The following is a 57,671-nucleotide window of genomic DNA, read 5'->3' as shown; positions in this document are numbered from 1 at the left end:
CTTCGTCACGCTGACCACTGTGGACGGGCGGCAGTTTACCCTGCGGGTCGCCGGGGCGCGGGGTTCCAGCCCGGCAATCCCGCTGCCGGATAACTTGATCGAACAGAAATTCCTTGATTGCGCCAGCCGCATTCTGCCAGCGGCAGAGGCTCAGGCGCTGTATCATCGCCTGCTGCAGGATGATTTTCGTTAAACGGATGTAAGTATGACACTGACGTTGATTCCGCCGGAGATTTCCCCGTTATTTGCCGGGGTGATGGTATTTTGCAGCTTTCTGACCTCGGCGCTGACGGCCGCCATGGGCCTCGGCGGCGGCACGGCGCTGCTGGCGATCATGGGGCTGGGGATGCCGGTGAGCAGCCTGATGCCGGTACACGGCATGGTGCAGCTTGGCTCCAATTTTAGCCGGACGCTGATTCAACGCGTCCATGTGGTGTGGCCGCTGGTGCTGTGGTTTTTACTGGGTAGCGCAGTCGGTATTGCCGTTGGCGCACCGGTTGCGGCGGTGATCCCGGACAGCATCGCCCGCATCGCACTGGGGTTGTTTATTCTCTGGTCGGTGCTGCGTAAACGCGGGGAACAGAAGCCACTGAGCCGTCCGTTGTTTATTATTGGCGGCGCGGTGAGTAGTCTTGGAACGATGATTGTTGGCGCAACCGGGCCGATGGTCGCCGGGCTTATCAGTTCTCAAGGGCTAAAACGCCAGCCGCTGATTGCCACACATGCGACCTGCATGGTGTTGCAACACGGGTTAAAGATCCTCGCTTTCGGGCTGATGGGCTTTGCCTGGGCCAGTTGGTTACCGGTGCTGGCGGCAATGATTATCAGCGGCGCGCTGGGCACCTGGCTGGGAACGCGGGTGCTGGATAACGTACCGGAGCGGCTGTTCCGCATACTGTTTCGCATTACCATGATCCTGCTCAGCGCACAGTTGCTGTGGCAAGGTGTGCGGGGATGGCTGCAATAATTCCATCTTCAGTTTCTGGATATGCTTTACTGAATTCGTTCTTTGCTAAAGAGGTCATGGATGAGGAACATACGTATACAAACGGATATGTTAGTGAAATCAGTAATAAATACAGTTAATTAATCGGATAGCAACTTTTAAAAAGGATCGGTCATGCTCAAAAAATCTCACCTTGCCGCCTCTGCTTTGCTGCTGGCGCTCGGCAGTTTCCTTGCGCCTGCCCAGGCGGAAAACGCGCCTGCTGTTAATGGCGATACCGTGAAAAAAATCAAAGCGCGTGGCGAACTGGTGTGTGGCGTTCACCCTGCCCGTCACGGTTTTGCCGCGATTAACAGCAAAGGCCAGTGGGAAGGCCTTGATGTTGATTTCTGCCGTGCGCTGGCAACCGCTGTGCTGGGCGACGCCTCGAAAGTGCGTTTCACCCCGCTCTCAACCGCACAACGCTTTATGGCGCTGCAGTCTGGCGAAGTGGACGTGCTGTCACGCAACACCACCGCGACGCTCACCAACGACGTGTCGCTCGGCATTAGTTTTGCTCCACCTAACTTCTACACCGGCACCGGGTTTATGGTGCGCGCTAACAGCGGCGTGAAAAAACTCGAAGATCTCGACGGCGCAACCGTTTGTGTCACGCCAAGCAGCACCGAACGTAACGTCGCGCAGATTTTTGGCTCACGCAACATTCACTACACGCCAGTGGTTATTGAAAACAACAAAGAGTATGTCGCCGCCTATCTCGCGGGGCGTTGTGATGTGATCGCCCGCGATAAAGTGGCACTGCCTGGCATCCTGGCCTTTGATACCGACAAACCGCAGGATCATGTGATCCTGCCGGGTATGTACTCCAAAGAGCCGCTGGCGATGGCGGTGCGCAAAGGCGACAATCAGTGGTATGACATTGTGAAATGGGTGGTTTATGCCACCTTCGACGCTGAAGAGATGGATGTTAACCAGAGCAATGTCGATGAAAAACTGAAATCCACCGATCCGGATGTCCAGGGCCTGCTGGGTGTCACCGGCGGCTTCGGTCAGAAACTGGGGCTGGATGACAAATGGGTGTACAACATCGTGAAACAGGTGGGCAACTATGGCGATATTTACAACCGCCACTTTGGCCCGAAAAGCGCTGAACCGCTGGATCGTGATTTGAATAATCAGTGGAACAAAGGTGGCCTGCTTTACGGTCTGCCGATCCGTTAATCGCCGGCCGCCTCCGTCTTGCGGGGCGGCCCTTCTCCACTCCTGCCACAGTCGTAATTTTAATGATGAAACAGTCTGACAACTCCGGTGTTCTGGCGTCTGAAGCGACGCGTGAGGCCACCGTGTTTCGCCTTTTCACCTTTTTTGGCAGTCAGTCCGTGCGCAGTGCCTGTTACCAGTTGCTGCTGGCGGCACTGCTTGTGGGGTTTAGCTACTGGCTCTACAGCAATGTGGTGGAAAACCTGCATGCGCAACGCATTTCGACCGGATTCGGTTTTCTGCACCAGCCTGCGCACTTCGCCATCGGGGAAACATTAATACCCTATTCCGCGAACGACACCTACACCCGCGCGCTGGTGGTTGGGTTCCTCAATACCCTCTATGTGACGCTGTGCGGCATTGTGCTGGCGACACTACTCGGTTTTTTGGTCGGTATAGGCCGGGTTTCAAAAAACTGGTTATTGATGAAGGTGTGCGTCACTTACGTGGAGCTGCTGCGTAATGTCCCGGTGATCCTGCATGTGATCTTCTGGTCGATGGTGATCCGCAACCTGCCCGCGCCACGCCAGGCGATAGAACTGCCGGGCGGTTTTCTTACCAACCGGGGCTTAACGTTCAGCGTTCCGGCGGCGCACAGCGGCTGGCAGTGGACATTGCTGGCACTGCTGGCTGGCTGTGTGTTAAGCCTGCTGGTTTCACTGCTTGCGCGTTACTGGCGCGAGCGTCGCAGCAAAGTGCTGCCAACAGGATGCATTCGCTTCGCGCTCATTATCGCCCTGCCACTGCTGGTGTGGTGGTTGTCCGGTGCGCCGCATGCGCTGAACACCCCGGAGTTGCGCGGGTTTAACTTTCGCGGCGGGTTTACCATCAGCCCGGAATTTACCGCGTTGCTGCTGGGGATTTCGCTCTACTCTTCTGCTTATATTGCCGAAATTGTTCGTGCGGGGATTCAGTCCGTGCCAAAGGGGCAGCTGGAAGCGGCGCGCGCGCTGTCGTTTTCATCATGGCATGTCATGCGCCATGTCGTTATTCCGCAGGCGATGCGGGTGATGGTGCCGCCGCTGGCGAGCAAGTATGTGAGCCTGGCGAAAAACAGTTCGATAGCCGTGGTGATTGGTTACCCGGAATTGGCGAATATCAGCAACACCATGATGAGTCAGACCGGCCAGGCGCTGGAGGCTATCGCCATTATGATGGTGGTGTATCTGGTCATTAGCGGCACCACGTCGCTGTTGATGAACCTGTTTAACCGCTACGTCGCCATTAAAGAGCGCTAAGGAACCGTTATGCAAAACTCTGTGGTTTTCTGGCTGCGGCAGCATTTATTCAGCAGCATCGCGCAAAGTGTGTTGACGTTGTTGCTGTTAGCGCTGCTGGCGCTGGTGGGGTCAACACTGCTGCGCTGGGGCGTGATAGACGCTGTTGGCTTCAGCGGTACGGCTGAGCAATGCCGGGCGGCGGCCGGTGCTTGCTGGGCGGTGATCGGCGAGAAGTATAGCCCGATCCTGTTCGGGCTCTATCCGTATGATGAGCAGTGGCGCGCCGCCCTGGCGGTGCTGGTGTGGTTTGTCACCGTCGGGCTTTCGCTGTCACCGATGTGCTGGCACTCGCGCCTGTTGTGGCCGCTGTGGATCGTCTCGCTGGTTGTCATGTCGGTGCTGATGAGTGGTGGCCTGTTCGGGCTACCGGTCGTCTCTTCTGCGGACTGGGGCGGCTTGCCGCTGACGCTGCTGCTTTTTTCCGGGACGGTGATTATTGGCATGCCGGTATCGGTGGTGCTGGCGCTGGGCCGCCGTTCCCCGCTGCCGTTTTTGCGCGGTTTGTCGGTGGTGTTTATTGAAGGGTTACGCGGCGTACCGTTGATCACGATTTTGTTTGTCGCTGTGAACGTCTTTCCGCTGTTTTTACCGGCCGGGATGGAAGTAAATAAGCTGCTGCGGGTGATTATTGGCATCGCCCTGTTCTTTGCCTGCTATCAGGCTGAAGTGATCCGTGGCGGTTTGCAGGCGGTGCCGCGCGGCCAGTATGAAGCGGCGGCGGTGCTGAATCTTGGATACTGGCACACCACCACCAAAATTGTGTTGCCGCAGGCGCTACGCATCTGCCTGCCGGCGGTGACCAACCATATTATTGCGGCGATGAAGAACTCGTCATTCGTGATCATTATCGGCCTGTTCGATGTGCTGACCGCCTCCACCGCAGTGATGCAGGACCCGGTCTGGCGTCGTTACTACATTGAAACCTATGTCTTTATCGCCGGCCTGTATTTACTATTTGGCTTTTCGCTTTCCCGTTACGCGGTGTGGGTCGAAGGACGCATCGATGAACGCCGTAACCCTGAAGGAGTTTCCTGATGCACACCACAACCCCCGCGAACGATGCGATCATTCAAATGACCTCCGTCAGCAAATGGTACGGGAAATTTCAGGTGCTGGATGATGTCTCGCTCAGCGTAAAAAAAGGCGAACGCGTGGTGATTTGCGGCCCGTCTGGTTCCGGCAAATCGACGCTTATCCGCTGCATTAACCGGCTGGAAGAGCATCAGAAAGGCCAGATTCTGGTGAACGGTATCGAAATGAATGACAATGTGCGCAACATTAGCCGCATTCGTTTGAGCATCGGGATGCTGTTTCAGCAGTTTAATCTGTTCCCGCATTTAAGCGTGCTGGATAACCTGATAATCGGCCCCACGCTGGTGCGCAAGATGAGCCGCCCGCAGGCAACGGAGCTGGCGATGCACTATCTGGAAAAAGTGCAGATCGCCAACCAGGCGCATAAGTTCCCGTTGCAGCTCTCCGGCGGCCAGCAGCAGCGCGTGGCGATTGCCCGCGCGCTCTGTATGCAACCGGAGATTATGCTGTTTGATGAGCCAACCTCGGCGCTGGACCCGGAAATGATCAAAGAAGTGCTGGATGTGATGCTGGATCTGGCGGACAGCGGCATGACAATGATTGTGGTCACACACGAAATGGGCTTTGCCCGTACCGTGGCGGATAACGTGATTTTGATGGCCGACGGTCGCATTGTTGAGTCTGCGCCGCCGGAAACGTTTTTCACCCAGCCTGCGCATCCGCGTACCCGCCAGTTCCTCGATCAAATACTCAGCCATTAATCGTAATGCGGCGGGTTTCCGCCGCACTTCCGCCCGCAATAGATATTCTCCAGTATCGCTAATAGCCATAATAAAATAATGGTATTGTCCTTTTCTTATACTCTGGACTTTATCCAAAAGTAAAAATGTTAGCCTGCGATGTTAATGTTTCTATTTTTGATCGTCTATTTATTCGCCTTTGCTGCATCACCGGCTATTAATTTGACTTAAGAATGTACTTATGGCTGGTTTGTTTTTTTGTCGTCATTTTTCTTTCGCAAAATCATAACAATATTTATAAATTGAGTCGTAAGTATGACTAAAAAAATATTTAACGCAGCTACTTTCCGTTGTCGATAACTTTGTGGAGAATGCACGGGTAATAACAAAAACTCACTGGCCGGTAAATTATAAAAAAGCCTATTACCGCGTCAGCAATTTATTGATCGCGGTACATTACGGGGTTTTTCATGAAGCGTAACACTCCTGTTACACAGAAAGAGTATTTGCTTAACGATGGGGCGACATTGTTGTCGACCACAAATACGCACAGCCATATTACTTATGCCAATACGGCATTTATTGACGCCAGTGGATTTACCGAAGACCAGTTGATGGGCGAAGCGCACAATATTATTCGCCACCCGGATATGCCACCCGCCGCGTTTGGTGATATGTGGTTTACCATCCAGCAAGGTGACAGCTGGACCGGGATGGTGAAAAACCGCCGGCAGAACGGCGATCACTACTGGGTGCGCGCCAACGTAACGCCGGTTTATCAGCAAGGCGAGTTAACCGGTTATATCTCGGTGCGGAATATTCCACAACGCGATGAAATTGACGCCAGCGCTGCGCTTTATGATCAAGTGAATGAAAACAAACTTCGCGGTTTCCGTTTTTATAAGGGTTTAGTGGTCCGCCGAGGTTTATTTTCTTTCCTTTCAATTTTCCAGCGGATTAGTGTTTCAAAACGTATTAATCTGGGCGCTATTATTACCGCTGCTCTCTTAGTGGTATTGCAATTCCTGCCATTTAATGCTGCTGAAAAAGCCGGTGTAACAGTTATTGCTCTGGGATTACTTTCTGTTTTTTTGCAGAGTCAAATATCACGCCCGTTAAAAATAGTTCTGTCGCAAATGCAAAAAGTGGTCTCCGGGCGAAAAGCCGACTATCGCCATTTTAACCGCGTGGATGAAATCGGTTTGCTAATGCGGCTGGTAAATCAGTCCGGGTTGAACCTTAATTCGCTGGTTGGCGATGTTTCCGCGCAAATAAAAGGAATTCGCGTCATTAGCGGGCGCATCTCCAGCGAAGGCGACTCTCTGCGCCAACGTACGGAAGAGACCTCCGGTGATCTGCATCAGACCGCGGCGGCAGTTGAAGAGATTGCAAGCGCAGTCAGGCAAACGGCGGAAACCGCAACAGACGCGATGACGCGTGCGGATGAGACCAGCGCCAGCGCGATGGAAAGCGGCAATGTGATGAAAAAGACCATTGCCATGATGCAGTCTGTTTCGGCGGACAATAACAAAATCGTCGACATTATTGGCGTCATCGACAGTATCGCTTTCCAGACCAATATTCTGGCGCTGAATGCGGCGGTGGAAGCGGCGCGTGCCGGTGAATCCGGGCGTGGTTTTGCCGTGGTTGCCGCGGAAGTGCGTAACCTTGCGCAACACTCCGCCTCTGCCGCGCGTGAAATCCAGACGCTTATCGAACACAACGTGGCTAACGTGAAAAGCGGTGTTGAGATGGTCGAGAACACCGAAACCCACCTGACGGCGATGATCGACAGCGTGATCAATATGTCGGCAATGATCAAAGAGATCGGTATCGCCACGCACGAACAAACGCAGGCGCTGGAGCTGATTAACCAGTCCGTTTCGCGTATCGGCACCATGACGCACAACAACACCGGCATGGTGGAACATGTCACCAGCGCGGCGGAAGATCTCTCTGAACGCGCCGCCCGCCTGCATCGTGCGGTGCATGTATTTGGCGGTAGCTGATAGCCCCAAACACCATGCTATAGTGCTGCTCCCCGGTCGTGGAAAACAGGACATAGCATGGTGTTTCTCAGAGCAGTGCTGATCTTCATCCTTTCGGCAGCAGCCCATGGCGCTGAACACTTTTCTCCTCCCGCCGGGTTTATGCAACCGCCGGAACACCACACAGCAAAAGCGGTTAACTGCCCCACTGCCCCCGCGCCTTTTACTGGCGTGCTGGATTTTCAAAGCAAGTATGAAGGCTCCGACAGCGCGCGTGCTACGCTCAACCCTGAAGCCGACGCCACTTTTCGCCAGCAAACCAAAGCGATTACTGATATGGAGCGCTTTGTCAGCCGCCAGGTTACCGCCTGGGCGCAAAGTGGAAACCCGTCGAATGTCGCCTGTGTGGTTAACGCACTGGCGGGCTGGGCCAGCGCGGGTGCGTTAACGGGTGATGCGAAGAACCATACCGGCAGATCAATGCGTAAATGGGCGCTGGCCACTTTCTCTTCTGCCTGGCTGCAGTTGCAATATTCGCCTCAGCATCCGCTGCGCGCTTATCCGGCCGAGCAGGCAAATATTGAGCGCTGGCTCAGCACACTTGGCGATTTAACGGTTAGCGAGTGGCATGATTTACCGTTGAATAAAGTCAATAACCACAGTTACTGGGCAGCCTGGGCCATTATGGCAACCGCGGTCGTCACGCAGCGGCGCGATCTCTTTACCGACGCGCTGGATATTTACCGCACGGCAATGCAGCAAATTGATCAACAAGGTTTTTTACCCAATGAATTGCGCCGTCGCCAGCGGGCGTTCTCTTACCACAATTACGCTATCCAGCCGCTGGTGATGATTGCGCTGTTTGCCCGTGCAAATGGCGTGGATCCAAAGGCAGAAAATCACGACGCGCTGCAGCGTCTGGGGGAACAAGTGATTGGCGGATTAACCGATGCGCAGCCGTTTGCGCAAAAAACGGGCGTTACGCAGGATGTGTCGTTTTTACAGCACCCGACCAATCTGGCCTGGCTTGAAGGCTGGTGCCAGCTTTATAGGTGTGATGATGCGCTGCGCCAGCATATAGCGCCCCTGCGACCGCTGCAAAACACCCGTCTGGGCGGCGATCTCAGCCACTTGATGGCTGCCACCGCCCGACAGGAGTAAGTGAGGTTAACTGGCGTTCCCGGCTATCGCCAGATAGTCCGTATAGAGCTGTGGCGCACCGGAAAACGATGCGAGCGTGCGCCACTCGTCATACATCCGTTCTGTATCCTGATGTGCGGCGACAAAGGCCAGCGATTTTTCCGTGGATACATCCAGCCCCGGATGAAAGGCGTTCAACGAAGCCAGACTTTCAATTTCCAGCATCACCGCGTACTGATCGAGACGATTACCGCCCTGGCCTTTCAGCATGTGGAATTTCCAGCCGGGGTAATCTTCGACGCGATGGATATTGTCCGTAATGAATTTTTCGAAGGTCTGCGGTAGTACGCCCGCGCGCAGTGCGAGATTGTGGAAACCGACAACGCGCGCCACCGTTTCTTGCCCGGATTTGGCCTGGTAGTTTGGCCCTTCCGGCAGGGAGCTGTTTGTATTTTCCGCCACCAGCGAGTAAGTGGTGAAAATGGTCGGCAGCTCGGCGAACGTCGCGAAAGTTTTCCATTCAGCAATCAGCGCCAGCGCCTGCGGGTGTTGCTGCCAGAATTGCTGCGCTTCGGCGGTCTGTTCACCACTGGCTGTCACATAACGGGCGTACTGCTGCGCATCCGGCGCTTCGTACAGCATCAGATATTCGTTTTCTCGCTCACCGCGCAAACCTTTCAGCAACGTCCAGCGCCAGCCCGGATACGCCGGGATCTGCACACCGCGCTCGCGGGCGAATTGCTCAAAATCGCCTGCGGTTACCCCTTTTTTCAGGTTAAGGCCAATGTAATGCACGCTAAAAACGGCATGAGATGGGTTATTCATAAAGACTCCTTTCTTCGTACCACGGACACGTCCGTGAATTAATGGATGATTTTGTGCGCCAGCAGGCTAACCAGCAGCAGGAGCACAATGCCGGCGCTGAACACCGCGCGCAGGCTGTAGTATTGCGCTATGACACCAATCAGCGCCGGTCCGCTCAACAGCCCCGCATAGCCGAATAAAGTGACGGCGGGAAGCGCGAAGTGCGACGCCACGCCGGGCTGATTCCCCGCGCCAGAGAAAAGCACCGGCACAATGTTCGCCAGCCCCGCGCCAACCAGCGCAAATCCGGCAAGAGAGAGCATGGTGCTATGCAGTGAAACCATCACCAGCAACCCCGCAGCGGCACACACTCCGCCGAAGAGCAGCACGCGCACGTTGCCATACGTGTTGATTAAGCGATCGCCATATACTCGCCCCAGCGCGACGGCAATGGAATAGAGCGTAAAGCCCAGGCCCGCCTGCTGCGCGGGCATCTGCCGTTCGCTATGCAGGAAAACGGCGGACCAGTCCAGCATTGCGCCTTCCATCAAAAAGATAAAAAAACAGACGATGGCGATAAAAAGTACCTGCGGATGCGCCAGCGTTCGCAGCAGGCTTCCCTTCGCGCCGGTTTGTTGCGGGCGTCTGGCTAATAAATGGCGGGATGAAGCCAGCGCGATCGCCAGAATCAGCAGCGCAATCAGTAAAATGGCGTGTCGTGGTGCCACACCTGCCCACAACAACAGGCTGACGCTTCCGGCACCCGCAATGCAGCCCAGACTATAAAAGCTGTGGAAACCGGCCATTCTTGCCTGTCCGGATGCACGCTCAACCACCACCGCCTGGCTGTTCATCGACACATCGAGCAGGCCATTTGCCGCGCCGAAAAAGAGCAGAACCCCGCCCATCACGACGGGGGAATCGATGAACAACATTACGGGCAAATCGAGACACAACACCAGGGCGCAGCAGAGGATCACGGCCCGGCAGCCAAAGCGGCTGATCAAGCTGCCGCTGAACGGCATCGCCAGCATGGAGCCCGCGGCAATGCAAAACAGCAGTAAACCCAGCGCGCCATCACCAACGTGCAGCGTGGTTTTCACCAGCGGGATCAGCGGTGCCCACGCCGAGACCGCCAGACCAGCAATAAAAAAGACCGCCCGCGTCGCATGCTGTGCGCCGGTATTTGTTGCCGGGTAAAGATTGGTCATTGGCTACACTCCCTGCTCATTCCCGCAACTCTGACTTTCGGCCACAGCCAGATAATCGGTGTAGATTTGTGGCGAACCGGAGAAAGACGCGAGCTGTTTCCACTCCTCATACATCTGCTTGGTGTCCCGATGTACCTTCGCGAAAATGGCTGCCTGGTCGGTGGCGATATCCGGTTCAGGATAGAAAACATCCAGTGCCGCAAGGCTTGCTATCTCCATCATCACCACATATTGATCCAGCCGGTTGCCGCGCTCGCCTTTCAGTAAACGGAATTTCCAGTCCGGGTAGTCTTCAATACGTTGGTAATTTTCAGCGATAAAGGTTTCGAAGGTCGCGGCCTCAACATCCGGGCGCAGCGCCAGGTTATGAATGCCAATGACTCTGGCCTCCGGTTCCTCGCCCGGCCGTTCACGATAACGAGGCCCATCTATCACGGTGCTTTTTTTGTTTTCCGCCAGCAACCGATAATCGGTGTAGATCGTCGGTAACGCGCTGAATGTTCCCAGTTGTTGCCATTCGCGCAGCAATTGCTGAGCGTGCGGGCGATCGCGCCAGAACTGGCGCGCCAGCTCGGTGAGATTGCCGTCTGCACGCAGGTAACGATCGCGCAGGTCGGCGTTTTCGATTTCATAGAGCATCAGAAATTGCCCGGCGCGCTCTCCCCGCAGGCCACGCAGCAACGTCCAGCGCCAGCCGGGATAACAGGGGATCTGGCACCCTTTCTCGCGAACAAACTGCTCAAATTGCGCATTGGTGACACCGGCTTCGGTGTCGATTGCGATGTAATACAGGCTAAAAACCGGTGCGGATGCGTCAGTGTGTTTCATGTGCAAGCTCCATGGTGAATTGGGTATTAATGATTGCTTCCACTAACGTGGCGCCGTTTGGCGTGAGCCTGACGTCATCGCCAGTCACGGTGATGAGCGCTTTTTGTGTTAACGTCTCTAACGCGCGCTGAATAACCGGGTTGTGGAAAAAACTGCGACCGTCGAAGCGCTGGCGGAATTCGCTATCGTTGACCGGACGCAGCGTGGAGAGCGCCATTTTGAAAGCGTTAACTTCGCGCTGGAGCGGGGAAAAACCGTGCTGCGATTCAATCGGTAAGCGCCCTTCTTCCAGCGCCTGGGAGTAGCGTTTGTAATCCGTAATGTTGATAGCTTCCGACTGCGTACATTTCGAACTGCCGCCAAGACCAATCGCCACTTCCGGATACTGTTTATCAAGGTCGGTAATCAGCCCTTTCCACTTTTCCGCAGGTTGTGTGCGCCGATGGAAATACATGGTGGGATGCTCAATGTAATCATCGGCGAAGTAGCGCTCTATCAGCTCGCGCATCTGGTACTGCTTACCCAGCCCCGGAAAGACGCTGTTGGCCCCTTTTTTCTGCCATAAGCTCTGGCGCTGCCCGGATACCCCGGTGCGCTGCTTCATCAATTCCGCCATATGCAGCTTTGTGCAGACGACATGAGAAAGCGCCAGTTCGCGGCACTTCTCCATATCAAATTTCACATCATCGACGCTTTGCCCAGGCAGACCATAGATCAGATCCACGCTTATCCATTCGAAACCAACTTCGCGGGCGTTGGCTATCGTCTGTTCGCAGGTTTCCGCGCTATGTTTACGCCCACAGGCCTCGATAAGCTGGTTATTGAACGACTGGACGCCAAAACTGATTTTGCTGAAACCCAGCGTTTTGAGCAGTTGCAGATAGGATTTTGTCAGCGTTGCGGGTTCCCCTTCAAAACGCAGCGTGGCGGCAGAAAAATTGAAATTTTGCTGGTAAAACGCAATCAGACGGCGGAGTTCCGCTTCCGGCAGCAACGACGGCGTGCCGCCGAAAACGTTAAATTCGCCCACTTCTGCTTGAGCCAGCGCGGGCACGTTTTGCAGCCACAATTTCGCTTCCTGAATGTTCTGATCCACCACCCGGTGAAAAACGGCCCGCGAGGGGGCGCTCTGCGGGTTAATGATAATGGTCGGGAACTGGCAGAAATGGCAGCGGTAGCGGCAGGTGGGAATCGACGCCCAGAGATGGATCTGTGCTGCCTGTTTAATGTCGTGTTCCATCTCGCGGAAAAAGGCGTCCTGCGGGTAGTCTATGATGTCGCCTGGAAACACGTGGCAGCCAAAAGGATCCCGGTAGACATACTCCAGCAAGGTGTGATTTTCCGGCGCCGCCAGAAAATCGAACACGTGCGGCACCGGGTAGTGCGGGTCGAGATCGTTCAACGACTCCAGAAGAGATCTGTTCATCAGAAGACTCCCCCGTTGGCAAAGTAATTATGCGCCATGCCCGACTCGCGATCCTCACAGAAATACCAGACGAAACGCTGGAAATCGCGCTGCTGAACGTCGTCAAAACAGGCTGGCAGCGGCGGTGGAAAACCAATGTCTTCGCCCATTGCGCGGCGCATGGCGCTGAAAATCTCGTCGCGAAACTCGAAATAGAGCAGGTAAGCGGGCGTTTTATAGGCGTGGATGGGAGTGAAATCGATAATGCGCGTTTCGTGTTTAATGGCCTCAATGCGCCGGAACAGGCGATCGGCTACCACCGGACCGAAAAAGTCACGCACGGCCTCGCTGTCTAACAGCAGATGCGGGTTGAGAAGCACCGGCAGCACAATATTTTTCGGCACGTAATCTTTGATCGAGTAGTGCCAGGCCTGTAATGACTGTTCAGGTGTCGTGTCGCTCAGCGAGGTTTGCTGCCCCCCATCCGGGCGAACATCTTTCATGATGATGATGCCATCTTGCCCGTAGGCGACACCGGTAATCACTTCCTGCAGAATGGAGTCTACGCGGCGGCTGTTGATTTCAACGTGGGAATCACGTGCGTAGACAGGTTTTCCGCCTGCGGCGATCACGCGAATACCGAAATCCCAGTCATCGGAAAGGTGCTCGACAAACCGACCGTTATTGAGCTGGTAAAAGATCTCAATGCCGCCGACGTTGTCGTACATCGTACGTTCAACGGCGAAACCTTTGCCATCCGGGAAGCCGCCAAACAGCGAGAAGGAGACATCGCGGCAGCGCAGCGTTTTCTGGATCTCGGCAAACAGGTTCGGGCGCAGACGGAAGTCGTTTTCGTTGTAGTAGTAATTACAGGTGCCTAAGTCCCCTTCTTCCTCGATCATTTTTGCAATCAGCGTGTGCAGCCACCAGCTGTCCACGGTGCAGTCCGCATCGGCCGAAACGATATAGTGCTTTCGGTTTATGCCAAGGCGTTTATCACGGGCTTTTGAACGCAGCGAGGCGTAGTCCATTCCGCATTTTCGCGCGGAGGAGACACCCTGCGTGGTTTCCTTGATGATATGAATATCCATTGACGGATTGAGTCGGTGAAAATTATGTATTTGCGCCACTGAATCGTCGGTGGAATTATTATCCACCACGATCAGCTCCCAGTTATCATGCGTCAGCATGTTATTACGCGTTTTTTGATTAAGTAACGACATAAGCACAGCGTTAATTCTGTCCCTCTCGTTATAAACGGGTAAAACAATCGAAACATAAACATTGTCACGCATATATACTCTCCCTGAGTAATCATTAAGACTCAATGCTCTTACTGCTAAGTATTTTCTTACCAATAAGAAAGTTTTGATAAGCCATTTCTGACATTAATGGTTTATTAGTGATGAGTTTATAAACACCAAGAATAAATTCATCGTCCGGTAAATCATCTTTCTCGGCTGAGATGTCCATGATTGGCGCAAAGAAACCATATTGCCCATAGACTTCGTCATAATATTCATAACGTGTCGAAATGTAACATCGCCGGTGACTAATCGCTTCACCAATTGGATTGCCATAACTGTCGTAATCCCACGATGTCAGAAAAGAGACAATGTCACATGAGTAATATAAATCTTCAATGGTGTAGGTATTCATGCCCGGGGGCATGTAACCGTGCTGCAGCCAGCCAATAAAGTGTATAAACGGTTCAACCTGTAATGTCCTTGCTAAATCAACCAGCGATTGATAACACTCTGGCGCCTCATGGCGATCGCCAGCGATGACAAGAAATACGCGTCCATCGAGACCGTGTTGCTGAAAGAGTTGGTTAAGCTTTGATACCAGGTAAATATCCCGATCAAGCCGTTTTTGTGGGATAAGGCGCGTGGTTCGGGCAATCAATATATCATTGCAACCTATACCAAGGCTGCGTCGCATATTACTATGATTTCGCGCCTCGCTAAAGTTGTAAGCGTTCTTTTTAACTTTGATTTCAACAGCATAGTTACACCATTCTTCAAGTTTTTCTTTCAGGTCCTCATTAAGCGTAACGTAGGTAATATAGGGGGATTTTATGGGTTTGATGGCATATGGATATGGATAAGCACCATACTTCATCACCGTTTTTTCGCTATTCCACATTAAATCATGGTCACGCCAGGTGACGAACTGCTCTAAATCATATCGCTTTCCATATACATCTATCGCAATATATAGAGCTTTTGTATAAATAATATTTTCCGGAAGCGTACCGTTTTCAACATAAACTGTACCGATATTGAGTTGCTCCCATTGCCGCACGATTTTTTGTGCCAGTTGGCATGCCGTTTTATCAATAACAGAAAGAATTCTTTCACGTTCCGCTGATGAAACTGATATTTTTTGGCTAATCAATACATTATGCGAGTATTCGATAAAATGGGTGTTGTAATCAGGTAGACTGGTAATGTCATTTATTCGCACAAGCGTAAAGCCACCTTTATATATAGCATTCTCCCATTCATATGGCTTATTGAATTTGCCTTTATCAATCTTGATGTCGTAACCAAGATCAAGATAAGGTTTAATTCCCTTGTGCACTAACTCTTGTGCTGTTTTGAATGCTTCAACAGTGATTCCTGAAAAAGCAACAGCATCAAAAGAAATAAAAATCACTCCATTTCGAACGTCCATGGAATTACCTCTTTCTCATTGCGAAGATATTTTTTAATTATTCCATTGGTGCTAAGAAAAGCATATTACAGACTGGGTTTAAAGTGGTTGATATCGCAATATTGAAGATAATGTCATTTTTTTACTTTTCGTCACATAAAAAAGCGAAATGATGTTTCATCCTGAATATATCGCTTTAATCATTGTAACTATCAAGCAACTTTGTGAAGGCGTTTAAGCTGAAGAACATTCTACTTTAATTGAGACTGTTCGGGATTTTTACTCGCAAACCCTATAGTGTGCAGGAATTTAATCTGTTAGATAGGCTTTATTATTTATCGCTATAAAACCTAAAGGTAACTTTTCTTATTGCACTTTGTGCTGTGATGTCCGACGATAACAACTCGGTATGTTTTTTGTACCGCGCAATGATGAGATTGAATTTCGCCCGGTCAGTCACCGGGCTTGTCCTTGAAACATTGAACTGGATTAAGGAGTAAGCATGAAATCGAACCGTCAGGCACGTCATCTTATGGGGCTGGATTATAAAGTGTCGAACACCCGCAAAGTTGTCACGAAAGACAACCAGGAAGAGACGGTGATCGCTCACCGCTCAGGGCGTCATCGCCGCGCAGGTTGATTTGTCCACCCTCACCACCCCATCAGGGGTGGTGTTTTGCCCCCCTCTCCTTGTTATTGCTAAAAATTCAATCAACGAATACTGCGATCGGGAAGTATTTGCTGAAGCGATGCTTTATACTTGCGCCCGCCGCTGTACCGGTCCGTGACTCACCCCCACGGGAGAAAGTTGATCAAGGAGCTGTAAGATGAATGCAAAGCATAATAAAAACCGATCGTTATATATCCCTTACGCTGGACCCGTGTTGTTGGAATTTCCGTTGCTGAACAAAGGCAGCGCCTTCAGCATGGAAGAGCGCAGCAACTTCAACCTGCTTGGCCTGCTGCCAGAAGTAGTTGAAACCATTGAAGAACAAGCCGAACGCGCCTGGTTGCAGTATCAGGGCTTTAAAACCGACATCGATAAGCACATCTATCTGCGCAATATTCAGGACACCAATGAAACCCTCTTCTACCGGCTGGTGGAAAACCATCTTGAAGAGATGATGCCGGTGATCTACACCCCAACTGTTGGCTGGGCGTGTGAACGTTTTTCTGATATTTATCGCCGCGCCCGCGGGGTGTTTATCTCCTGGCAGAACCGCGCCAGCATGGACGACATTCTGCAAAACGTGCCGAACCACAACATCAAAGTGATCGTGGTGACTGACGGGGAACGTATCCTCGGTCTTGGCGACCAGGGCATTGGCGGCATGGGCATTCCTATTGGTAAGCTGTCGCTTTACACCTCCTGCGGCGGCATCAGCCCGGCTTACACCCTGCCCGTGGTGCTGGATGTTGGCACCAACAACCAGCAGTTGATTAACGATCCGCTCTATATGGGCTCGCGTCACCCGCGTATCACCGGCGACGAGTATTACGCTTTCGTTGATGAATTTATCCAGGCGGTGAAACAACGCTGGCCGGACGCGCTGTTGCAATTCGAAGACTTCGCGCAGAAAAATGCCATGCCGTTGCTGAACCGTTATCGCGATGAAATCTGCTGCTTTAACGATGACATCCAGGGCACGGCGGCAGTGACTGTCGGTACGCTGATCGCCGCCAGCCGCGCGGCGGGTAGCCAGCTCAGCCAGCAGAAAATCGTCTTCCTTGGCGCGGGTTCCGCCGGGTGCGGTATTGCCGAACAGATCATTGCCCAGACTCAGCGTGAAGGATTGAGCGAAGCGGACGCCCGTCAGAACGTCTACATGGTTGACCGTTTTGGCCTGCTGACGGATGAAATGCCGAATTTGCTGCCGTTCCAGAGCAAGCTGGTGCAAAAACGCGAAAACCTGCAAAACTGGGACACCAGCGCGCAGAACGAAGCTCTTTCTCTGCTGGATGTGGTGCGTAATGTGAAGCCGGATATTCTGATCGGCGTCTCCGGCCAGACCGGGCTGTTCACGGAAGAGATCATCCGCGAAATGCATAAACACTGCCCGCGACCGATTATCATGCCGCTGTCGAACCCGACGTCCCGTGTTGAAGCGACACCGCAGGATATTATCAGCTGGACAGATGGGATGGCGCTGGTTGCGACCGGCAGCCCGTTCTCACCGGTGCAGTGGAAAGAGAAAACCTACCCGATTGCCCAGTGCAACAACGCCTACATCTTCCCGGGCATTGGCCTTGGGGTTATCTCCAGTGGCGCGTCGCGCATTACCGACGACATGCTGATGGCGGCGAGCGAAACGCTGGCGGAATACTCCCCGCTGCTGCTCAACGGTGAAGGGCTGGTGCTGCCGGAGCTGAAAGACATTCAGCAAGTCTCACGCGCCATTGCTTTCGCCGTCGGCAAAATGGCGCAACAGCAAGGCCTGGCGGCGAAAACCTCTGCCGAAGCGCTCAAGCAATCCATTGACGACAACTTCTGGGAGCCGAAGTACCGCAGCTACCGCCGTACGTCTATCTAATCTGCTTATCCGGCGCTGCGGCGCCGGTTTTTTTTCCCGCTGGTAAAACATTCACTTCCCCGCTAAACTCCTTTTCACCCATTAACTTACTGAATATAAAAAGGAGGCTACTTATGCTGTATTGTGAATTGTTTGACTATTCACATGCATTTGGCGATCGCGCCAGCTCAAGCGTTATCGGTATCGTGCTGCGATAACTTCGGCTTGAGCGAAGACAACAATCCCTTCCCTTGGGCTTACCAGGTTATCGTCAGCGATGTTTGACGAGGCACACGCGTGCCTGTAACTCTTGAGTAAGCAATGAGCACATTATTATCTGCACAATCCATCCGTGTTGAAACGGCGTTTGGTCCGTTATTCTCCGATCTCTCCTTCACTCTGAAAAAAGGCGATCGCCTTGGGCTTATTGGCGACAATGGTTGCGGTAAAAGTACGCTGCTAAAAGTGCTGGACGGTTCACTGTCCCCGCTTTCCGGTAATGTGACGGTGGCGAACCAGTGCCTGCTGGCCCGCGTTGAGCAACATCTGCCCGATGCCCTGTTATCCATGACGCTGCTTGATGCGGTGCTGGCGCAGCTTCCGGCACTTGAGCGTGACAGTCAGCGCTGGCGCGGCGAAGCATTACTGGCCAGCATGGGGCTGAGTCCGCAGGAAATCGCCTTAACGGCCGCCACGCTGAGCGGCGGGCAACATACCCGCTTGCTGCTGGCACGGGCGCTGATCCGCGAACCGGATCTGCTGCTGCTCGATGAGCCCGGTAACCACCTCGATCTGCCCACCTTGCTGTGGCTGGAACAGTTTCTGCAAAGCTGGTCCGGCAGTTTCGTGATGGTGTCGCACGACGCGGCGTTACTGGATGCGGTGACCAATGGCAGCTGGATCCTGCGTGACCACACGCTGCACAGCTTCGCGCTCCCCTGTAGCGCGGCGCGGCAGGCGCTGGAAGCGCGGGATGAGAGCGATGCCCTGCGTCACAAAGCGGAGCAAAAGGAGATCGACCGCGTTACTGCCAGCGCCAAACGGCTGGCCACCTGGGGGCGCGTCTACGACAATGAAGACCTGGCGCGCAAGGCGAAACAGATGGAGCGCCAGGTCGAGCGCCTGAAAGAAAGCCAGACTGAGCTGACTGAGGGCAGCCAGTGGCGGCTGGCGTTGCATGGCGAGGAGCTCAGGGCTGACCGTCTGCTGGAGATGGAACAGCTCGCTGTTCCGCCTGCGCCAGGGTTACCCGACTTGTTTCAGGTACCCATCGCGCGGCTGAAAAGCGGCGATCGCGTCGCCATTGTCGGGCGTAACGGCTGCGGGAAATCCTCGCTGCTGCGTCTTATCTGGCGGGCTTACCAGCAGGAAAGCACATCGGGGTTGCGTCTGCATCCCCGTCTGAACGCGGGTTACTACGACCAGACGCTGCATCAGTTACCTGATGACGCTACGCTGTTTGACGCGCTGGAGCCATTTGCTCCCACGCCGCAGGATCGCAAAATGGCGCTCATCAGCGCCGGTTTTGCCTGGGCGCGTCACGGGCAACGCGTGGCGACGCTGAGCGGTGGTGAGCGCTCCAGGTTGCTGTTTGTCGGTCTGTCGCTGGCGCGCTTTAACCTGCTGATGCTGGATGAGCCAACCAACCATCTGGATATGGCAGGCAAAGAGGCGCTGGCGCAAACGCTGCAGCAGTTCAGCGGCGGCGTGTTGCTGGTCAGCCACGACAGAGCGCTTATCTGCAGTAGCTGTAATCGCTTCTGGCTGGTGGAAAACGGTAAACTGAGCGAATGGCATGATGCGGAGGCGGTGTTTGAACGCCTGCGCGAAAGTGTCCGTCACGAGCAGGCAGCGCCAGTTGCGCTTAATGCCGCCGCTGAGCCAGAGGATATTGATGCCCTTCTGGAGCGGTTAATTAAGCTTGAAACCCAACTGGCCGAAGACCTGGCGCGTAAAGCGAAGCACCAGAAACCGCAGCTTCAGGCGCAGTGGCGCGAGGAGATTGCACGCCTTCAACAGAGGTTGTAGTACGGCAGTAAACAGGCGCCGCAAGGCGCCTGTTTTTTTACTACTGCGAGTTTTCGCTTTCCAGATATCCCATGCCTGTTTGATCCCCGGGTCTGAGGCTCAGAGGAAAGGAAATTTATCTTAAGCCAATATAAGCAAAAAGATCCTTTTGCTTATGAGAATCTTAGTTGTCTATATGGCTCTGAACTGGCTTATGACGAATTTCAATCACCGTCAATTATTTGATTTTTCCGGCAGACCCATTTCGACCGTTTCAAGAGATTTAAGCATGTAGGGGGTGAAATCAACTTCTTTCCCGTCGACGAGGTTGATCATTGAGCCTGAACCACAAAATGCAGCGCCGCTACGTATTAGGCAGAATGACAGGTTTTTCTTCACCCCTTTTTGTTTTTCCTGCAGAGGGATATTGTTGTCGATAACCGCATAGCCACTGGCATTGACGGACTGAATATTATACAGCTCCAGAGGCTGCAACTCGCTCAGGCTTTTGATGCCATAAACTTCCAGAGAACGCTGTGTACTTTCCCTGCTCAGGGTATACTTTTTCTTTTTCCACAGTCCTGTTTTTTGATCAAAGTAGACCTTTTCAGCCAGTGCTCTCCCCGGTCCGTACCCGTCATGTGTAACATCGACTGCAAACAGGCAAAACCAGGTATTAAACGGAGGGTATTTTATTTTTGATGATATGTATTCAGGTGGGTAGAAGTTTTTAAATGAAATGTTATCGCATGAACCATTTCCACTATTACTGGATATGTTGTTGTAATACTCATCAAATCTGTCTTTATTGAAATCAGATGGAACCTGTATTTCAGGGATAATGAAACTCACCGCTTTTTGTGATAACAATACTAGAATTAGTAAAATCAAAAATTTCCTCATCATCCTCTCCTTAACTGATCTGATTCGGGTTTTTCGTTGACCGGGTTGTTATGGCTGTCCGGGAATTTCTGCTCGGTGAGGACGGCTATCGCGCTGCCGTAGACGCAGCAGCGGGTATCAAAGCCATTCAGCCCCTGATATTGTTCGTTATCGATCTGACCTGGCAGGTTAACGGCGGCGCTGGCCTGCCAGAAAGCCTGGCTGCGGTAGTAAATCTTTGTCCCGCTCCGCCGAGGAGTGACGCTGCACCGCTCCAGCACGTGATCGTTATCGGCGTATGGGGCCATATTCATTGAAACCCAGTAAAACCCGGCACTGCTGGCTGCCTCTTGGAAGTCGCTGCTGACATTATTCCGCCACCGGATAATGTTCTCCGGGACGTGGTTTTCGGTATCAGATAGGTGATTGTCGGTGTAGCGAAGGGGCCGGTGTGCATACAGACGACGGTATTCATTTATCAGAGTGTTCCTGATATTTTCTGGGCAGGTTCGCCCCCGGAAGCTGAAATAATTAAAATAGTTTTCAGGGTTAGTCAGCTGTAACAGGCCGCGCCCGTACCACGGGTAATACCAGATGTTGTAGCGCCGGATGACCTGATGCGTGCGCGGGTCTGTTTCCATATAGCGGTACCCTTCCTCCATCGTCCCCAGCCAGCCCGTTTCCTGAATGCCGTTCCCCAGGAAGCAGGCGATACGCAGCGGGGTGGTGATCAGATGTTTCTGCATTGTCCTGTTCATGTGCGTACGGATGCTGTCCGCGACGCTGCCAGCGCCGTCCCGGTAGGTGTTGATGGCCTCCCAGCGGTAATCATTCCGCCCGGCCGTTCTTAATGCGTTCCGTGGGATAAGTTGTTTTAGCTCCTGCTTACTTATCCAACAGCACTTGCGGAAATGGGCAATAAAAGCCGTCGGATGAAAATGCCACAGCCTGCCCGTGCCAATTGTGCCGGTGTCAAAGCACAAGGCTGAGGCATGGCTTTTCAGCCGTTCATAGTCTTCCTCAGATATGGCCGGGATATCGTCGGTACCGCTTCTGAGCCAGGCATAGCGCTGGTCAAAGGTGGCGGCATTCCATTCCAGCGGAAAATGACAGATCAGATGGCTGCTCAGGTCGCTGAAATGCCCGCTTTCCTGCAATCCGGCGATAAGGGAGGAATGACACTGGCTGTTACTATCCGTGTCATCGTCCACCATCCGCCAGCCCGTCCAGTGCGGGAAGTCGGCATCGCTGAATTTTTTGATATAAGAAAACGCCAGATTGACCATACCCGTTCCGCCGGGGAAGCTGACGGTACGCCACAGCGGGGCATCAGCAGGCGCCAGGGTTTCATGTTCTGTGCTGATGACCCGGCCGAAGCGGAGCAGTTCGAACCCGGCAGACGGGTTCTGCGGGTACAGACGCTTAGCTGTTTGGTACAGATTGTATTCATACCTAAGACCTAATCTTCTTACGTCGTCAGTCTGATTAGCATCGGCATTCACCAGCGGTTCCCCCACGGTGTCGAACAATGCAGCCGTGGCGGCGTTCTGCCTGCGGGTGAGCATCGAGCAGTCGCCTTTTTCGAAGGTCATACTGACAAACAGCGGTTCGGTACTGGTATGAACGGCATTCAGGCGGTTCGTATCCGGTGAGGCAGCGTCAGATACAGATTCGTAAAAGTGTGTACCGGGAGGCAGATAAAAATGGATATCGCCGTAAACCGTGTCCTTTCGTCCGTCCCGGGTGATATCGAGTTCGGCCGTTGTGCGTCCGGTCAGCTTCAGCATGTTTTCGTTGTCACAGAACACCTGAAAATGAAAGGCATTGGTTTCGCTAACCATACCACTCTGCCCGATGCGGTCCTTGCGCCAGACTCTTGCTCCGTCCCTGATTGCCGGGTCCAGTCGGTCCATGAGATGCATGTACAGTGAGTAATACTCGACATGACAGTTTTCACCGATATCGGTCTGATGTTTCAGCAGCACATAGCCGTCATCGGTTCTGCCATCATAATTCAGCGGGAAAGTATCGCGTTTAGCTGTGGAAGACGGCGAGCGAAAAGAAACCACTTCCCCGTCTGCAATGGCGCGGACGAACTCAATGCGGTCGTAGCCTTCCTCGCGGCGGTCGGTGTGGAGAACATGCACCCCACCGTGCCATGACGCGTGTCTGTTGAGGGGGAAATCCCGGTTTATATCCACGGGCATCATTCTGCTGACCCATGACAGGTCACTTTCTGCGGCGTTCCGGGGGCGGACAAATGGCGGGCTGATTATCATGCTGACTCCCTGTCAGATTTGTAGAATTAATCAAAGTGCAGAATAGCGAAATTTTATTTAAATAAGCATTGTCCACTGACAAAGAAAATACGGGTTACTCCTCACCCGATAGTTTATATACCGCGTAGAGGGCAATATTCAGCAGACGGGCTATTTCTGATGCATCAGGCCTTCCTGTCATAGAGCCTGCACCTGTTCCTGGTCTATTGTTCGCCAGCGGCGCGCGAGTGTAGAAAATCACATCCAGCGGATCGCCATCCCCCGCCAGCGACTGGGTGAGCAAGCCGTAGTTCGCCGGGTAAGCCACCGGCATTGACTGAAAGCGGTCGGCCACGATAAAGCCGGTTTTGGCGTCCGTTTCATACTTAATGATGCCGCCCGCCGGGATTTCCGTCACCGCGAAGAACGCTTCCGGGTTATTTTCCAGGCTGCGGAAATTCAGAATATTGTGTGCCTGAACCGAGGGGGATAAGAGAACGCTGACGGCCAGCTGTTTTTTCACCAGATGCATTGTTGATCAATTTTTTGTTATAGAAAGCAACGAGTTGGCGGCAATTGATGCCAGTAGCATGACATTCATGCTGCGAACTTTATAACCTCATTAACACTATGGTTACTGATTATTTACCCTACCTAAACCAGGGGAAAGGCGCAGAAAGTATTACAGCATGTTGCCCTGCTCTTGTATTTCACTCCTAAGCCATTAATTCTAAAGACGTATATTACGGATGAAGCCAGACGCCACACCCGGATCTCAGTTCCATGCCTCATAACAGGAGAAACACCATGAAGGCTGCTGTTGTTACAAAAGATCATCAGGTAGAAGTGACACAAAAAACCTTACGTCCGCTGAAACATGGCGAAGCGTTGCTGAAAATGGAGTGCTGTGGCGTTTGCCATACGGATTTGCACGTCAAAAACGGGGATTTCGGCGACAAAACCGGGGTGATCCTCGGACACGAAGGCATTGGCATTGTCACCCAGGTGGCCGAAGGCGTGACCTCGCTGAAAGTGGGCGATCGCGCTTCTGTGGCGTGGTTTTTTCAGGGCTGCGGCCACTGCGAATACTGTAACAGCGGTAATGAAACCTTGTGTCGCGAGGTGGTAAACGCCGGTTACACGGCGGACGGCGGCATGGCGGAAGCGTGCATCGTGGTCGCGGATTACGCGGTGAAAGTGCCGGACGGGCTGGATTCTGCTGCGGCCAGCAGCATTACCTGCGCAGGCGTGACCACCTATAAAGCGGTAAAAGTTTCGCAGATCAAACCGGGCCAGTGGATTGCTATCTACGGCCTTGGCGGGCTGGGTAATCTGGCGCTGCAATACGCAAAGAATGTGTTTAACGCCAAAGTGATCGCCATCGACGTAAATGATGAACAGCTTAAACTCGCTGCCAGCATGGGCGCAGATCTGACCATCAACTCGCGCAGCGAAGATGCGGCAAAAGTGGTACATGAAAAAACCGGCGGCGCGCATGCCGCTGTGGTCACGGCGGTGGCGAAAGCGGCCTTTAATTCCGCCGTTGATGCCGTGCGCGCCGGTGGACGCGTGGTGGCTGTGGGGCTGCCGCCAGAAGCGATGAGCCTTGATATTCCGCGCCTGGTGCTGGATGGCATTCAGGTCGTTGGCTCGCTGGTCGGTACGCGCCAGGATCTGACTGAAGCCTTCCAGTTCGCCGCCGAAGGCAAAGTGGTGCCGAAAGTGGCGCTGCGTCCGCTGGAAGATATCAACGCCATCTTTAAAGAGATGGAACAAGGCCAGATTCGCGGCCGTATGGTGATCGATCTCCGCCATTAATTGCCTGGCATTGCCTATAATCTCGGGGGCGTTAACGCCCCTTTTTTCTGACTCCGAGGTGCTTATGACCCCCAGTATTCCCGGGCTAGAAGTGTTGTTTATCGCCGGTTTCGGCCCAATTCCCCAGAACGTGGCCGACAGCCAGGCGTTTTACCAGCACACCCTTGGGTTGCCGTTGAAACCCATGGAGGGCGCGAGCGATTACCTCGTCGCCGACCACGATGCGCTCAACGGCGCAAAGCACTTTGCTCTGTGGCCGCTGCATCACGCCGCCGCGTCGTGCTTTGGCGCAGAGAAATGGCCGGATTCCCACCCCATTCCGCAAAGCTGGGTTGAATTCGAAGTGCAGGATTTGGCTATCGCCACCGATGTGTTGATCAACAAAGGGTATCAACTGCTGGTTGCCAACCGTCGGGAACCCTGGGGGCAAAGCGTCACGCGCCTGCTTGCGCCTGAAGGGGTACTGGTTGGGTTGACCATTACGCCCTGGCTGCGTTAACGCGCTGTCTAACCGGGGCATGCCCCGGTTTTTCGCTTTCCTGAATGTTTCGCGCGTATCGGATGATAAATCCCACCGATAACACTTTTTAGCATTTCACCCGGTGGGCATTCACCGGGTTGCGCCTTAGTGCTGAACGACCTGTTCCGGCTGATGCTTTGTTTTTCTGTGACCATAGATCAGAAGCGACGTCATGGCGGCAAACGTTAGTACCGCTGCTGGTAATGTCAGGTAGCTGTAGGTAAAACCAAACGCGATAATCAGCCCGCCAAACCAGGCACCGACAGCGTTGCCCAGGTTAAACGCCATCTGCCCGCCGGCCGCGCCGAGCATTTCACCGCCCTTCGCATTTTGCAGCAGCATGATTTGCAGCGGCGCAGAGAGCGCGAACAGCCCGGCGCAGCAGACAAAACCAAGCGACAACGCTCCCACTTTGCTTTCACCGGCGACAAACAGCGCCAGCATCGCCAGCATAATCAGTAATTCCGTCACCGCCGCGATGCGCACCGGGCTGAATTTCACTGATAAGCGACCACTGAACATATTGCCCAGCACCATGCCTAGCCCCATCAGCATCATGATCAGCGTCATCGCGCTCTCGGTGAAACCAGAGACATTGACCATAAACGGCTTCACATAGCTAAACCAGGCGAATACGCCCGCGTTGCCAAACATCGTGGCGGCGAAAATCAGCCACGGCTCCGGTTTTTTCAGGAAGTGAAACTGTTCGCTCAGGCGGCTTTCACTGGTATCAAACAGCGACGGCACCCAGACAATCACCGAGACGATCACCAGCGCGAAGAAGAAGGAGATCAGCAAGAAGGTGTAGCGCCAGCTGAACGCGTGACCGATCCACGTGCCGAGCGGAATACCAATCAGATTGGCGACGGTCATCCCGGCGATCATCCCGGCTACCGCCATGGTTACTTTTCCTGGCGGTGCGATTTTAGAGAGGATTATCGCCCCCACGCCAAAAATCGCCCCGTGCGGGAAACCGGAGATAAGACGGGCGATAATCAGCATGGTGTAGGAACTGGAGAAAGTAAAAATGGCGTTACCCACCAGGCACAGCGCCACCAGAAACAGCAGTGTGTTTTTCAGCGAAAAACGGTTCGAAAAAAGCGCCATGATCGGTGCACCAATCACCACGCCAAACGCGTAAGCGGAGATCAGGTGCCCCGCCGAAGGAATTGAAATGCCGACATTGTTCGCGAGTTCGGTCAACACACCCATAATGCCGAACTCCGCCATGCCCAGACCAAAGGTCGCAAGTGCCAACGAAAAAACGGTTTTTTTCATACTACTAACCACTTGTTAAAAGTTTGCGACAGGCATTATTGACCATTCATGCCACAGCGACCAGTTGAAATGCCCCGGCTGACCTATAAATCCATGGATTCGGGCAGATTAATGAATAAAGCGCAAAAGGTGGGAAACGCAGGTGTGAGGAAATAAAAAACCGCTCCGAACGATTATCCGGAGCGGTTTGGGATTATTTAATACCTTCGGTGCTCTCTTTCTTCGCTTCCAGACGCTCCACGTCGCGATACCAGCGCGGGTGGTGTTTCTGTGCCCAGCGGCGGCTCACTTTCCCTTCGACCATGCCTTTGATGGAGCCTTTCACCCAGAACGCCATATACATATGGATCAGGATCGCGTGCAGCAAAATGATCGCCGAAGTGGCGTGCAGCAGCAGGCTGTAGCGGATCACCTGAATCGGGAAGTAATGCGCAAAGTACGGACGCCAGATAATCACCCCGGTCACCAACAGCACAAAAATCATGCTCATGATGGTCCAGAACATCATTTTTTGTCCGGCATTGTATTTCCCGACTTTCGCCACCTTGTGCTCGTTGCCTTTCAGCACTTCGACAATGTTTTTCAGCCACGGCAGATCCTGCTTGTCCGGGATGTTGTGATGCACAAAACGCACAAACATCACCATCAGCGCCAGGAAGACAACCACGCCAAAGAACGGGTGCAGAATGCGCCCCATCTGCGGCGTGCCGAAGGTTTCCGTCAGCCATTGCAGCGTCGGGAAGAAAAACGAAATGCCAGAGAGCGCGACCAGGAAAAAGCAGATCACCACCGTCCAGTGACAGGCGCGGTCGATAAATTTCGTGCGCACAATCATTTTTGACTTACTCATGATGCTCCTCTTCATCGTCGTCCACTTCTTTGTTAGGCCCGATGCCGATGTAGTGGTAAATCAGCCCGGCGAAGGTGGCGAGGAATCCCGCCGCCGACAATGGCTTCAGTACCCCTTTCCACAGATTGACCGAGGTGTCGATCTGCGGATCTTTCGGCAAGTTGTGATACAGGCCTGGCTGGTCGGCATGATGCAGCACATACATCACATGTGTGCCGCACACGCCCTGTGGGTTGTAAATGCCCGCACTGGCATAACCGCGTGCTTTCAGCTTCGCCACGCGCTGCTCCGCCAGTTCGAGCATTTCGGCTTTGGTGCCGAAATGGATCGCCCCGGTCGGGCAGGTTTTCACACAGGCCGGTTCCTGGCCGACGCTGACGCGATCGACGCAGAGCGTGCATTTGTAAACGCGATTATCCTCTTTGTTGAGGCGCGGCACGTTAAACGGACAGCCAGCAATACAGTAGCCGCAGCCAATGCAGTTCTCTTGCTGAAAATCGACAATGCCGTTGGCGTACTGAATAATCGCCCCCGCTGACGGGCAGGCCTTCAGGCAGCCCGGTTCCGCACAGTGCATACAGCCATCTTTGCGGATCAGCCACTCCAGTTTGCCGTTCTGCTCGGTTTCGCTAAAGCGCATCACCGTCCAGGATTTGGCGCTCAAATCGGCCGGATTATCGTAAACCCCGACGCAGTGCCCGACCTCATCACGGATATCGTTCCACTCCGAACAGGCCACCTGGCAGGCTTTGCAGCCCACACAGGTGGAAACGTCGATAAGTTTGGCGACTTCCGCTTTGTAATCACGTGCCCGTGGGGGTGGCGTGACCGGGTTGGTGGCTGAGCGTTTTAGAATGTCCTGCGTTTCCATAGCCATTATTTCGCTCCTTTACGCCTTCTCGATATTGACTAAAAACGCTTTGTATTCCGGCGTTTGCGAGTTCGCATCGCCAACGTTCGGCGTCAGCGTATTGGCGATATAGCCTTTCTGCGCCACCCCTTCAAAGCCCCAGTGCAGCGGAATACCAATGGTTTCCACAGGCTGACCGTGTACCTGCAAGGTACGCAGACGACGCGTCACCACCGCGACCGCGCGAATAAAGCCGCGCTTGCTGCTCACCGTGACACTGTCACCATTGGCAATGCCTTTTGCCGTCGCCAGCGTTTCGCTGATTTCGACAAACTGCTGCGGCTGGGCGATGGCATTCAAGCGTGCATGCTTGGTCCACGTATGGAAATGCTCCGTCAGGCGGTAGGTTGTGCCGACATACGGGAACTGATCTTTTTTCCCCATCCGTTTGGCATCGTCCTCGAACAGACGCACAACCGGGCTGGAGACCACGTTCGGGTGCAGCGGGTTGGTGCCAAGCGGGGTTTCCATCGGCTCGTAGTGTTCCGGGAATGGCCCTTCCGCCAGCTTGTCGAGGGCGAACAACCGCCCCAGCCCCTCCTGCTGCATGATGAACGGCCCGGTATTGCTGCCCGGCGGCGCGGTGTTGAAGTCCGGGATGTCATTGCCGACCCACTTCGCTCCGTTCCACGCAATCAGCATCCGTTTCGCATCCCACGGTTTGCCCAGCACATCCGCCGACGCGCGGTTGTAGAGCACCCGGCGGTTCAGCGGCCACGCCCATGCCCAACCGAGCGTATTGCCAAGTCCTGACGGATCGGCGTTATCGCGGTTCGCCATCTGGTTACCCTGCTCCGTCCAGCTACCGCTGTAGATCCAGCAAGATGAAGCGGTGGTGCCGTCATCACGCAGCAGCGCAAAGCTATTGAGCAGTTGGCCTTTTTTCGCCAGCAGTTGCCCGTTGGCGTCATAGAGATCCGCCAGCGCGTAGCCGTTGTTCTCTTTCGCCACCTCTTCCGAGTGCGGGTTGTGCGGCTGGCGGTAGTTCCAGGACATCTTCAGCAGCGGTTCCGCGCCTTTGCCGCCTTCGGTGCGGTACATCTCGCGCAGGCGGTGGTAAATCCCGGCAAGGATTTCGCCATCGTTCAGCGCTTCGCCCGGCGCGTCCTGGCCTTTCCAGTGCCACTGCAGCCAGCGACCGGAGTTGGCGATCGAGCCATCCTCTTCGGCAAAGCAGGTCGATGGCAGACGGAACACTTCGGTCTGGATATCCGACGGGTTGACGTCGTTCATCTCGCCGTGGTTCTGCCAGAAGGTGGAGGTTTCTGTCACCAGCGGATCGATAACCACCATGTACTTCAGCTTGCTCAGCGTACTGACAACTTTGTTTTTGTCCGGGAACGACGCCACCGGGTTAAAGCCCTGGCAGATATAGCCGTTGACTTCGCCTTTCGACATCTTGTTGAAGTACTTGATCACATCCCAGGCCTGGTCCCATTTTGGCAACCAGTCAAAGCCCCAGTTATTCTCTTTCTGCGCCGCGTCGCCGTAGAACGACTTCATCAGGCTGACAAAGAACTTGGGATAGTTGCTCCAGTAGTTCACCTGGTCCGGCAACAGCGCTTTTGGCGTATTCGCCGCCAGGTACTGTTGCAAATCGGTCTGTTTTTCCGACGGCAATGTCAGGTATCCCGGCAGGCTGGTCGAGAGCAGCCCCAGATCCGTCAGCCCCTGAATGTTGGAGTGCCCGCGCAGGGCATTTACCCCGCCACCGGCCATCCCCATGTTGCCGAGCAACAACTGGATCATCGCCATGGTACGGATGTTCTGTGCGCCGACGGTGTGTTGCGTCCAGCCCAGGGCGTACAGGAAGGTGGTGGTTCTGTCCGCCGCGCTGGTTGAGGCCAGCACGTCGCACACTTTCAGGAAATCCGCTTTTGGCGTGCCGCAGATATTTTCCACCGTTTCCGGTGTATAGCGGGCAACGTGCTGTTTCAGCAAATTCCAGACGCAGCGCGGATCGCTAAGTGTGTCATCGCGTTTGGCGTAGCCGTTTTCATCAAACTGGTAATTCCACGAGGTTTTGTCGTACTGGCGTTTTTGCGCATCGTAGCCGCTGAACAAGCCGTCTTCGAAGGCAAAATCATCCCGCACCAGCAACGCGGCGTTGGTGTAGTGTTTGACGTATTCAGCATTGATTTTGTTGTTTTCGATCAGGTAGCGCAGCACGCCGGAGAGGAAAGTGATATCCGTCCCGGAACGTATTGGCGCATAAATATCGGCAACGGATGCCGTGCGCGTAAAGCGCGGATCGACCACAATCAGCGTGGCGTCGTTATTGTTTTTGGCTTCCATCGCCCAGCGGAAACCGACCGGGTGGGCTTCAGCAGCGTTACCGCCCATCACCATCACCACGTTGGCGTTTTTGATATCAACCCAGTGGTTGGTCATCGCACCGCGACCAAATGTTGGAGCAAGACTTGCTACCGTTGGTCCGTGTCAGACGCGCGCCTGGTTATCTACCGCCAGCATGCCGAGTGAACGCACGAATTTTTGCGTCAGCATGCCGGTTTCATTACTCGCCGCTGAGGCGCACAACATACCGGTGGAGAGCCAGCGGTTAACTTTTACGCCTGCGGCATTGCTTTCAACGAAGTTGGCATCACGGTCGTTTTTCATCAGGCGCGCGATGCGGCTAAAGGCCTCATCCCAACTGATGCGCTGCCATTTGTCAGAGCCTGGCGCACGGTATTCCGGGTAGCGCAGGCGGTTTTCACTGTGTACGTAATCCAGCAGACCGGCCCCTTTCGGGCACAGCGCGCCGCGGCTGACCGGATGATCCGGATCGCCTTCGATATGATAGATGGCCTCTTTCGCGTTTTTCGCACCATCACCCAGGCTATACATTAATAACCCGCAACCCACGGAGCAGTATGTACAGGAATTTCGCGTCTCTTTGGCGCGCAGCAATTTATAATTTCGCGCTTGCGCCAGCGCCATTTTGGGAGCAAATCCCAACGCGGCCGCTGTGGTTCCTGCCATTCCGCCCGCGCAGATTTTAAAAAATTGTCTGCGGCTGACGTCCATTGCTTTCCTCAATTATTGTCTTCGACTGCGGCCGGAAAACTAAACATTTCACAGGGTGAATTAATTGCGGTAAATCAATAACGCCTGGCGCTTGATACCTAATAGTTTCGCGTGTCGAATTTTTGTCCCTCAAAAGGAGTAGGTGTGTCCCGGTGAATTTCGCTTAATCATTCAGCCGTGTTATAAAATGTGCGTTTATTTCCGGCGGTTAATGGCAGTAATGAATAAAAAACGCGCAACGTTAATTGGTTTACTGGCGGTATTACTCTGGAGCACGATGGTCGGTTTTATCCGCGCCGTCAGTGAAGGTCTTGGCCCGGTTGGCGGCGCAGCGATGATCTATACCCTGAGCGGGTTGCTGCTGATTATCACCGTTGGCATCCCGGATTTACGCCGTTTTTCAGCGCGTTATCTTATTGCCGGCAGCGTGCTGTTTGTCAGTTATGAACTTTGTCTGGCGCTCTCGCTGGGCTTTGCCGCGACGCGACAACAAGCAATCGAAGTGGGCATGGTTAACTATTTATGGCCGAGTCTGACGATCCTTTGCGCAATATTATTCAACGGTCAAAAAGCGAGTTTGTGGGTTATTCCTGGTTTATTGCTGGCGATATTGGGCGTGTGCTGGGTACTTGGCGGCGAGCGCGGTCTTGATATTACTGAAATCCAGCAAAATATTATCTCCAGCCCGTTGAGTTATGCGCTGGCGTTTGCCGGGGCATTTATTTGGGCGATTTACTGCACCGTCACCACCAAATATGCCAACGGCACGAACGGCATTACGCTGTTTGTCTTGCTGACAGCCGCGACATTATGGGTCAAATTCGCCGTCACACCGCAACCGGAAATGGTTTTTACGCTGCCAGTGGTGGTGAAATTACTGATGACCGGCATTGCGCTCGGTTTTGGTTATGCCTCGTGGAATATCGGGATTTTGCACGGCAACGTCACGGTGCTGGCGGCGGCGTCCTATTTCACCCCGGTGCTCTCTTCCGCGCTGGCGGCGGTGGTGTTAAGCGCCCCGCTCTCGTTCTCTTTCTGGCAGGGCGCGCTGATGGTGTGCGCCGGATCGCTGCTCTGCTGGTACTCAACCCGCCAGCGCGCGTGATCCGGTAGTACACTACGGTTTTTCTACTCGCGCCAGGCTAAACCAGATCCCCACCGCCAGCACCATTAACAGCGCGCCGGCGGTGCTCAATGCCACGCTGTGCGAACCGGTAAACGCCGTTTTCGCCGCCGCGATGATCCCCTCGGCAATTGCGGGCGGTGCTTCCTGCGCCAGGCGGAATGCTTCGCCAATGGACGATGACGCCTGCGCGGCGGCCTCGCGGCTTAACCCCTGCGGAAGCTGGATCGAGGCGGAGAAACTGCGGCTCAAAATCAGCCCAAACACGGCAATGCCAAGACCAGCGCCCAGTTCGTAAGACATCGCTTCAATCGCCCCGGCGGCTGCCGCTTTCTCTTTTGGCGCAGCAGCCATGATCGCCGCCGTTGAAGCCAGTAACGCACTCGCCGCACTGAAACCCAGCAGTGCCATCAATACGCCGGCCTGCCATGGCTGGGTGGCAAAATTGGTCGCGGAAAGACCAAGAAAACTCACCGAGCTAAGCGCCATCCCGCCTGCGGCGACGCGGCGTAAGCCCAGTTTTGACACCAGAACCCCGGCGATGGGACCGCTAAACCCGCTCGCCAGCATCACCGGCAGCATAAACACCCCGGCGGCAAATGGCGTGAAACCGTGAACAAATTGCAGCTCCTGCGCCATCAGCAGCTCAAAACCGACCAGCGTGACCATCGCGGTGATCGCCATCAGCACACCGCTTAAAATCACGCGATGCGTAAACAGACGCATATCAATCATCGGCGTGCTGGCGGCCAGCTGAATGCGGACAAACCCGGTCAGCAAGGTGGCACCCAAAAGCAATGTGCTCGCCACGATCCACAGCGGCAGTGTGCCCTTCATTGCCGTTTTTGCACTCCACACCAGCAGCAAAATGGCAACAATTAAGCTCAACGCCTGGTTCAGGTGTAACGGCTGATCGGCGCGGCCTTGCTGGCGCGGCACGAAGCGCGCGGTCAGCGCCATCACGGTAATGACGATAGGCACGTTAATCAGGAAGACGGAGCCCCAGTAAAAATGCTCCAGCAGCATACCGCCAATTAATGGGCCGAACGCCGCGCCGCCGGAACCAATTGCCGCCCAGACGCCGAGCGCTGTATTGCGTTGCGAAGCTTCGGCAAAAGTGTTGCGGATCCCGGCAAGCGTTGCCGGCACGATCATCGCCGCGCCCACTGCCAGTAGCGCGCGCGTGGCGATAAGCCAACTGGCGCTCGCGGCAAAAGCCGCCAGCAACGAGGCCGCGCCAAACAGGCCACTGCCGATAAGCAACAGGCGCTTAAAACCTATTTTGTCGCCCAGCGCGCCCATCGGTAGCACCATTCCGGCCATCACCAGCGAGTAGATATCAATTATCCATAACAGCTCATTTCCGCTGGCATTTAACACCGCGCTCAGTGTGGGCGCGGCAACATGCAGCACCGTCGCATCGATAGCGACCGGAATATAAACCAGCACAATGATGACCAGCGTTAACCACTGACGAAACATACTTCTCTCCATCGTTTTTTATTCCTGGACAGATGTCCAGAATGGCGATCCTACGGAAAGTTGAACGCATGTCCAGCTTTTTGTTACACTCCATTTACCCCCCATTTAACCGAGGTTTTATGCGCTATCTGAACAAGGATGATCGCCGTGAAGTGATCCTCAAAGCCGCGATGCGCGTGGCGCTGGCGGAAGGTTTTTCCGCCATGACTGTCCGGCGGATCGCAACCGTTGCCGGGGTGGCTACCGGCCAGGTTCATCACCATTTCACGTCGGGAAATGCACTAAAAGCCGAAGCGTTTATCCGCCTGATTGCGGAACTGCTGGAGGTGGAAGTGGTGTCTGCGACCGCGCCATGGCGCGAGCAGTTGCACGCCATGTTGGGCAGTGACGAAGGCGGTCTCGAACCCTATGTGCATTTGTGGCGCGAAGCGTTATTGCTGGCGAGTAAAGAGCCGGAAATCAAAAGCGCATACCTGCTGACCATGGAGATGTGGCACGTCAAAGTAGTGCAATTGATTGAGCAAGGCCGCGCGGCAGGTGAATTTATGAGTAACGATACGGCGGCGAACATTGCCTGGCGCCTGATTGCACTGGTCTGCGGGCTGGACGGTATTTGCATGCTGGGCATGCCAGATGTCGATGACGCTGCTTTCAATCGCCATCTGGCTGTGATGATCGACAACGAGCTCGGTTAAACTTTTTCGCCGTGCAAATCGAAACCGGCCATTACCGTTTCCAGTTGTTGCAGGCTAAAGCCGTACTGGGCGTCGCTCACGCCAAGTCCAAAGCGCTGTTGCAGCGCGTCATACAGCGCCGGAACATCCGCAAAGGTCACCTCTTCCAGCACCTGTCCGTTTTTCCAGTGGGTAAAATGGAAGTTGGTTAACGTCAGTTTGCCGCCGTCCGGCAGATGGCGGCACATCAACAAATGATGGCGAAAATGGGATGCCGGCCAGTGCGCGGAGTGAAAATTGCCCATCACAAAATCGGCCTGATACTGCTCGCCCATCTCAAACTGATACATTGATTGCCAGCGCTCATGATGACGGAACTGGAGCACCCAGTCTTCCCCCTTGCGCTGCAAGCGGTAGAGGCCATGCGGCGTGGCCTGCTCAAGATCCTCCTGCAAGCGAATTGGCGCGGTCAGCGTTTGCCCGCCAAAACCGACATCGGCGATCCACGGCTCGCCCGCCACCTGCACCAGCAAAATACGGTGCGTGCGCGGCGGCATCTGGTGTGGATTAGCAATAACGACCCGTCCTAACAGGCTGCGCACCGTAAAACCCACCTCTTTCAGAACGCGCTCAAATAGCCCGTTCTGCTCAAAGCAGTAACCGCCGCGACGGGCGACCACCAGTTTATGGAAAATCGCCTCATCGCTCAGTTCAATTTCGCGTGGCAACACGACATCGAGGTTTTCAAAAGGGATGGTGCCATTGTGATGCAAATGCAGCGCCCGCAGCGTTTCCAGTGAGACATCGGGCGTTTGCTCCCAGCCAATACGGGCCAGATAAGCGGTCAGAAAAGGGGTCATACAGGCTCCTTGCGAATGGTGTCCCGTTGTTATAGCGTATTTTTTTCGCTTTACCGTTGATTTCGTGCCCCCGATTTATCCCTTTGTGCTGCGTTGCATAATGCCGAGCGCGGTGAGCATCAACGCCAGCCCGGTGAGCAACGTCAGTGTGGCCATTGCCATCCCCTGACCTACCGAACCTTGCTCGAATTGCCGCCAGATAAACACCGCCACGGTTTGTGTACCCGCTGGTGTCAGCAACAGCGAGGTGACCAGCTCGCGCGAGGCAATGGCGAACACCATTAACATGGAGGCGAGCATCGCCGGGAAAATCAGCGGCAGCACAATCAGCCGCAGCGCCTGAAACGCGCTGGCACCGTGAACCCGCGCGGCAGGCTCCAGATTGCCGCCCAGCTGGCGCATGGCGCTAGCGATATAACGCACCGGCCACGGCAACAGCAGGCAGCAGTAAGAGAGGAGCAAAATTGCCCAAGTGTTGTAGGGTGAAACCGGCCAGAAACTGCGGTTCCACAGCAAAATCAACCCCACGCCTACCACCACGCCGGGCAGCGCGGCAGGCATCAGCGATAACGCATCCATTACCGTACGCCCTTTTATCTTTTGCATCACTACCAGCCAGGCAGCGCACAGGCCCAACGCGCCGGTAATTAGCGCCGCGCCGAATGCCAGCGACAAACTGGTGCCCAGCGCGGGCAACGCGTCACCGCGCTGTTCAAACAGCGCGGCAAAATGTTTCACCGTAAGATTATCCAGCGATACGCCGCCGGAAAGTGTGGCGCTGAAGCCGGTGAGCGCCATCGACAATCCCGGTAGCACCACGGCGAGAAAACCGACCGCCGCCATCATCAGCAGCACCGGTAAGGTAGCAAAACCGAGTTTCGCCCCGACATGTTCTGTCGGTTTCCCGGAGATGCTGGTGACATCTTTATCGCCGGTCAGTTTGCGCTGCAGCCACCATCCGCACAGCGCAATGGCGATCAGCACCACCGACAGCAACGACGCGCCGGGCAAATCGATCGGCCAGTCAGCCAGTTTCTCTTCGATGCCGACAGTCAGCATCACCACGCCGGAGCGTGTTCCCAGGGCGGCGGGCACGCCATACTCTTCCACCGCCAGCGTAAACGCCAGCAACATACCTGCCGCCAGCGCCGGGGAAAGTAACGGCAACGTGATATGGCAAAAAGCGCGCCACGGCGTGGCACCATGAACGCGGGCGACTTGTGCCAGGCGCTGCCCGCTGGCGAGCAAACTGCGCGATACGGCAAAGTAAACCACCGGGAAGATATTCAGCGTCATCACCAGAATGAGGCCGCTCTTACTGAACAGCAGATTATTAAGATCCAGCCCGGTGAGCTGCATCAGGTAGCCCTGGGTTTGTAACACCAGCATCCACGACAGCGCGGCAATATAGGGCGGGGTTAAGAACGGAATCAAAAACAGCAGATCCCACAGTTTCGGGCACGGTAAATCAAATAAGCCGCGCGCGACGCCGAGTGGTAAGCCAATCAGCGCGCTGCAAAGCGCAACACCGCAGGCGATTTGCAGTGTCCCGCCGAACATGGCGGGCAGTTGCGGCTCGGCCAGCAATGTGGGGATGGCGGAAAAAGCGCCGCCAAACTCGCCCGCGCTAAAGTGCGGGAATACCGCCTGCAACACAATAAACAGCAGTGGCAGCGCGACCAGAATCAGCAGCAGCGCCAGCGTTGCTTGCGCAATTAATCTTTGGTTCACAACGGGTATCCTGAAAGCGGGGTTGCCCCCGCAAAGATCGAAAGGATTACTGGGCAAAGAGCGCGTTAAAGCGCTTCAGCACCTCGCCGCGTTCGCTGGTGCCGCTGCTTTGCGTCGGCAATATTTTTAGCTCAGTAAATAGCGGACGTTTCGCTTCCACGTCCGTGCGGGCAGGCATCAGCCAGGCGTCGGCGACCATTTTCTGCCCTTCCGGTGACAGCACGTAATCGATAAACGCTTTGGCGTCATCGGCGTGTTGAGTGGTTTTGAGGATCATCATGGGACGCGGAGCGATGACGGTGCCGCTGGCCGGGAAGATCACTTTCAGCGATTCGCCCTGCGCGATATTGCCATACGTTACATAGTCGACCGCGCCAAACACCGCCGCTTTTGCCCCTTGCATCACCGGCGTTACCGCCTGGGCGTTCGGACCGCTCACCACCATGCCGTTCTTTTTCAGCGCATCAAACAACTGCCAGGCGCGGTTGCCCATGCCATTTTGCAGACCGATCAGCAGATCAAGCGAGGCACCGGAAAGTGACGGATCCGGCGTGGTGACTTTGTCTTTAAAGTCCGGAGAGGTCAGATCGTTCCACTCTTTCGGCTCCGGAGTGCCGCTCTTTGTGTTCCAGACAATCCCCAGTGCGGAGATGCCCTGCGCCACATAGTCGGCGCTTTTTAACGTCTGCGGGACATTTCCGGCATTGGCACTGGTAAACGGCAGCAGCCAGCCGCGATGATGCAGATCTTCGGCGGTGTCCCATGAGGCAGAAATCAGAATATCGGCCTGCGGATTGGCCTGTTCGGCTTCCAGACGCGCCATCACTTTACCGGTGGTGGCCTGGAAGATATTGACTTTAACGCCAGTTTTTTGCTCAAAGCCGCTGGCCAGGCTTTTTGCCAGCGAGCCAGGGCCTGCGGTGTAAACGGTCAGCGCGTGCGCACTGGAGATCATCATGGACGACAGCACCATGGCTAAAGCGACTCCTTTTTTCACGGACGGTAAGGCTTTCATACAATTTCCCCTGAGGATGAAGTAACGGTTCGTACAGATTCAACGGTCCCGGACGCTAAATGCACAATGCGATCGGCAAGTAGCTGTGCTTCGCGGTGGTCATGAGTGACATACACGGCGGTGGTGCCGAGCTGGCGCAGCAGACGCGCCATCTCAAGACATAAGGATTCGCGCAGCGCGGTGTCGAGATTGGAGAGCGGCTCGTCGAACAATAAGACGCCAGGCTCGGCGACAATGGCGCGTGCCAGCGCAACGCGCTGTTGCTGCCCGCCGGAAAGGCCTGCGGGTTTACGCCCTGCAAATTCCGCCAGCCCAACCCTTTCCAGCGCCTGCGATACGCGCTGTTCGCGCTCTGCGCGCGGTAAGTTGCGCATTTTTAGCGGGAAAGCGACATTTTGCGCGACGCTCATATGCGGCCACAGCGCGTAATCCTGAAATACCATGCCGATGTCACGCGCCTCCGGCGGCAGTGTCCAGCCCGCTTTCGCCACCAGGCGATCGCCAAACCAGATCTCACCTTCCGCCGGTTCACTCAGCCCCGCCAGCAAGCGCAGCAACGTGCTTTTGCCGCAGCCGGACGGGCCGAGCAGCGCAACAATGCTGCCAGGTTGAATATGTAAATCGATGTGATTAAGAACGGTATGTGCGCCAAAGGCATATGAAACGCCTTGTAAGCGGATGTCTGTGAATGCGCTCATCCACGCCCTCCCGTAACAGAAAGCCGTGATTTACCCGTGGTCTTCATCCGACGGGGCGCATCCACCTGCACAAAAGTCAGGGGAGCAAACATATTGTTATCCTCTTTGGGATTTGATTGCGGCTGACTATAGGCAGCGAATATGACGAAGAAATGACGTCAATATTGCGCATTGATTTTTAACTGAATGTCTAAACTGATAGGCATATTCCCGCACTCAAGTCGAAAAGGATCCCCCGTGCGCATCGCGACGATCACCAATTTTGCTTATACCGCGACCGTGGTATTAACGCTGACCTCCGGCGTGGCGCTGTTTATGGCGTCGAATGCGGAACGTGCCGAGCGTGACGCCGTGGCGCAAAACCGCGTTTTCGATGAGTTAATAGACGATCTGGAAAAAGAGGCCTATGCGTTAAGCGATCTGGCGCGGGAAGCGGTGATCAAAAAGCAGCCGGAAGTGATTCAAAACTGGAAAACCCGCCAGCAGCAGGATGTCGACCTGGAAAATCATCTGGTTGCCCTGCGTGACCGGGGCGCGTCCGATGAAGAGTTACTGATCCTGCGTGATGGGCTGTCAACGCTGGATCAGCTCGAAGATGAGCAGCGCATCGCCATTGCCGATATTGAAGCCGGGAAAACGGACGAGGCGATGAATCTTTTGTATAGCGCAAGCTATGAAGAGCGGCTTTCCGAAACGGAGTACCGTTTCGCCCACTTCCGCAGCCTGGCGGATCAGCGTGTCCAGACGGCGATAAGCGAAGCAACTGACCGCTCTTTACGCTTGCGTACGTTGTCCGAAATTATGGTCGGGCTGACTGCGTTGCTGTTCCTGTTTGTGCTCGGTTTTATTATCAAACACCGCATTTTGCGCCCGGTGGTGACGTTAAGCGATGTGGTTAACCGCCTGGCGACTCAGGATTACAATGTGGAAGCGCCGGTGCTGGCGCAGGTGGATGAGATTGGCGATATGGCACAGGCGATCCGCATATTTCGCGAAAATGGCCTGACCCGCCAGCGGCTGGAACAGGAGCGCGACGCGGAGTGGGCCACGCGTACCTTGCTGGCACGAATGACGCAGCGGCTGCAGGGGTGTGATTCCCATAGCGCGATTTTTCGCGTGGTCAGCCGCTTTGCGCCACAAATCATCCCGGATATGGGCGGCCGGTTGTTTGTACTCAATCCTCGCACTAAGCGCATGAAATGTGTGGCGCGCTGGGGTTTGCCGCCGGGCGAAGACGCCCCCTTCCCGGCTGAACACTGCTGGGCGTTAAAACGTGGGCAGTTGCATAGCCCGGCGAAAGGCGGCGTTGACATGCCGTGCGAACATATTCAGCCCGAAATTGCCTCCCGTGCGATTTGCGTGCCGCTTAACGCGCAGAATAAAAGCATTGGTTTGCTCACCTTCGATAATTACACGCCGGGCAAAGAGCCACCCTATATCTACCTGGAACTGCTGGCGGAAACGCTGGCACTGGCGCTGGCAAACCAGATCCTGCGCGATACCTTGACGGAACGCGCCATGCACGACTCGTTGACCGGCCTGCTCAACCGCCACAGCCTGGATGAGACGCTGCGCAACATGCTCGACCAGGCGATGGTAGAAGGCACAACGCTGAGCTGTTTGATGGTCGACGTGGATTATTTCAAGAAGCTCAACGATCAATATGGTCACGACGCGGGTGACAAAGTGCTGCGCGAGTTGTCACGGTTGATTACCGAAACGCTGGATGACAACAGTATTGCGTTCCGTTACGGCGGTGAAGAGTTCCTGCTTGTTCTGCCCGGCGCGGATGAAGTGCAGGCGAAAAAAGTGGCTGAGACGCTGCTGTATAATGTCCTCAATCATCACATGCTTTATGAATCACAGGATATAGGCCCGGTGTCGGTTTCTATTGGGCTGGCGACCTGGCCGCGCCACGCGCGCGCAGATAATCTGGTGCGTGCGGCCGACCTGGCGCTCTATCTGGCGAAAGAACAAGGCCGCGGTCAGATTGTGGTGGCCAGGAGTGCCGGATAATGCGCCTTGCCTTGATTTTGCCGCCTGTTCAGCCATTTAATGGCAGAAACGTTTATACAGAGGAACCGCTATGAGCTATTTCCGCCCGGTGGCGTTAGAACATGCCAGCCGCCTGCTAAACCACGGTCCGACCATTCTGATTACCAGCCGCGATGAGCAGATCGACCGACGCAATGTGATGGCGGCCGCGTGGTCGATGCCGGTTGAATTCTCTCCGCCACGCATTGCGATCGTGGTTGATAAAAGCGCCTGGTCGCGCGAATTAATTGAACGCAGCGGTATGTTTGGCATTGTGGTGCCAGGTGTTGCGGCAACCAACTGGAGTTACGCGGTCGGTAGCGTCACCGGGCGCGATGAAGACAAATTTAATTGCTATGGCATTCCCGCGTTTGCCGGGCCGGTGCTGGGCTTGCCGGTTATCGAAGAGAAATGCCTGGCGTGGATGGAGTGTCGTTTGCTTCCGCCGACCGCCGCGCAGGAAAAATATGACACGCTGTTTGGCGAAGTGGTTTCCGCCGCCGCCGATGAACGGGCGTTTATCAACGGGCGCTGGCACTTTGATGACGATAAGCTGAACACCATTCATCACCTTGGCGGCGGCACATTCGTCACCAGCGGCAAGCGCATCACCGCTGGCGAGTAACGCAGCATTTACTCCGGCAGTGCCTCGATCCAGTTCATCGTCAGTTCTGGCCAGACTGCCGCCGGCAGGTGTTTCACACCGCGTACGCCAAACCCATGCTGCCCCTGGCTGAACAGATGCAATTCGGTGAGCACGTTATTCGCATGCAGCGCGTTGAACATCACCAGCGAGTTGGCAACCGGCACGGAGGGATCGTCCACGGCATGCAGCAAAAATGTCGGTGGGGTTTGCGCGGTGATATTCTGTTCCGGCGAGTAGTGTTTGATCTGCTCCGCCGTTGGCGTTTCACCAATAAGCGCTTTTCGCGAGCCGGCGTGGGCAATCGCCTGATCCATTGAAATCACCGGATAACCCAACACCACAAAATCTGGCCGCGCGTGCTGGTTATCAATGTTGTCCACTGGCGTGTAAACCTTTTCGTCATAACGTGTTTCCAGACTTGCCGCCACGTGCCCGCCCGCAGAAAAACCCATTACACCAATTTTTTTCGCATTGAGATGGCGTGATTCCGCCTGCGCGTGCAAGGTACGCAACGCACGTTGTGCATCCGCCAGTGGTGCGTTTGAACCTTCGGCGTGGCCATCTTCCGGCATGCGGTAGGTCATCACAAATAAGGTGTAACCGCGCGCATTGAATGGCGCGGCTAAATCACTGCCCTCTTTATCCAGCACCACGCGTTTATAGGAGCCACCCGGAATCACCAGAATGGCGATACCGTTAGGTTTTTGCGGTTTATAAACGGTGATTTGCGGCGCTCGGGTACCGGTCACGGCGCGGTCGGGAAGCGCAGGATCTTTACTGCGTTCGGTTAACACGAAACTGACTGGGCTATTTTGGGCGCCTGGCGCATCGCCCTGCGGCCAGATGGGAAAACGCTCTGGCGCGGCAAATAAAGGTTGCGAAAAAAAGAGCAGCGCGAATGTCAGTGAACTGAGTTTCCGGAACATAATCATCTCCATGTCAAAGATGCTTATGTAACATTAACCCGCTATATGAAATTCGAGCCGCTCCACAGAACAATATTTTACTAAAAATGAAAAACACTTCAGGGTAGCGCTAACAACAAACAACTAATAAATCGCCACAGGGTTGATGTTGACCTGTGTTGAACCGGTGTACAGCGGTTGGCCAAGGACGAACAAGAATTCCCAAACTTGCTTGCCGACCAGTGGACGTGTATCGATCAACTCCAGGTTGTAGATCCCCCGTTTCGCTAACATATATTGATTGATCGGGAATTCCTCCTTAGTTGCAGGGTTTGGATACACTTCTGACGCCCAGGTATCGCCGCCAAACGCGACGATCTGCTGGTCCGCCAGCCATTTTGCTGCTTCCATGCCAATACCAGGCTCCTTTTCCAGAAACTGTCTATTGTCTTTACCAACAAGTTCCAGCCATCCGGTATTGAATAAAACAATATCGCCTTTCTTTAAGGTTAATCCCTGGTTTTTTAATACCGACTGAATATCCTCGACACTAAACTCTGTGCCGCCGGGAACAATCTTTTGTTTATAATAAGTGGTCATATCTAACACCACGCCTCGCGTTACCATCGGCGGGACTTTTTCAATGCCTAATTTTTTAACGCCATCAATAGTGACGAAATCTGCCGCTTTATTGCCGTTGTAATAGATATTATTAATGCCGATATGGCCGATGCCGTTTAATTGCGTGCCCACGCCTGTCCATGCATTGACCAGTTCATCATTAAAGGTGAATTTATTCGGCCCAAGCGTTTTCCCATCCTGCTGGCCGGGCTGAATATTGTAGAGATGAAAACTGCGGTGGCGAAACGCCGGGAAATTTTTATCGACCGGCACAGCCAGCGGTACGACAACGCCTTGTTTTACAAGGTGAACGGCTTGTAAAACCACCTCGGGCGTGAGCAAGTTTGCGGCACCTATTTCGTCATTTGCACCATAAATTGAGGGATACCAGTTTTGTGATTCCGCTACGGGTTCTGTGGCTTGCAACGGCAGTGCTGCAAACAGGGGCAATAATAATATGAAAGAACGGGATGGCTTCATAAAAGACGTTCCTTGTTTAATATGCCGCTGGCGAAATTAATCGAATCAGCGCTTTCCGTGATAATTATATTGCTCTGGTTATGAGCCTGAGCGAGATAATAAAAACTCTAGAGTTGTATTTAAGATCGCGCAAATATGAATTTTCTGAAAGAAAAAATAATGAAAAAACTGATGCGCTTACGTGCATAATCAGATTGCCGCGTATTATATATTCCGGACGGTTGCTCGAAACAACATGAGTATCTTTTGTTGTCGATATTGATAAAAAAAGCCTGCGCAACAGACGCAGGCGGCAGGAAATCTACAGTGAATAGCCGGGCTTCTTGATAAGCCTGTCGATATGCGGCGCAATCTCGGTGTCCCACACCTGCGCTTTCCAGTCGTCCGGCGTGACTTCGTTAAGGGCGACGCTGACAGCGCTATCTTTGCTGTTTAAATGGCGAATAATCACCTCGGCGATATCGCTCGCCAGTGCGTTTTTTTGCTCCTCGGTAAGATCGCGGGGAAAACATTTGATATCAACGTGCGGCATAGCAAACTCCTTGTTTAATAAAGAGAGTGACAGTAGCACAAGTTACTGCGCTTTGCGCCGCATTCAGGTTATCAAAGTGTGACAATTCTGGCTGTTATCTTTGATCTTTTTAGCAGCGCACAAAGGCCGTAAGCCAGGATAAAAGCCAGCAAGGAATAAGCAATGATATAAAGATAGCTATTCATCCCCGGGATAATTCCCAACAGATTTTCATGAATAAACGCGCTGTGTACTTCCACCACAAAGATGTTGTGTACAAGGTAGATCCCTAACACACTGTCACTCACATTGCTCACCCAGCGTGGCAAGGCGTTAATATTCAGGTTAACCACAAATAAAAACAAACCGACCGATGTGATAAGTAATAATAGGTTATAAAACTTACCATAAAAGATGGCTATTCCCGCATTGGACGAAATAAACGCCAATATTAACAATGCGATAATTGCCAGTACTAACGTCATAATGTGCGCAACGGAGAATGGCCTGAGTGTAGGTTTAACCAGCCCGAGATAACCGCCAATTAAAAAACAGATCAGTCCTTCGGGTTGAAAAGGAATGAGCAAGTTAAATGCAAAAAGCGAGAAATCAAACCTGGCTTCGGTCCATGCATTGATTAATGTCAGGTTGGCGATGATCACCATTAGCACAATAACTTGCAGAATTTCACCCGCGCGTTCTTTCTTAAAAGCATGCCGCATTAAAGGCGTGAATATGTACAGCGGAATAATGGCAAATATAAACCATAATGGCGTTGCTTCTGTGGTGGCTTTGCTGACATTCAGGTAATTAAGGAGATTTATTTCGGGCACGTCGGTAAATCTGCCTATCCACCAGGTGTCATAGGCGTAATAAAAGAGTAACCAGAAAATCAATACACCAACGATGCTTTTAATCTTCGCAATGACATAGTTCGCTTGATTCTCGTGTTTGTTATTTAATAAAAAATAGCCGCTACAGATAAAAAACAGAGCAACACCCGATAGCCCCGCCTGTCTGAAAAAGCACAACACGACATCGCTTTCGTCGCGATTGAGAAAAAACAACGTTACGTGCGCCAGGATGACAAGAAAGATGGCGAGTATCTTCAGGAGGTCGATGGAAGCAATTCTCATATCCACCTCTCCTACAGCGATAAAATGAAGTGCGTAATCTTAGTTGCCAGCCTTTCCATGCCTAATTTTGAAGGATGCAAACCATCGGAAATTACGCCAGTGGTATTACTGGTCATAATATCCATATTGAATTCGTTAAAGCCGGAGTTCTTTTGCAGGTCGAGATAAGGTATGGAATATTCCTCACACTTTTCTCTGCTAGCGTTACAATAATCAGTCAGATAATATCCTTTGGCATTTTTTTGCCCATGACCACGCGCAATTGAAACGGGTGTCGTAACAACAAACCCTACTCTGGCCAACGGAAATTTTTTTATGACGCCGGTAAGCAGTAGATCCATTGCGCCATAAAAGGTTGATGACGTTTTATCGTTTCTGTCGCCTATTTCGGTACCGCCTTCCGAGCCGAAGTTAAAACCAAAATCATTGCCACCGCCCCAGATAGTAATAAGATCAGGATCTTCACCCATGGTTTTATAGCGTAAGCAGATAGCGGAATTATCATGCTCATTCTTTTGTGCAATACAGGTTCCACCAATACCGTAGTTTGTCCATGTCGCCAGCCCTAAATTCTCTGCGACGATGGGTTGATACCATCCTCGTTCTGTTATGCTGTCGCCAAGCGTAAACCAGGAACCACCTTTCAAATACGAATGAATATATTCCATCATTTTCACCCTGTTAAATTATTATTCCGATTTTGCTGTATAGCTGCAATATTGCGTCGACTACGAAAATTCGCCAAATGTTGTCTCATATAAGCGGGGCGATTTCAAATTATTTTTTCTCGCCCTCTGTTTATATACCGCTTCAACTTATACGAGATGCTAAGAATATTAAAATAATCCGAAATTACGGGTTAACGGATAATTTCATTATTTCGCAGCACGGTTTGTAATTGCGGTAACTGGCATACCGCATCGGCGATGGCGGTAATATTTGGCGCGTGCTCGGCAAACCATGCATGACGCGGCCCCCATGTGCGCATGACGCAAAGATAAATATCCAATAGCGTCAGTTGTTGACCAAAAGCATAAGGCGTTGCCTGCAATTGCGTGTCGAGCCACAGATAGAGCGATTTACGATACTTCTGGCAATTTTCTACCAGTTGACCCGGCGCATCTGCGGCCCAGCGTTCCGGGTAATCGGCGTAGGTAAAAGTGGGATAGACATTCGCGACAAGCCACACCAACAACCGCCAGAACTGCTGGCGTTGCGCGGTACCGGCGGCGGGAGCGAAATCCGGGCGCTGGTCGAGGATCATCAGCGCTACGGCGGCGGATTCCGTCATCACGCTGCCATCATCCAGTTGCAGGGTTGGCACCTGGCATAGCGGGTTTAATTTTCGCAGGGTATCCTGCTGTGGGCCGGGTTTGTCGAAGCCATCGACATTGACGAAGTGATAAGGGATATCTGCCAGCGTCAGCATTACTTCGCTGATGGCCGATCCCCAGCCGGGAACACCATAAACCGTAATCATAAGGGCTCCTTATGTTCAGGATGAGCCTTAAGCTTAGGTCAGGCTGGCGAGAAATTCGTCAACTTGTTGCGGCGTGGTAAGGCGGACAAAGCGCAAATGCTGATAACGCGGATCGGCCATATCCCGCGCATAACGTTCGCGGTTTTTGCGCCAGGTCTTTAACGACCAGAGAATGATCGACTCGCGGCTCAAAAAAACACGACGCAGGCTTTCGCGATTGCCGGTTCCAGGCCATAACTCCTGTTTGCTTCTGGCGCGTGCGATGGCGCGAAGCGTCACCTGGCGTAGTGTGCGCCAGAATCCGAAATCGACCCACACCACCAGATCCACATGCCGCCATTTAATGTCGCGGCTGCGGTTATAGTTGCCATCGAGCACCCAGCCGGGTTGTTCCAGCAGTTTTTCCAGACGCGAATACAACTCCTCATCCGGCGTCCCCTGCCAGTTGGGACGCCAGTAAAGCAGATCCATTTCGATGTAAGGCACATTGAGCTGGCTGGCCAGACGTTTCGCCAGCGTCGATTTTCCGCTGCCGCTGGTACCGATAACGTTAATTCTCATGAGATCACGCTGATTCCCGTTCAATAAAGTGAAAACCGATATCCACGATCTCCTCCCCGGAACTTGTCCCTTCGATACGCTCCATTAGCAGGGTTGCCGCGCGCTGGCCAATGATTTGCCTGTCGACGCTCACCGTGGTGATAGCGGGATTATTCCCGGCGGCGAAATCGAGATCGCCAAAACCAATAACCGCCACATCCTGCGGTACGCACAGACCACGCGCTTGCGCTTCAACAATGGCCCCCTGCGCCAGCGTGTCGGAGCTGCAAACAATCACGTCGGACTCACCCAGCGCCAGTAACTGCGACAACCCTTCGCGCCCTGAGGTAAAGCGTGCCGGCAGCGCCACATCCACACTGAGCGGATCGGTAATGCCATGACGCGCCAACGCTTCACACAGCCCTGCTTTACGTTGCGAGGCGCGCTTATCAACCGTCCATAGCAAACCCGGGCGGCGATACCCTTTGCGCAGCAGATATTCTGCGGTAGCCTGCCCCACTTTCTCATGCGAAAAACCGACCAGCATATCCAGCGGTGTGGGCGTTAAATCCCAGATTTCCACTACCGGCACACTGGCGTTGAGGATCACTTTTTTCAAATCGGTTGAGTGGTGAATACCGGTCAGCACAATACCATCCGGGCGGCGCGACAACAGCGCTGCGACCAGCTCCGCTTCGGTTTGCTGGGTATAACCGGCGACGCACAGCAGCATATGATAACCGCGCTTAGCCAGTTCATCGCTGATGGCCTGGATCGTATCGACAAACATATTGTTATTGATCTGCGGGACAACCACGGCAATCAATTTGCTGCGCCGCGATGCCAGGCCCCCGGCCAACGCATTCGGGATATAGCCTGTTGCTTTAACGGCGGCGAGCACTTTTTCCACCGTTTTCGGACGCACCAGTTGCGGCGTGTTAAGCGCCCTACTTACGGTCATTGAGGAAAGCCCCGCAGCACGGGCAACATCTTCCAGCGTGGGCGCGCGCGGCGGCACAGGACGGGCGGTTTTCGACATGTTCACTCACAGAGAACCAGACGGTTATGGGCTATTAATAATTTGTGTTTTTGTATTATACCGCTTTCTCCTTTCATTGCCTGTCTACCCTCATAAATCAGTGAGTTAACCCGCAAATCACTCACGCAATGTTATCGCTATCATTTTGAGGTGTGACGAGACGTCATCACCGGAAAAATGTGATTAATGTAGCAATAAGCCCCTTTTTTAGCGCTGAGTTTGTGAACGGTTGTACAAAATCCACCCGTTTAGCTGGTGATTGTTTTTTTATCGATCTACAAATGTTAGCGCAAACATTATTGTTGTTCACAGGAGCAAAACCATGACCGTAAGTGCTAATTCCGATGCTGTAACCTACGCCCGCGCGTCCGGTGTCAAAACCGCGGCTGAAACCGGCGACCGTATCGAGTGGGTAAAACTTTCCCTCGCCTTTTTACCGCTGGCGACGCCGGTAAGTGATGCGAAAGTGCTGACCGGGCGGCAAAAGCCGCTGACCGAAGTGGCGATTATCATTGCCGAAATCCGCAGCCGCGACGGTTTTGAAGGCGTCGGTTTTAGCTATTCCAAACGCGCCGGCGGTCAGGGGATTTACGCCCATGCCAAAGAGATTGCCGATAACCTGCTCGGCGAAGATCCCAACGATATCGACAAGATTTATACCAAGCTGTTGTGGGCGGGAGCCTCCGTTGGCCGCAGCGGGATGGCGGTGCAGGCTATCTCCCCTATCGATATTGCGCTGTGGGATATGAAAGCCAAACGCGCCGGTTTACCGCTGGCGAAGCTGCTCGGCGCGCATCGCGACTCCGTGCAGTGCTACAACACCTCGGGCGGTTTCCTGCATACGCCGCTGGATCAGGTGTTGAAAAACGTCATTATCTCGCGTGAAAACGGCATCGGCGGTATCAAAATCAAAGTCGGCCAACCGGACACCAAAGAGGACATTCGCCGCCTTACCGCTGTGCGCGAAGCGCTGGGCGATGACTTCCCGCTGATGGTGGATGCCAACCAGCAATGGGATCGCGAAACGGCGATTCGTATGGGACGCCAGATGGAGAAATTTAACCTTATCTGGATTGAAGAGCCGCTCGATGCCTACGATGTTGAAGGCCACGCCCAGCTTGCTGCGGCGCTGGATACGCCGATCGCCACCGGCGAGATGCTCACCAGTTTTCGCGAACACGAGCAACTGATCCTCGGTAACGCCAGTGATTTTGTGCAACCAGACGCACCGCGCGTTGGCGGCATCTCGCCGTTCCTGAAAATCATGGATCTGGCGGCCAAACACAACCGCAAACTGGCACCACATTTTGCTATGGAAGTGCACCTTCATCTGTCTGCCGCCTACCCGCTGGAACCGTGGCTGGAGCATTTCGAATGGCTGAATCCGTTGTTTAACGAACAGCTGGAACTGCGCGATGGCCGGATGTATGTCTCCGACCGCCACGGCCTGGGCTTCACGCTGAGCGAACAGGCGCGCGCCTGGACTCAGCAAAGCTGCGAATTCGGCAAACGCCCATAACAATAGATTGCGGACGGGAGGCTCCTTCCGTCTTTTTTGTTCCCTACACCGACATTCAACCCTGTTAAAGGAGTTGTGATGAATACAATAATTAAACGTACCAATGTGCGTTACAGCATTCTGTTATTTTTGTTTCTTGCCACGGTATTTAATTATGCCGACCGCGCGACACTTTCCGTTGTTGCGCCAATTATGAGTAAAGAGTTAGGTTTTGATCCTGAAGCACTGGGCCTCGCATTTTCCGTATTTGGCATCTCTTATGTGGTAATGCAAATTCCCGGCGGCTGGCTGCTGGATAAATATGGCTCGCGGTTAGTTTATGGTGTGGCGTTGATTGGCTGGTCTGTCGTCACGATGTTTCAGGGTACGATTTATCTGTATGCCAGCCCGCTCATTGTGTTGGTCGTGCTGCGCCTGATGATGGGCGCCATTGAAGCGCCTGCCTTCCCGGCTAACAGCCGTCTTAGCGTGCAATGGTTTCCTAATAAAGAGCGCGGTTTTGTGACGGCGGTTTACCAGGCTGCGCAATATATTTCATTAGGCATTATCACCCCGCTGATGACGATTATTTTGCACACTCTTAGCTGGCATTATGTTTTTTATTATATTGGCGCGATTGGTGTAATGCTGGGGATATTCTGGTTAATTAAAGTTCGCGATCCATTATCCCATAAAGAAATTAATCAACATGAAATTGATTATATTCGCGATGGCGGTGGCGAACCGGAATTAGGCAGTAAAAAAGGACCAGCGAAAATCAGTTTCGCGCAAATAAAAAGTGTCTGCGTGAATCGCATGATGATCGGCGTTTATATTGGTCAGTTCTGCGTGACGTCGATTACCTGGTTTTTTCTCACCTGGTTTCCCACCTATCTTTATCAGGCCAAAGGGATGTCGATTTTAAAAGTGGGCTTTGTCGCCAGTATTCCGGCTATCGCCGGGTTTATCGGTGGCCTGCTGGGCGGCGTGGTATCCGACTGGCTGTTGACGCGCGGATACAGCCTGACCACCGCGCGTAAATTCCCGGTTATCTGCGGCATGCTGCTCTCCTGCGTGATTGTGCTTGCCAATTACACCGATTCCGAAGTGGTGGTGATTGCCGCCATGAGCGTGGCGTTCTTCGCCAAAGGGTTTGGTAATCTTGGCTGGTGCGTGCTTAGCGACACGTCGCCAAAAGAGGTGCTGGGGATAGCCGGTGGCGTGTTCAATATGTGCGGCAACCTGGCGAGTATTGTTACACCGCTGGTGATTGGCGTGATCCTCGCCAATACCCACTCATTTGATTACGCGATCCTCTATGTCGGCTCAATGGGGCTGATTGGTCTCTTCTCTTATCTGTTTATTGTTGGTTCGCTGGAGCGAATTACGCTTACGCCAACCACAGCCTGACACTGGCGACTCGGGTGCGCCACGCTGTTCCGCAAGCTGTACTCCCGGCGGAACAGCGTTTTTTTGGTTTAATCGTAAGTGATCCCCGGTGGGTTGACCTGCGAATGTTCAACCGCTTCCCCCTGCTCTCCCCAGCGCGCCAGCACCTGTTGATATTCACCGCGCGAGATTGCGCCATCCAGCGCCGCCTGCAAGGCATACACCAGACCGTTCCCTTTTTTCGTGGTGGTTGCGACCCACGCTTTTTTCGGCCCCAGGCCGACGACTTTCGTGTTGCCGTTAAGCGCTGCTTTATAGGCCGCGACGGATTGCGGGCCAAACACCACATCGGCTCGCCCCGACTGAATATACAAATTCCCCGAGGCGTCATCTGTCAGGTAAATCGGCTGCGCTAACGAGCGACCGGCGGCCTGGTTCTCTTCATTCCAGCGCAGCAGAATGCGCTCCTGGTTGGTGCCGGAACCGACAATCACTTTGCGACCGGCGAGATCGCCTGCAGAGCGGATAGCCTGAATTGCGCTGGAGGATTTCACCGAAAACGCCAGTGAATCCGCGCGGTAGGTGGCGAAGTCAAACTTCTGTTTGCGCGCTTCGGTGACGGCAATATTCACCAGCGCGACATCATAACGCCCGGACGTAATGCCCAGTGGCCAGTCCTCCCATGCAGTGGGCACCAGTTTGAGCTTTAACCCGAGGCTTTGCGCCAGTAAACGGGCGATATCCGGATCGCTGCCGATGCGCGTGCGGTTATCACTGGCAACCAGCGCCAGCGGCGGGGAGTTAAGCGCCGAGATCGCCACCGTTAATGTCCCCGGTTCGACAAAGCGATAATCCGCCGGGATTTTCGCGATCGCCGCCGCGTTGCGCTGCACCGTGATCGGCTGTTCATTAGCCTTTAAATCAAGCTGCCCGGCGGCGAAACTGCCCGCGCTGACCAGCAGCAGCGCCAGTAATCGTTTCATGGTGGCTCCTTATAAGACCTTCGATAAAAACTGGCGTGTGCGCGGATGCTGCGGGTGATTCAGCACCTCGTCACTGCTTCCCTGTTCAACAATTTTGCCATCGACCATAAACACCACCTGGTCGGCGACTTCGCGCGCAAAGCCGATTTCATGGGTTACCACGACCAGCGTTGAGCCGGCGCGTGCCAGCTTTTTGATCACATCCAGCACTTCGCCCACCAGTTCCGGATCCAGCGCCGATGTCGGCTCATCGAACAACATCACGTGCGGGCGCAGCGAAAGCGCGCGGGCAATGGCGATGCGCTGCTGCTGTCCGCCGGAAAGATGGCGCGACCAGGCATCGGCTTTATTACGCAATCCCACCACATCCAGCAGATCGTATGCCTGATCGATGGCCTCTTTGCGGCTCAGCTTTTTGTGGGCAATCGGCGCTTCAATCAGATTTTCCAGCACCGTCAGGTGCGGGAACAAATTGAAATTCTGAAACACATACCCAACGTTGACGCGCTGGCGCAAAATCTCCTTCTCTTTCAGCTCATACAGTTTGTCGCCGTGCAGGCGATAACCGATGTATTCACCATCAATGCGTATAAACCCTTCATCCACCCGCTCAAGGTGATTAATGGTACGCAGCAGCGTTGATTTCCCGGAACCGGATGGCCCCAGGATCACTGTGACCGAACCGGGCGGAATCTCCAGCGACACCTCATCCAGCGCTTTATGGCGACCAAAATATTTGCTGACGCCGGTAATCGAAATATGACCATTAAGAGAGGTTGGCATGAACAGCCTCCTGCGCTTGCGCTACGCGGGCAGTGGAATAGGAACGAACGCGCGAGGGTGAAATCGCTGAACGGCGTTCGCTACGTGCCAGCCAGCGTTCAACCAGATACTGGATAGCGGACAGCACACTGGTGATCACCAGATACCAGACTGCGCCAACCATCAGCAACGGGATAACTTCCTGCGTGCGGTTGTAAATCATCTGAATGGTGTAAAACAGCTCCGGCATCGCCAACACATAAACCATTGCCGTGCCCTTGGCGAGGCTGATTATCTCGTTAAAACCGGAGGGTAAAATCGTGCGCAGCGCCTGCGGCAGAATAATGCGCAGCGTGCGCCGCCAGGCGGGTAACCCCAGCGCGGCCGCCGCTTCGTACTGTCCGTGATCGACCCCAAGAAAGCCGCCGCGAATAATCTCGGCGGTATAGGCACTTTGCACCAGCGTCAACCCGACGACCGCCGTGGAAAACTGCCCAAGCACGTTAATGGTTTGATAACTCGCCCACTGGATGCCGGTAAACGGAATGCCAAGCGATAAGGTGTCGTACAGATAGGAGAAGTTATAAAGAATGATCAGCACCACAATCAACGGCAGCGAGCGAAACAGCCAGATATAACTCCACGCAAGGCTACTCAACAGCCACGACGACGAAAGCCTGGCTAACGCCAGTAAACCGCCGAAAATCACGCTCAGCGCTGTGCCGAGCAAAGTCAGTAACAGCGTCTGCCCCAGGCCTTCGAGGATCACCGGGTCGAAAAACCAACGGGCGAACACTGTCCATTCCCAGCGCGGGTTAAAAGCCACGGACTGAATGATCGCCGCCAGCACAAACAGTGCAATAACCGCGCCGACCGTGCGCAGTGGGTAGCGTGCGGGTACCACTTTGATGGTTTCTGTATTTTTCATGGTCGCTCCTCAGGCGGTTTTGCTTAAACGCTCAACCGACAACGCTTTAGTAAACCGCAACCGACCGTCAAACGGCGGCTGGCTGTACTCTTCCGGATCGCGATGGACATCAAACTGCGGCTGATAGCCCTGGCTCAGATAAAGCCGCACCGCTTCCGGCTGGCGAAAGCCGGTGGTCAGGTAGATATGGCTGTAACCGGCCAGTAACGCGCGCCGCTCCAGCTCCTGCACGATTTTGGCCGCCAGCCCTTGCTTACGCAGTGCCTGCTTCGTCCAGATGCGTTTGATTTCCGCCGTATGGGCATCAAACGGTTTGTAGGCACCGGTCGCGATAATTTCTCCGTCACGCTCCAGCACTATAAACAGCCCCTGCGGCGCTAAATACCACTCGGTGAGTTCCACTTCGGCGCTGCGGGAAAAATAGTCGCCATATCGTGCAGCGTATTCACCAAACAGCCCGTCTAAAATCGGCTGTAATTCCGGTGCGTCTGGCGAGACATCGCGAAAATGTTCACTCATGACAACCTCCTTAATCGCCAAGCCCCGCCGGATTCACCTCCGACGCCGGAATACGTTCTACGCCCTCGCCCCAGCGATTGAGCACTTTGTCGTAGTCACCGGTTTTGATAGCGCCATTGAGCGCCGTTTGCACCGCTTCAACCAGCCCGCTGCCTTTACGTAACGTGACGGCGATATGGGCCGCGTTCGGCCAGCCGCCGTCCACGCTGCCAACCAGTTTGGTTTTGCCGGTCAGTGCCGCTTTCCACGCGCCAATCACGTTCGGGCCGAAGTAAGCGTCGGCGCGACCGGATTGCAGCGCCAGCGTCTGGGCGGCGTCATCTTTGGTGTAGACCGGCGTAAAGGGTTTCAGCCCCTTTTTCACGTTTTCCGCGTTCCACGCCAGCAGGATCGCCTCCTGGTTCGTGCCGGAGCCGACAATAATGCGCAGCCCGGCAATGTCTTCGGCTTTCTCCATCGATTTCAGCGGACTGGTGGACTTGACGTAAAATCCGAGTGAATCCTTGCGGTAAGTGGCGAAATCGAACTTCGCTTTGCGCTCTTTGGTGACGGTAATATTGCTGATCGCCGCATCATATTTGCCGGAGGTGACACCGAGCGGCCAGTCCTCCCACGACGTCGGCACCACGTTCAGCTCCAGGCCTAAGCTGCTTGCCACCAGGCGGGCGATGTCCACTTCGCTGCCGAGCAGGGTTTTATTGTCATCGGCAAAGACCGTCAGCGGCGGCGAGTTGAGCGCTGCCACGGCGACGGTCAGTTTGCCCGGCACCACAAAGTGATAATCCTTAGGCAACTGCGCAATGGCTTGTGCGTTTTTCGCCGTGGTGATCGGCGTTTTGTTGGCTTCCAGGCTCACGCCCGTCCCGTTGATATTGACGTCGTTGGCCCAGGCCAGCGGCGTCAGCGCAAGCGTTGCCGCCAGCAATAGCGATGTTTTCTGCATAGCGTTTTCTTCTTTTATTGTGAGGAGGGGTGAACAGGCAGCGGTAAACCTAAACTTTCGCGCAGCGTCGTTCCGGGGTATTCCGTGCGGAACAGACCGCGAGCCTGCAGCAGTGGCACCACTTTTTCGACAAAGCGCGGGAAGGTGTCCGGCGTACCGCCCTGGATGATAAAGCCGTCTGCGGCGTAGCTTTCGAACCACTGCTGTAAGCCATCAGCGACCTGCTCCGGTGTGCCAGAAAAGCGTGGGCGCGGCGAGGCGCTCTCCAGTGCCACCTGGCGCAGCGTTAACTGGCGTTCGCGCGCATTACGTTTGATCTCATCAGTGGTGCTGCGAAAACTGTTTTGCCCCAAATCGCCGATATCCGGGAACGGCTCGTCGAGCGGGTACTGGCTGAAGTCATGGTGTTCGAAATAGCGCCCGAGGTAGTTCAGCGCATCGGTAATAGAAACCAGCGCGGCGGTGGTCTGGTACTGCTGTTCAGCATCCTCTTTGCTGTTGCCGACAATCACGCTGACCCCCTGGAAAATATGCAGCTCATCATGGCGGCGGCCATATTTTTCCAGCTGATTTTTTACATCGCGATAAAACGCTTTAGCTTCATCAAGCGTCTCCTGATGCGTAAAAATGGCGTCGGCGTGACGGGCGGCCAGTTGTTTTCCATCGTCTGAGGCACCCGCCTGGAAAATAATCGGTCGCCCCTGCGGCGTGCGGCCAATATTCAGCGGCCCGGCAACCTGGAAAAAATCACCGTGGTGATTAAGCGGATGTAATTTGCTGGCGTCAAAGAATTGCCCGGTGGCTTTATTGCGTACAAACGCATCCTCTTCCCAGGAGTTCCATAGCCCTTTCACCACATCGAGATATTCATCGGCAATGCGGTAACGTAAGGCGTGATCCGGATGCTGCGCGCGGGAGAAGTTTTTCGCCGAGCCTTCCAGCGGCGAAGTCACCACGTTCCAGCCCGCGCGCCCGTTGCTCAGATGGTCAAGGCTTGCGAACTGGCGCGCGACGGTAAATGGCTCGCTGTAGGAGGTGGAAAGTGTGCCCACCAGACCGAGGTGCGAGGTCACGCTGGCGAGCGCGGATAATACTGTAATGGGTTCAAAACGATTTAAAAAATGCGGGATCGATTTTTCGTTGATATATAAGCCGTCGGCGACAAAGAGAAAGTCCAGTTTCCCCTGTTCGGCAATACGTGCGGTTTCCTGCACGAAGCCAAAATTAATGCTGGCATCGGCGAGCGCCGCCGGATGTCGCCACGCGGACATATTTCCCGACGCGCCATGTAATATGGTGCCAAGCCGCAGTTGTCGTGCTGTAGACATAATCGGTCCTCATATTCAGGCAACAGGTGGCCCGGAGCGAGAGCCCCAGGCAGACAAATTTCACATCAGGATTGCAGCAGTGCTTTTTCTGCCAGCAGCGCGAAATAACGCGCCGCCTCTTCGATTAATGCTTCATCGGGGTTAAACGCCGGGTGGTGCAGGCCGTAATCGCTGTCGCTGCCAATGCTGACAAACGCGCCGGGAATATGCTGCAAATAGACGGCAAAATCCTCGCCCCCCATGTGCAGATCCGCCTCCTGCGTCTGGTAACCGTGCCAGTCGGCAACATCGCGGGCGAAGGTGGCCCAGCGATCGTGATTAACCAGCGCGGCAGGCCCTGCAAACCAGCGCACGTTAATATTGGCGTCAAACGCCTGTGCCAGCCCGGCGGCAATATCATCGACGCGGCGTTTGACTTTTTCTCGCACTTCCACCTGGTGAGTGCGCAGCGTGCCTTCCAGTTCAACCTGCTCCGGCAGCACATTCCATGTGTTGCCACCCTGAATGCGCGTGACGCTCAGCACCACCGACTCCAGCGTATTGACGTTACGGCTGGCAATGCTTTGCAGCGCGACCACCAGTTGGCTGGCGAGCAAAATGGCGTCGTTACCTTCGTGCGGGCGTGCGGCGTGCGCGCCTTTGCCGGTAACGGTCAGCGAAAAACGATCCACATTGGCGTAAAACGCGCCGCCGCGCGTTGCAAACGATCCGACCGGTAAGCCGGGTTCGTTATGCATGCCAAAAATGGCGCTCACGTTGTTCAGTGCCCCGGCGTCGATTAGCCGTTTCGCGCCGCCAAAATTCTCTTCTGCGGGCTGGAACAGAATTCGCACTCGGCCGGTCAGTTGCGGCTCCCTCTGTTTAAGCAGCAGCGCCGCGCCGAGCATAACGCTGGAGTGAATATCATGCCCGCAGGCGTGCATCACGCCTGGGTTGCGCGAAGCAAACGGCACGTCGACCGCTTCTTCAATCGGTAAGGCATCGATATCGGCGCGCA

49 protein-coding genes and 2 pseudogenes (2 of these 51 only partly in view) are annotated in these 57,671 nt (G+C 54.1%); 19 read left to right on the top strand and 32 right to left on the bottom strand.

The window, feature by feature from the left end:
• From C813_RS34705 to C813_RS34670, 8 genes are all read left to right on the top strand, one after another.
• Positions 1 to 193: the end of an MmgE/PrpD family protein gene (locus C813_RS34705; RefSeq protein ID WP_017456804.1), read on the top strand. It extends 1,130 nt beyond the left edge of the window; the window shows 193 of its 1,323 coding nt (coding positions 1,131–1,323); its start codon lies off the left edge, out of view; its stop codon occupies positions 191 to 193.
• 12 nt (positions 194 to 205) lie between these two features.
• On the top strand, positions 206 to 967 hold the full coding sequence (locus C813_RS34700) for a sulfite exporter TauE/SafE family protein (RefSeq protein ID WP_017456805.1): 762 nt from the start codon (positions 206 to 208) through the stop codon (positions 965 to 967).
• A 153-nt stretch (positions 968 to 1,120) separates the two neighbouring features.
• Positions 1,121 to 2,167 carry an amino acid ABC transporter substrate-binding protein gene (locus C813_RS34695; protein ID WP_017456806.1) on the top strand — a complete coding sequence of 349 codons (1,047 nt, stop codon included), beginning with the start codon at positions 1,121 to 1,123 and terminating at the stop codon, positions 2,165 to 2,167.
• A gap of 62 nt (positions 2,168 to 2,229) precedes the next feature.
• Complete coding sequence (locus tag C813_RS34690) at positions 2,230 to 3,444, top strand: amino acid ABC transporter permease (protein ID WP_017456807.1); 1,215 nt, start codon at positions 2,230 to 2,232, stop codon at positions 3,442 to 3,444.
• Between the two features lie 9 nt (positions 3,445 to 3,453).
• Positions 3,454 to 4,521 carry an amino acid ABC transporter permease gene (locus tag C813_RS34685; RefSeq protein WP_017456808.1) on the top strand — a complete coding sequence of 356 codons (1,068 nt, stop codon included), beginning with the start codon at positions 3,454 to 3,456 and terminating at the stop codon, positions 4,519 to 4,521.
• Positions 4,521 to 5,279 carry an amino acid ABC transporter ATP-binding protein gene (locus C813_RS34680; protein WP_017456809.1) on the top strand — a complete coding sequence of 253 codons (759 nt, stop codon included), beginning with the start codon at positions 4,521 to 4,523 and terminating at the stop codon, positions 5,277 to 5,279. Before C813_RS34685 ends, C813_RS34680 begins: the two co-directional genes overlap by 1 nt.
• Positions 5,280 to 5,728: 449 nt before the next feature.
• The gene (locus tag C813_RS34675) at positions 5,729 to 7,267 is read left to right on the top strand and encodes a methyl-accepting chemotaxis protein (protein ID WP_017456810.1); all 1,539 of its coding nucleotides are present in this window, start codon (positions 5,729 to 5,731) and stop codon (positions 7,265 to 7,267) included.
• A 57-nt stretch (positions 7,268 to 7,324) separates the two neighbouring features.
• Entirely contained in the window at positions 7,325 to 8,407 is a 1,083-nt protein-coding gene (locus C813_RS34670) for a mannuronate-specific alginate lyase (RefSeq protein WP_017456811.1), read from the top strand.
• 6 nt (positions 8,408 to 8,413) lie between these two features.
• Here C813_RS34670 and C813_RS34665 read toward each other — a convergent pair whose 3' ends face one another.
• From C813_RS34665 to C813_RS34640, 6 genes are all read right to left on the bottom strand, one after another.
• A complete protein-coding gene (locus tag C813_RS34665) occupies positions 8,414 to 9,211 on the bottom strand; it encodes a hypothetical protein (RefSeq protein ID WP_017456812.1) in 798 nt (265 codons plus the stop codon).
• A gap of 38 nt (positions 9,212 to 9,249) precedes the next feature.
• The gene (locus tag C813_RS34660; RefSeq protein WP_017456813.1) at positions 9,250 to 10,401 is read right to left on the bottom strand and encodes an MFS transporter; all 1,152 of its coding nucleotides are present in this window, start codon (positions 10,399 to 10,401) and stop codon (positions 9,250 to 9,252) included.
• A 3-nt stretch (positions 10,402 to 10,404) separates the two neighbouring features.
• Entirely contained in the window at positions 10,405 to 11,229 is an 825-nt protein-coding gene (locus C813_RS34655; protein WP_017456814.1) for a hypothetical protein, read from the bottom strand.
• Positions 11,216 to 12,655, bottom strand: a complete 1,440-nt coding sequence (locus C813_RS34650) for a radical SAM protein (protein WP_017456815.1) — start codon at positions 12,653 to 12,655, stop codon at positions 11,216 to 11,218. The genes C813_RS34655 and C813_RS34650 overlap by 14 nt, the downstream gene beginning before the upstream one ends.
• On the bottom strand, positions 12,655 to 13,857 hold the full coding sequence (locus C813_RS34645) for a glycosyltransferase family 2 protein (RefSeq protein WP_238593025.1): 1,203 nt from the start codon (positions 13,855 to 13,857) through the stop codon (positions 12,655 to 12,657). The genes C813_RS34650 and C813_RS34645 overlap by 1 nt, the downstream gene beginning before the upstream one ends.
• 94 nt (positions 13,858 to 13,951) lie before the next feature.
• Entirely contained in the window at positions 13,952 to 15,310 is a 1,359-nt protein-coding gene (locus tag C813_RS34640) for a glycosyltransferase family protein (RefSeq protein ID WP_040016480.1), read from the bottom strand.
• Between the two features lie 481 nt (positions 15,311 to 15,791).
• Between C813_RS34640 and sra the strand changes: the two genes are divergently transcribed.
• The 3 genes from sra to C813_RS34625 all read left to right on the top strand — a co-directional run bounded on the left by sra (position 15,792) and on the right by C813_RS34625 (position 19,827).
• On the top strand, positions 15,792 to 15,929 hold the full coding sequence (gene sra, locus C813_RS34635; RefSeq protein ID WP_017456816.1) for a stationary-phase-induced ribosome-associated protein: 138 nt from the start codon (positions 15,792 to 15,794) through the stop codon (positions 15,927 to 15,929).
• A 187-nt stretch (positions 15,930 to 16,116) separates the two neighbouring features.
• Complete coding sequence (locus C813_RS34630) at positions 16,117 to 17,820, top strand: NAD-dependent malic enzyme (RefSeq protein WP_017456817.1); 1,704 nt, start codon at positions 16,117 to 16,119, stop codon at positions 17,818 to 17,820.
• A gap of 300 nt (positions 17,821 to 18,120) precedes the next feature.
• Positions 18,121 to 19,827 carry an ABC-F family ATP-binding cassette domain-containing protein gene (locus C813_RS34625; protein ID WP_017456818.1) on the top strand — a complete coding sequence of 569 codons (1,707 nt, stop codon included), beginning with the start codon at positions 18,121 to 18,123 and terminating at the stop codon, positions 19,825 to 19,827.
• A 213-nt stretch (positions 19,828 to 20,040) separates the two neighbouring features.
• On the opposite strand, the gene C813_RS34620 is transcribed toward C813_RS34625, so the two are convergent.
• The 3 genes and pseudogenes from C813_RS34620 to C813_RS34610 form a co-directional block, all read right to left on the bottom strand.
• Positions 20,041 to 20,712, bottom strand: coding sequence for a hypothetical protein (locus C813_RS34620; RefSeq protein ID WP_238593024.1), 672 nt, complete (start codon positions 20,710 to 20,712; stop codon positions 20,041 to 20,043).
• Positions 20,709 to 22,967, bottom strand: coding sequence for a M23 family metallopeptidase (locus C813_RS34615; protein ID WP_025263621.1), 2,259 nt, complete (start codon positions 22,965 to 22,967; stop codon positions 20,709 to 20,711). Before C813_RS34615 ends, C813_RS34620 begins: the two co-directional genes overlap by 4 nt.
• Before the next feature lie 193 nt (positions 22,968 to 23,160).
• Positions 23,161 to 23,478: pseudogene (locus C813_RS34610) on the bottom strand (inorganic diphosphatase); the annotation flags it as partial.
• A 275-nt stretch (positions 23,479 to 23,753) separates the two neighbouring features.
• Between C813_RS34610 and adhP the strand changes: the two are divergent.
• Positions 23,754 to 24,764, top strand: a complete 1,011-nt coding sequence (adhP, locus tag C813_RS34605; protein ID WP_017456916.1) for an alcohol dehydrogenase AdhP — start codon at positions 23,754 to 23,756, stop codon at positions 24,762 to 24,764.
• A gap of 64 nt (positions 24,765 to 24,828) precedes the next feature.
• Positions 24,829 to 25,263, top strand: coding sequence for a VOC family protein (locus C813_RS34600; RefSeq protein WP_017456915.1), 435 nt, complete (start codon positions 24,829 to 24,831; stop codon positions 25,261 to 25,263).
• A 126-nt stretch (positions 25,264 to 25,389) separates the two neighbouring features.
• On the opposite strand, the gene araJ is transcribed toward C813_RS34600, so the two are convergent.
• The 4 genes from araJ to fdnG all read right to left on the bottom strand — a co-directional run bounded on the left by araJ (position 25,390) and on the right by fdnG (position 31,349).
• Positions 25,390 to 26,562, bottom strand: coding sequence for an MFS transporter AraJ (araJ, locus tag C813_RS34595; RefSeq protein ID WP_017456914.1), 1,173 nt, complete (start codon positions 26,560 to 26,562; stop codon positions 25,390 to 25,392).
• A 193-nt stretch (positions 26,563 to 26,755) separates the two neighbouring features.
• Positions 26,756 to 27,412 carry a formate dehydrogenase-N subunit gamma gene (gene fdnI, locus C813_RS34590; RefSeq protein ID WP_017456913.1) on the bottom strand — a complete coding sequence of 219 codons (657 nt, stop codon included), beginning with the start codon at positions 27,410 to 27,412 and terminating at the stop codon, positions 26,756 to 26,758.
• Positions 27,405 to 28,289, bottom strand: a complete 885-nt coding sequence (gene fdxH, locus C813_RS34585; RefSeq protein ID WP_017456912.1) for a formate dehydrogenase subunit beta — start codon at positions 28,287 to 28,289, stop codon at positions 27,405 to 27,407. Before fdxH ends, fdnI begins: the two co-directional genes overlap by 8 nt.
• A 12-nt stretch (positions 28,290 to 28,301) precedes the next feature.
• On the bottom strand, positions 28,302 to 31,349 hold the full coding sequence (gene fdnG, locus C813_RS34580; RefSeq protein WP_139164778.1) for a formate dehydrogenase-N subunit alpha: 3,048 nt from the start codon (positions 31,347 to 31,349) through the stop codon (positions 28,302 to 28,304).
• A gap of 220 nt (positions 31,350 to 31,569) precedes the next feature.
• Here fdnG and yddG point away from each other — a divergent pair, with 220 nt between their 5' ends.
• Positions 31,570 to 32,454: an aromatic amino acid DMT transporter YddG gene (yddG, locus tag C813_RS34570; RefSeq protein ID WP_025263620.1), complete on the top strand. Its 885-nt coding sequence runs from the start codon at positions 31,570 to 31,572 to the stop codon at positions 32,452 to 32,454.
• A gap of 12 nt (positions 32,455 to 32,466) precedes the next feature.
• On the opposite strand, the gene C813_RS34565 is transcribed toward yddG, so the two are convergent.
• The gene (locus tag C813_RS34565; RefSeq protein ID WP_017456908.1) at positions 32,467 to 33,954 is read right to left on the bottom strand and encodes a SmvA family efflux MFS transporter; all 1,488 of its coding nucleotides are present in this window, start codon (positions 33,952 to 33,954) and stop codon (positions 32,467 to 32,469) included.
• 119 nt (positions 33,955 to 34,073) lie between these two features.
• Here C813_RS34565 and C813_RS34560 point away from each other — a divergent pair, with 119 nt between their 5' ends.
• A complete protein-coding gene (locus C813_RS34560) occupies positions 34,074 to 34,649 on the top strand; it encodes a TetR family transcriptional regulator (RefSeq protein ID WP_025263619.1) in 576 nt (191 codons plus the stop codon).
• On the opposite strand, the gene nhoA is transcribed toward C813_RS34560, so the two are convergent.
• The 4 genes from nhoA to C813_RS34540 form a co-directional block, all read right to left on the bottom strand.
• Positions 34,646 to 35,488, bottom strand: a complete 843-nt coding sequence (gene nhoA / locus C813_RS34555) for an N-hydroxyarylamine O-acetyltransferase (protein ID WP_017456906.1) — start codon at positions 35,486 to 35,488, stop codon at positions 34,646 to 34,648. The two genes, C813_RS34560 and nhoA, sit on opposite strands and share 4 nt — an antisense overlap.
• Positions 35,489 to 35,563: 75 nt before the next feature.
• Entirely contained in the window at positions 35,564 to 37,219 is a 1,656-nt protein-coding gene (locus tag C813_RS34550) for an ABC transporter permease (RefSeq protein WP_017456905.1), read from the bottom strand.
• A gap of 46 nt (positions 37,220 to 37,265) precedes the next feature.
• The gene (locus tag C813_RS34545; protein ID WP_017456904.1) at positions 37,266 to 38,234 is read right to left on the bottom strand and encodes an ABC transporter substrate-binding protein; all 969 of its coding nucleotides are present in this window, start codon (positions 38,232 to 38,234) and stop codon (positions 37,266 to 37,268) included.
• On the bottom strand, positions 38,231 to 38,932 hold the full coding sequence (locus C813_RS34540) for an ABC transporter ATP-binding protein (protein WP_017456903.1): 702 nt from the start codon (positions 38,930 to 38,932) through the stop codon (positions 38,231 to 38,233). Before C813_RS34540 ends, C813_RS34545 begins: the two co-directional genes overlap by 4 nt.
• A gap of 237 nt (positions 38,933 to 39,169) precedes the next feature.
• Between C813_RS34540 and C813_RS34535 the strand changes: the two genes are divergently transcribed.
• Positions 39,170 to 40,948, top strand: a complete 1,779-nt coding sequence (locus C813_RS34535) for a sensor domain-containing diguanylate cyclase (RefSeq protein ID WP_017456902.1) — start codon at positions 39,170 to 39,172, stop codon at positions 40,946 to 40,948.
• Positions 40,949 to 41,018: 70 nt separating this feature from the next.
• On the top strand, positions 41,019 to 41,591 hold the full coding sequence (locus tag C813_RS34530) for a flavin reductase family protein (protein WP_017456901.1): 573 nt from the start codon (positions 41,019 to 41,021) through the stop codon (positions 41,589 to 41,591).
• Between the two features lie 8 nt (positions 41,592 to 41,599).
• Here the strand turns inward: C813_RS34530 and C813_RS34525 are convergent, their stop codons facing one another.
• The 8 genes from C813_RS34525 to C813_RS34490 form a co-directional block, all read right to left on the bottom strand.
• Entirely contained in the window at positions 41,600 to 42,538 is a 939-nt protein-coding gene (locus C813_RS34525) for an alpha/beta hydrolase (protein ID WP_017456900.1), read from the bottom strand.
• 123 nt (positions 42,539 to 42,661) lie between these two features.
• A complete protein-coding gene (locus C813_RS34520; RefSeq protein WP_017456899.1) occupies positions 42,662 to 43,618 on the bottom strand; it encodes a cyclase family protein in 957 nt (318 codons plus the stop codon).
• 301 nt (positions 43,619 to 43,919) lie between these two features.
• Positions 43,920 to 44,150, bottom strand: coding sequence for a tautomerase PptA (gene pptA, locus C813_RS34515; protein ID WP_017456898.1), 231 nt, complete (start codon positions 44,148 to 44,150; stop codon positions 43,920 to 43,922).
• A 71-nt stretch (positions 44,151 to 44,221) separates the two neighbouring features.
• Complete coding sequence (locus C813_RS34510; RefSeq protein ID WP_017456897.1) at positions 44,222 to 45,265, bottom strand: acyltransferase; 1,044 nt, start codon at positions 45,263 to 45,265, stop codon at positions 44,222 to 44,224.
• A gap of 11 nt (positions 45,266 to 45,276) precedes the next feature.
• Positions 45,277 to 45,936, bottom strand: coding sequence for an SGNH/GDSL hydrolase family protein (locus C813_RS34505; RefSeq protein WP_238593053.1), 660 nt, complete (start codon positions 45,934 to 45,936; stop codon positions 45,277 to 45,279).
• Positions 45,937 to 46,124: 188 nt separating this feature from the next.
• The gene (locus C813_RS34500; RefSeq protein WP_017456895.1) at positions 46,125 to 46,745 is read right to left on the bottom strand and encodes a glutathione S-transferase family protein; all 621 of its coding nucleotides are present in this window, start codon (positions 46,743 to 46,745) and stop codon (positions 46,125 to 46,127) included.
• A gap of 33 nt (positions 46,746 to 46,778) precedes the next feature.
• Positions 46,779 to 47,306, bottom strand: a complete 528-nt coding sequence (locus C813_RS34495; RefSeq protein WP_017456894.1) for an AAA family ATPase — start codon at positions 47,304 to 47,306, stop codon at positions 46,779 to 46,781.
• 4 nt (positions 47,307 to 47,310) lie between these two features.
• On the bottom strand, positions 47,311 to 48,324 hold the full coding sequence (locus tag C813_RS34490; RefSeq protein WP_017456893.1) for a LacI family DNA-binding transcriptional regulator: 1,014 nt from the start codon (positions 48,322 to 48,324) through the stop codon (positions 47,311 to 47,313).
• Between the two features lie 322 nt (positions 48,325 to 48,646).
• Between C813_RS34490 and C813_RS34485 the strand changes: the two genes are divergently transcribed.
• Complete coding sequence (locus C813_RS34485) at positions 48,647 to 49,843, top strand: L-talarate/galactarate dehydratase (protein WP_017456892.1); 1,197 nt, start codon at positions 48,647 to 48,649, stop codon at positions 49,841 to 49,843.
• Between the two features lie 78 nt (positions 49,844 to 49,921).
• On the top strand, positions 49,922 to 51,232 hold the full coding sequence (locus tag C813_RS34480; protein ID WP_017456891.1) for an MFS transporter: 1,311 nt from the start codon (positions 49,922 to 49,924) through the stop codon (positions 51,230 to 51,232).
• 68 nt (positions 51,233 to 51,300) lie between these two features.
• Here the strand turns inward: C813_RS34480 and C813_RS34475 are convergent, their stop codons facing one another.
• The 6 genes and pseudogenes from C813_RS34475 to C813_RS34445 all read right to left on the bottom strand — a co-directional run.
• Complete coding sequence (locus tag C813_RS34475) at positions 51,301 to 52,194, bottom strand: transporter substrate-binding domain-containing protein (protein ID WP_017456890.1); 894 nt, start codon at positions 52,192 to 52,194, stop codon at positions 51,301 to 51,303.
• 9 nt (positions 52,195 to 52,203) lie between these two features.
• Entirely contained in the window at positions 52,204 to 52,977 is a 774-nt protein-coding gene (locus C813_RS34470) for an amino acid ABC transporter ATP-binding protein (protein ID WP_017456889.1), read from the bottom strand.
• Positions 52,961 to 53,884, bottom strand: coding sequence for an amino acid ABC transporter permease (locus C813_RS34465; RefSeq protein WP_017456888.1), 924 nt, complete (start codon positions 53,882 to 53,884; stop codon positions 52,961 to 52,963). The genes C813_RS34470 and C813_RS34465 overlap by 17 nt, the downstream gene beginning before the upstream one ends.
• 9 nt (positions 53,885 to 53,893) lie before the next feature.
• On the bottom strand, positions 53,894 to 54,403 hold the full coding sequence (locus C813_RS34460) for a GNAT family N-acetyltransferase (RefSeq protein ID WP_017456887.1): 510 nt from the start codon (positions 54,401 to 54,403) through the stop codon (positions 53,894 to 53,896).
• A 10-nt stretch (positions 54,404 to 54,413) separates the two neighbouring features.
• Positions 54,414 to 56,674, bottom strand: a pseudogene (locus C813_RS47530) (NtaA/DmoA family FMN-dependent monooxygenase).
• 65 nt (positions 56,675 to 56,739) lie between these two features.
• Positions 56,740 to 57,671, bottom strand: partial view of a M20 peptidase aminoacylase family protein gene (locus C813_RS34445; protein WP_017456884.1) — the 3' portion only. 190 nt of this gene lie beyond the right edge of the window; only the last 932 of its 1,122 coding nucleotides appear in the window; the start codon falls outside the window, past its right edge; it ends in the stop codon at positions 56,740 to 56,742.

It is taken from the genome of Kosakonia sacchari SP1, assembly GCF_000300455.3.
GTDB classification, from domain to species: Bacteria; Pseudomonadota; Gammaproteobacteria; order Enterobacterales; family Enterobacteriaceae; genus Kosakonia; species Kosakonia sacchari.
Note: the sequence above shows the minus strand (reverse complement) of the source record. Positions and strands in the feature narration are given on the sequence as shown.

Excerpts from the sequence above, each read along its gene's own strand:
- C813_RS34700 (WP_017456805.1), top strand. The coding sequence starts at position 206 with ATGACACTGACGTTGATTCCGCCGGAGATTTCCCCGTTATTTGCCGGG.
- C813_RS34695 (WP_017456806.1), top strand. The coding sequence starts at position 1,121 with ATGCTCAAAAAATCTCACCTTGCCGCCTCTGCTTTGCTGCTGGCGCTC.
- C813_RS34690 (WP_017456807.1), top strand. The coding sequence starts at position 2,230 with ATGATGAAACAGTCTGACAACTCCGGTGTTCTGGCGTCTGAAGCGACG.
- C813_RS34685 (WP_017456808.1), top strand. The coding sequence starts at position 3,454 with ATGCAAAACTCTGTGGTTTTCTGGCTGCGGCAGCATTTATTCAGCAGC.
- C813_RS34680 (WP_017456809.1), top strand. The coding sequence starts at position 4,521 with ATGCACACCACAACCCCCGCGAACGATGCGATCATTCAAATGACCTCC.
- C813_RS34675 (WP_017456810.1), top strand. The coding sequence starts at position 5,729 with ATGAAGCGTAACACTCCTGTTACACAGAAAGAGTATTTGCTTAACGAT.
- C813_RS34670 (WP_017456811.1), top strand. The coding sequence starts at position 7,325 with ATGGTGTTTCTCAGAGCAGTGCTGATCTTCATCCTTTCGGCAGCAGCC.
- C813_RS34665 (WP_017456812.1), bottom strand. The coding sequence starts at position 9,211 with ATGAATAACCCATCTCATGCCGTTTTTAGCGTGCATTACATTGGCCTT.
- C813_RS34660 (WP_017456813.1), bottom strand. The coding sequence starts at position 10,401 with ATGACCAATCTTTACCCGGCAACAAATACCGGCGCACAGCATGCGACG.
- C813_RS34655 (WP_017456814.1), bottom strand. The coding sequence starts at position 11,229 with ATGAAACACACTGACGCATCCGCACCGGTTTTTAGCCTGTATTACATC.
- C813_RS34650 (WP_017456815.1), bottom strand. The coding sequence starts at position 12,655 with ATGAACAGATCTCTTCTGGAGTCGTTGAACGATCTCGACCCGCACTAC.
- C813_RS34645 (WP_238593025.1), bottom strand. The coding sequence starts at position 13,857 with ATGTCGTTACTTAATCAAAAAACGCGTAATAACATGCTGACGCATGAT.
- C813_RS34640 (WP_040016480.1), bottom strand. The coding sequence starts at position 15,310 with ATGGACGTTCGAAATGGAGTGATTTTTATTTCTTTTGATGCTGTTGCT.
- sra (WP_017456816.1), top strand. The coding sequence starts at position 15,792 with ATGAAATCGAACCGTCAGGCACGTCATCTTATGGGGCTGGATTATAAA.
- C813_RS34630 (WP_017456817.1), top strand. The coding sequence starts at position 16,117 with ATGAATGCAAAGCATAATAAAAACCGATCGTTATATATCCCTTACGCT.
- C813_RS34625 (WP_017456818.1), top strand. The coding sequence starts at position 18,121 with ATGAGCACATTATTATCTGCACAATCCATCCGTGTTGAAACGGCGTTT.
- C813_RS34620 (WP_238593024.1), bottom strand. The coding sequence starts at position 20,712 with ATGATGAGGAAATTTTTGATTTTACTAATTCTAGTATTGTTATCACAA.
- C813_RS34615 (WP_025263621.1), bottom strand. The coding sequence starts at position 22,967 with ATGATAATCAGCCCGCCATTTGTCCGCCCCCGGAACGCCGCAGAAAGT.
- adhP (WP_017456916.1), top strand. The coding sequence starts at position 23,754 with ATGAAGGCTGCTGTTGTTACAAAAGATCATCAGGTAGAAGTGACACAA.
- C813_RS34600 (WP_017456915.1), top strand. The coding sequence starts at position 24,829 with ATGACCCCCAGTATTCCCGGGCTAGAAGTGTTGTTTATCGCCGGTTTC.
- araJ (WP_017456914.1), bottom strand. The coding sequence starts at position 26,562 with ATGAAAAAAACCGTTTTTTCGTTGGCACTTGCGACCTTTGGTCTGGGC.
- fdnI (WP_017456913.1), bottom strand. The coding sequence starts at position 27,412 with ATGAGTAAGTCAAAAATGATTGTGCGCACGAAATTTATCGACCGCGCC.
- fdxH (WP_017456912.1), bottom strand. The coding sequence starts at position 28,289 with ATGGCTATGGAAACGCAGGACATTCTAAAACGCTCAGCCACCAACCCG.
- yddG (WP_025263620.1), top strand. The coding sequence starts at position 31,570 with ATGAATAAAAAACGCGCAACGTTAATTGGTTTACTGGCGGTATTACTC.
- C813_RS34565 (WP_017456908.1), bottom strand. The coding sequence starts at position 33,954 with ATGTTTCGTCAGTGGTTAACGCTGGTCATCATTGTGCTGGTTTATATT.
- C813_RS34560 (WP_025263619.1), top strand. The coding sequence starts at position 34,074 with ATGCGCTATCTGAACAAGGATGATCGCCGTGAAGTGATCCTCAAAGCC.
- nhoA (WP_017456906.1), bottom strand. The coding sequence starts at position 35,488 with ATGACCCCTTTTCTGACCGCTTATCTGGCCCGTATTGGCTGGGAGCAA.
- C813_RS34545 (WP_017456904.1), bottom strand. The coding sequence starts at position 38,234 with ATGAAAGCCTTACCGTCCGTGAAAAAAGGAGTCGCTTTAGCCATGGTG.
- C813_RS34540 (WP_017456903.1), bottom strand. The coding sequence starts at position 38,932 with ATGAGCGCATTCACAGACATCCGCTTACAAGGCGTTTCATATGCCTTT.
- C813_RS34530 (WP_017456901.1), top strand. The coding sequence starts at position 41,019 with ATGAGCTATTTCCGCCCGGTGGCGTTAGAACATGCCAGCCGCCTGCTA.
- C813_RS34525 (WP_017456900.1), bottom strand. The coding sequence starts at position 42,538 with ATGTTCCGGAAACTCAGTTCACTGACATTCGCGCTGCTCTTTTTTTCG.
- C813_RS34520 (WP_017456899.1), bottom strand. The coding sequence starts at position 43,618 with ATGAAGCCATCCCGTTCTTTCATATTATTATTGCCCCTGTTTGCAGCA.
- pptA (WP_017456898.1), bottom strand. The coding sequence starts at position 44,150 with ATGCCGCACGTTGATATCAAATGTTTTCCCCGCGATCTTACCGAGGAG.
- C813_RS34510 (WP_017456897.1), bottom strand. The coding sequence starts at position 45,265 with ATGAGAATTGCTTCCATCGACCTCCTGAAGATACTCGCCATCTTTCTT.
- C813_RS34505 (WP_238593053.1), bottom strand. The coding sequence starts at position 45,936 with ATGATGGAATATATTCATTCGTATTTGAAAGGTGGTTCCTGGTTTACG.
- C813_RS34500 (WP_017456895.1), bottom strand. The coding sequence starts at position 46,745 with ATGATTACGGTTTATGGTGTTCCCGGCTGGGGATCGGCCATCAGCGAA.
- C813_RS34495 (WP_017456894.1), bottom strand. The coding sequence starts at position 47,306 with ATGAGAATTAACGTTATCGGTACCAGCGGCAGCGGAAAATCGACGCTG.
- C813_RS34490 (WP_017456893.1), bottom strand. The coding sequence starts at position 48,324 with ATGTCGAAAACCGCCCGTCCTGTGCCGCCGCGCGCGCCCACGCTGGAA.
- C813_RS34485 (WP_017456892.1), top strand. The coding sequence starts at position 48,647 with ATGACCGTAAGTGCTAATTCCGATGCTGTAACCTACGCCCGCGCGTCC.
- C813_RS34480 (WP_017456891.1), top strand. The coding sequence starts at position 49,922 with ATGAATACAATAATTAAACGTACCAATGTGCGTTACAGCATTCTGTTA.
- C813_RS34475 (WP_017456890.1), bottom strand. The coding sequence starts at position 52,194 with ATGAAACGATTACTGGCGCTGCTGCTGGTCAGCGCGGGCAGTTTCGCC.
- C813_RS34470 (WP_017456889.1), bottom strand. The coding sequence starts at position 52,977 with ATGCCAACCTCTCTTAATGGTCATATTTCGATTACCGGCGTCAGCAAA.
- C813_RS34465 (WP_017456888.1), bottom strand. The coding sequence starts at position 53,884 with ATGAAAAATACAGAAACCATCAAAGTGGTACCCGCACGCTACCCACTG.
- C813_RS34460 (WP_017456887.1), bottom strand. The coding sequence starts at position 54,403 with ATGAGTGAACATTTTCGCGATGTCTCGCCAGACGCACCGGAATTACAG.